Origin of the sequence: Peribacillus sp. NPDC097197 (assembly GCF_050278025.1) — a bacterium.
Lineage (GTDB): Bacteria > Bacillota > Bacilli > Bacillales > DSM-1321 > Peribacillus.
The window spans coordinates 1-57,671 of the sequence record NZ_JBNNST010000011.1 but is presented as its reverse complement, the minus strand read 5'-3'; the positions used below and the strand labels follow the sequence as shown (position 1 = coordinate 57,671).

Below are 57,671 nucleotides of genomic sequence, written 5' to 3'. Positions count from 1 at the left end.
AGGAAAGAAAACATAGCGCATAGTGTTAGCTATAAAGGTAAATATATATCCTCACCTAGGATAACAACAATCGACCGACAAATTTTTAGTGCAATCGAAAATTATCCAGACTATCACTTGTCACTCCCTGTTTATTTCTATCTTAAAAGAATAAACCAAAAAAGAACAAATTTTAATGATGCAATAAGGCAACTCAACCAAAAAATATGGCTAGGTGAGTTAGTCAGTGAAACGAAAACAAAACGTGTGTATGCATATTATCATAAAAGGATAACAGTTTCTGAGGAATATATCATTAATATTAGTACAGTCAATTATGTGGAATTGAAACATCACTGGCAGGTAATCAGAAAAAAAAGGCAATTAAAGAAGCATAGAAGAAGATTAAGAAAAGTAAAAATGATTGCAAAGTAACTTTATGAAGTAACTTTATGAAAAGTTTTTCGCTTTCCATTGTATATTTTATCAAAGGGTGTCGTATAAATAGATGTTGGCCTTTCAAGTCAAGGTATTCGTAAAGTGAATGAGAACATCTTTAAATGTACATAACCAATGGCCATATTAACCCTACTAATAAGTCTATTGAGCTTAAACAAAAAAATGAAGAAATTTTTTCAATTAGTATCTTTATCGTACTCTCCACTTGGAAGTTAAGTTAGGCAGAACCATTTATCGTGTATGTATAAAGGTCAGGATGAGATAGTGAAATTATCTCATGTTTTATTCAACCCATCTATCAGCAAGTTATCAAATTGCATAAAATACAACGAATGTGTCATAGCCTCTTCTTCCGCTATTTGAAGATACTGGAAATTGTGATAATCAATGATTGTTATGTCTTTCCCTAATAGTAAATATATCCTTGTATAAAATAGATGAACGGTTTAAATATAGCTAAAGCGGTTGAATAAAATCATAATTTTATTCAGTTAAGCATCAACGATTGTAAATGAATCTTAGGTTAGTTTTCGTAATATAAATTATAAACTTCGGCTTCTAATTAATAAGGAAATAAAAGGCTGAAAACAAAGAGGATGAAAACAAAGAGGATGAAAACAAAGAGGATGTTATAAATATAAAAAAAACTCGCTGGGGGGAGAATAATGATAGTAAGTGCAGTTGACTTATACAATATAACTGGTACAAATGCTGATTCATACACGCTTTTGCCAGTTACTTCAAATTTAGATGGGGAATATAAAGGTGAAACGATTGTTAATATAATTTTGGGTCTGTTATTAAAAGTTTACTTTGACACTGAGAGCAAAGGTAAATTAGAGACTATATATAATACAAATAATTGGGCGAGAATTAGAAATGTATTCAAATCTATTAGGGAAGATGATGCTGAGCTTGTGGAATATTCAATTCTTCTATGTAGTGAAAAGGATTATATAAAAGTCGATTTTTATGATGGTAGTCGCTACTTTCTTTTAACTGAAAAGTGCATGAATCTAGACTTATATAAATATAAAAGTTAAGGAAGGATGTTTAAATATTAAATTAGATGATAGAGTACCAAAATGAATAAAGGAGTGAAGCAAGCCATAGAGTTTGCATGTTGTTGAATGGCTAGCTCGTATATAAAATATTCTGTAATTCAGAGTCTTCAAAATAAACTCTACAGCCACTTTTTCCTCTAAGATTTGCATTTGAAGTCCATTTTCTAGTATACCCATCAATTACATTAGTAGTATTTGAAACTAATACTCCATATCTTCATTGAAATTGAATTTTCTTTTATACTGTTCACTATAGAGAATAACTGGACTTTGATCTTTCTTCTCTATCCCTGGTGGGAAAAGGTATGCTATCAGGGCCACGAAAACGAATTACATAAAAGTTCAAAATGAAAAATAAAAAGCGTGTGGAGTACTGATTGTAGTTCCACACGCTTTCAACATTAAGGGAGTATCTTAAACTGGTCACTTTTCACATGCAATTCCATCAGTATCACGATCTAAATCAGAGTTTTTTTTAATTGCATTCTTATAAATCGTTGCGGAAATCTTTGTTCCTTTAGACAGCGCTTTGTACGTTACTTTTTTCGTTTTCTTGTTAACTACTTTATTTTTCGTACTTGAAGATTTGGCTACACCCTTGGAATACGTCTTGTTAAACGCTGTGCAATTCTTATAAATGTCACTTGTCGCATCTGCTAGGCTTGGTGTAACTGTAGCTACCCCGCCAGTAAACAAGGTTGTAGCAGCTACTAAAGATATTATCTTTTTCAAAAGTATCACTCCTTTTTAAATGAATTATACTAAAATTTACATAAAAAGTAAGTGTGTATTTTTGAAATCTCAATAAAGATACCCATGAGTAATAGACTACTGAACAAATACTGTTGGAAAACTTATTTGGTTGGGGAGCTTCCTAAAATAAATTAGGTTAAAATTCAGGTTTGATTTTGAATAAATCTTAAACATTTGTGGTTTTGATCTGTAATTTTTTAAGGGGATTCAAATAACTGTGGCGACTATATTAGATGATATTTCAGCGAGAGTGGTTAAGAATATATCTTTGTTTTCTTATAATCCGATTTACTTTAGAAAAAAATATCCAATATTAGCTGAAGAATGACATCCCTATAAAGGTGGTGATACTAACGCAAGTAAAGTTCTGTGTGGGTCTTTGCGAGATTTCCTATAAGGGCCAAAAAGAAGGAATCGGCGACATGAAAAAAGCAAACCATTAATATTATGGGATACATATGTAGCTCTTTTTTTTTGGTATAATGTTACTAAAAGATAAAAGAGGGGAATCATTTGAAATTCAATTTGAAATTTATAATTGGTACATTAGTTGTGTCACTAATCGTAGTTCCAGTTATATTTAACTTCTTATTTATTTGGGAAAGTGGTTGGTCTAGAGGTGAAACAGGTGACTGGTTTACTTTATATGGTAATATATTTGGCGGATTGATTGGAGGTTTTTTTACATACTTGGCTTTGTTATTAACATTTAAAGAACAAAATGAAACTAAGAAAAAGGAAATGAGGCCAAGGATAGACATACCTCATCAAACAATTGAATTTATTGACTCAGGTGACCAACTTAATTATAAGCCGATTGTAATTGAATTAAATAATATTGGTGGTTCGTTAGCCAAAAATATTGAATGTTCACTTTCCTTGCCAAATTATGATAAAGTATTAACTGCTTTAGAAAACGCTAAAAATCATTTGAAAATAGACTTTTTACAAGCAAAAACTGCCCATATAGACGAGATTTCAGATATTGAAGTGGAAGGCAAAAAAAGTGTTCAATTGATTGTTCGTGATGATAAAGGTAATTACAAAACATCCCTAGGCAGTGTCTATAAAAATTATGAATCAGAATTTATTGGAACCTGCATACCACTTGTTTTAAACCATGAGGCGCAAACTCAATATATTTTAGAGAATAGTGTTAGTTATTGGGTAAATTATATTGCTCAAAATAGGCACTATACAGCGGGTAGGTTTAATAAAGACGAATTATTTAACTTTAATTTGGAAGTCAAATATTCTTCTGACGAATATGGAGACTTTATTGATAGGTTTAATTTGGAGTGGGAATTTATAGGGATATGGGCTGGAGAAGAATCACAGATGAAATTTAAATATGTCCTTAAAAGTAAGAAAGCGAATACTCAAGCATCTTAAAGGGAGGAGTATTATGACTGCTTTATCATTTGGGAAATTAGAAGAAGCATATATCATGATCTATGAAAATGCAAAAGAACTTTTAGAAGAATCGAGATTACTAATTGAGAACAAACGCTATGCTCGTGCATATGCTTTGGCACAAATAGCACATGAGGAACTAGCGAAACTTCCAATTATATATCAAGAAGCTACCCGCTCATATTTTAAAGAAGGTCATGATTGGAAAAATTTTTATAAACGCCTAAGAAGTCATGAGTCAAAGAATAAGCAAAATTACGTTTTTTATCAGACCATGTTAAATACTAATGGTGATGAAAGCATGAACCTGGAATATAACAAAATCCATGACAATCTTGCGTTCGTAAATCAACTTAAGAATGTTAGTCTTTATGCTGATATTAAAAATAGTAAATTCACAAAACCTGCTCTTGAAATTAAGAAAAACTTAGCAAAAACTCACTTGGAATTAGTCGAAGAAATGTACAAGACATATTCCCTAACTGGTTTTCATATTAAAGGTGGAATGAAAAAATCATTGGATTCCGATAATGCAAAATTAAAGAGGGAACTATTTAAAAAAGCTGGGCTAATTAAATGAATAAGGAGTGCTCGAATTGGAATTTACATTGCTTGATAATGGCATAGACTCATTAAAAAAGACACAAGATTCACTCAATAGATTCAATGAACTATATAGGCCAAATTCATATCATCTTCTCAAAGATGCAATTATATATCTTAATCATGGGATTGAAATATTATTAAAATACATATTATCAAGTAGGAATGAATCTTTAATATTTAAGGATATAAAAGTGTACATGAAGGCAAAAGAACACTTAAAACATATGCCTCCAAAAGAAAAAGGATTTGGTACATACTTAGAAAAGGATATGCCAACTGTATTTGATGTTCCAAAAGATAAATTACAAAATAAGATATTAGAAACTATTACCTTAAGAGAAGCAGTAGACAGAATAGAACTCTTATGTGATATTGAAATTACGAAAGAATTTGGAGATTCTATTTACTTAATTAATAAGTATCGGAATGATATAACTCATCACTCAATCAAATTAACTTCAGATGAAGAACAAAAATTAATAAAAGAGTTAAAAATTCTATATGTAAATATATTAGGTTTTTTTGAAGAACAAATTTCTGGAATATATGAAAAAGTAGATTTAGAAAGATTTGAAGTAACACAAGCAGAGATGAAACAATGGCAACAAGATATGGAAGATTTTTATCACGAAAGAGCCATGAGCGATTTAACTGAAGACGATTTAAAGTAAAGGTGTAACTTTGTTACACCCACTACTAGTTGATTAAATAAACCAAGAACTTTATATATAGCAATAAAAAAAGGCCCAGCTCAAATGAGAGGGCAATCGATTCATTGTTTAATCTTCAAAAAGTTCATCCATTAAGTCGTCGATTTCTTTTCTTAACTTTTCTGTGGCTTCTTTAGAGATAGTAATGTTATCTCCATCGATAATCAGCATATCCCCGACCTTGGCTCCTTTTGGAAGTGAGCTTTTCGGGATATCCTTCATGTCCCCACCATCGATTTCCACGACGGCAATCTTTCCTTCAAAACGATCAATGATACCTTCTACCATCTATTTCACCGTCTTTACAGTAAGTTTCGTACCCGTTGACGTGAAGATGATGTTACCTGATTTGTCCGTACGATAGATTTTGGCTTTTACTGAATTTAATCGCTTTACTACAGTAGAAGTGGGGTGACCGTACCCATTTTTCCCTACACTGATTACAGCGTATTTAGGTTTGGCCTTTTTTATAAATGCTGAACTTGTTGATGTTTTTGCACCATGATGTCCTACTTTAAGAACATCAACACTAGGTATTAGTTTTTTAGCTAGCATATCTTTTTCGGATTTTTCTTCAGCGTCACCAGTGAATAAGAACGTCTTTTTATTGTGTTTAAGTAAAAGTACGGCACTCCAGTTATTTAAGTCTGACTTAGCGTACTCCTTAACTGGTGCGATGAACTTTAATGAAGTGTTCTTTGCCTTTGTTGTAATTTCCACGCCCGTCTTGGCCTTTTTAATTGTTAGTTTTTTCTTCTTAACGGCTGTCAAAAAGTCTTTGTATGCTTGTGTAGTATGGGAAACTTTAGGTGCATAAACAGATTTTACTTTCATTGTGTTTATTACATAAGCAAATCCACCGACATGATCAGCGTCAGGATGAGTGGACACTACTGCATTAAGAGTTTTAACCTTCTGTTTCTTTAAGTAGGCTACAACTTCATCGCCTTTACCTTTACCGCCAGCATCGATCAAAATATTTTCATTTGGGGTCTGAATTAAAATCGAATCGCCTTGACCAACATTAATATAGTGAACCTTAACATTTGAAGATGCTTCGGTTGTTGTAATTCCTGTTAGTAAAGACAAGAATAGAGCAACAACTAGTACAATATTTAATTTTTTCATAATTTCACCTCCTAATAGTTACTGTATCACGATTCTAAAACTATTTGGGACTAAGTGTGTATATTTTTGAATATATTTAGTTCTAATTTCACCTACGTCAATTTTCTTCAAAGGGGCTAGGAAATCAGATATCCTAAAAACCAAAATCCTCCAACAAATCATTTAAACAATAGCTTCGTGTTTCATTTATTTTGGCAAACTCCCTTTTATTGATGTTAGTGTAATCGGTAATCTCTTGTAAGAATATTGATTCTACATGCTCCATGTAAATAGTAAATTTAATTGTACTCACTCCTTCATCAGCACATCTCTTGAATTGATTTTCTAATAGATTAGCCGTCTTAGCTTTGAATAAGTACTCTTTTTAAAGGTTATATGAGCAATGAAATATTTCATCAGATTCTCCTTATATAAGAAATTCGACTTAGGTAATAATAACCCTTTTGTCATTTTTGTGAAAAGTCAAGATGAGTGATTGACGGTTTAGAAAAGATGGGATTTTTAATTATGAAATGGTGATTCCATAAGATACATTATTATCTTTTTTAAAGATAGAGTGACATCAACTTCGTATATTATGCTGATAGGTAAATATAATCATTTAAGTCTAGAGAATTCATTTGGTAGGTATTTACTCCTGTTGATTAAGATGGTAAAGTTAGAAGAGGTTTCTTTTACTGGCAGTGGTATATTTTGAATGGTGAAACAATTATACTTATATAAAGTGGGGTTATTATCAATTATGCGTATTATTAGTTCGACTTTTTTCATTTTATTACTTTCATTTATTCTTAATCAAGTAGCTTTTGCAGAAGAAAAAATCCTATCAGGTGTTCCCATCCAAGGGAAGATAGAATCAATAAGTGAACAAGATGTGTATGAATTTACAACAGACAAAGATGGTGGAGAAATATATATCACTTTAGATAATACAACAGGTACGTTTTCTATGTATCTATATGATGAAAATGGAAAAGAGGTAGGCGGCACCCAAACTTATTCTAGCGGAAGCACTATTACAATTAATAAGTATGTTAAAAAAGGAACCTATTATTTATACGTTTCTCCTTATCGTTGGGCTGGAATTTCAAGTGCCTCTTATAGTTTGAAGGCAACTTATGCGTCATCCATTAAAAGAAACACTAAAACTTTTGAACCGAATGAAACAGATGAAACGTCTATGCCTATTCATTCTGGGCAAGTATATACCTCAGCGAGTACTTCGAACATTGATAGAGATATGTATCAATTTACAACAGACAAAGATGGTGGAGAAATATATATCACTTTAGATAATACAACAGGTACGTTTTCCATGTATCTATATGATGAAAATGGAAAAGAGGTAGGCGGCACCCAAACTTATTCTAGCGGAAGCACTATTACAATTAATAAGTATGTTAAAAAAGGAACTTATTATCTAGCGATTACTCCTTATCGTTGGGCTGGAATTTCAAGTGCCTCTTATAGATTGAAAGCAACTTATGCGTCATCCATTAAAAGAAACACTAAAACTTTTGAACCGAATGAAACAGATGAAACGTCTATGCCTGTCATTTCAAACAAATCCTATAAATCAAGTAGTTCATCACCAATTGATAGAGATATGTATCAATTTACAACAAGTAAAGATGGAGAAGTATATATCACTTTAGATAATACAACAGGTACGTTTTCTATGTATCTATATGATGAAAATGGAAAAGAGGTAGGCGGCACCCAAACTTATTCTAGCGGAAGCACTATTACAATTAATAAGTATGTTAAAAAAGGAACTTATTATCTAGCGATTACTCCTTATCGTTGGGCTGGAATTTCAAGTGCCTCTTATAGTTTGAAGGCGTCTTTTAATGATAAAACACCAACTGTTAATGCTATATCTGATAAGTCTACGGTAATTACAGGTAAGGCTGAAACAAATGCAACAGTTTATGCTGTGATAGGGACGAAGCAAATTGGCAAAGCTACAGCGAAAAACGGAGCCTATTCAATTAAATTAAACAAACAAAAAGCTGGAACAAGTATTTCTGTTTATTTAGTAGATAGACGAGGAAATGTGACTGGGAGTAAAACAGTTAAGGTTATAGACAAGACAGCTCCAAGTAGTCCAACTGTTAATACTGTTTCTAATAAGTCAGTATCGGTATCTGGTAAGTCTGAAAAAGGCGCAACTATTAAAATATATAACGGAAGTAAAAAGATTGGGCAAGGAACAGTTAATAGTAGTGGGAACTACAAGATAAAAATCAATGCGCAAAAGAAGGGCACAGTTTTGAAGGTGTATGCTCAAGATAAATCAGGTAATAAGAGTAAAAATAAAACGATTAAAGTGACCTGAGATTCTTCGATTATTCTCTCGTTTTTGAAGTAAGGTGGTCTTTTTGCTGTATTGCTTTTATGAGTAGTACAGCTCTTTTTTTGCTCTGATATTAACTATCATAATATAACTAGATAGGTAGGAGAATAAAAGAGAGGTATTAAACACCATTTTAAAGTGATACATTCAAAAAGTCATGCTTAAATAATTTCACGTGTGAATATGAAAAGATGTAAGAGGAAGCAACAATCTACATGAGCAAAATCAACAGGATAGGGTGAAAACAAGAGATTCATGGTTTTAACTGTGCAGGATGCTGCTTTGATTTTGAAAAAGTGTATGGCGAGCGGGGGAAAGGTGAATGAATTTCATCACTTACTCCACTGAAAGTGAGTAGTATAATTCATATTTAAAGTACATAGTTTTCTATAAATATAGAGTTCTAAACTGTGTACTATTTTTTTAAGTCTTATTTAGGTCATAAGTGTTTGAGAGTGAATTTAGTTTCAAAATTAAGATGGTAGTTTTTACTGTATGCTCTCAGAATAGTACAGTTATAATTCTGACAGTGGAAGACTTTGTATACAGGAATAGTAATATAGAATTAGATAAAAAGGAGGGTTATAGGAAAATGACCATACATAAATCACCAATTGATTATATTGAAATACACGCTCCACAACATAGTTCAGACGCGTATTATAAAGTATGTTATGGGGAAGTTGATTGGAAAGAAAATAATAATCTTGAAAGAGCTATTTATGTTCTAATGCGTTATGGTACTGATATAAAATATAGGAGAGTAGCTCATATTTTAACTACTCCTAATAATCCTCACGAATTAACTGATTTAGATAAAGTACTTTCCGCAATTCGTAAACTACAGGTTAAACACAATCTAAATTAGTAGGTGGAAATCGACAAAAAGCAGAAGCTCCTTCAGTAAATGGAGCTTTTTTTACCTGTGGATTTTTAAGGTGAATGCTAGATTGAAAACTATTGTATATCTAATACTCACTATAAGAAGGGGGAATAGTAATGCAAAGTAAAAATAAAAGTGTGCTAAAAAGTGAATACCCTAACGACATGTTAAGGATTCCTGATTTAGAACCTGTGAAACGTTCTAGAGAATTTCAGGCATATGATCCAACTGTTAGAAGCAGAGTTGTTTATGAGTATATTTTCAATTCAAAAACACATAGATGGATAGACGAGAATATCATTGGCCTGAACTCAACTGAGAGTCGCGGTTATCAAACGATGGGGATTTTACATTATATTGGACTTAAGGATAAGCACAAAGGGATATTTAAGGGATACTCGATGAATGACGCCATTAGAGTACTACAAAAACAGCATAGCAATTTCGCGATGGTTATAGATTGTCTTGAGAGTCTTAATATAGAAGGTAAATCCATGAAGGATCTAAATGAATTTGATCATATGTTGTTTCAACAAGGATTACATAATAAGGAATATGTTATTGGTAATAAAACGAAATATTATATTATAACTGTTAAAATAGAGCCTGATGTTGTATCTCCTAATTTCTTATCTAAGTACCTAGTTTATTTACTAGAAGATGATAAAGTACTAAAACATGTTGATATTCAGAGTGGGGTAACGAAGCAATTATTAACGCTAGCAAAGAAAGAGGGCATCAAACTTTTACATCAACAAAATCCAATGGTGAAAATTGAAGATGTAACGATGATTCATTATAAACAAGGAAGAAATAAAAATGATTGGCAAAAGGATTATGGAGAAGATCTTGCAGATTTGTTCGAAGAATTTCAAGAATCATTGAATAGCTCAATCTTAAAAACATCATTTAATGACATTGATTCTGAACGTTCTGAAGAAGATGATTATTATAATGATGGTGCAACAATCTACTATTATGGTAGGCGGTATGAGCGAAACCCAAAGAACAGGGCGAAAACAATTGAGATTCAAGGTTTAAATTGTGCAGGATGCGGCTTCAATTTTGAAAAAGTGTATGGCGAGCGGGGGAAAGACTTCATCGAGGTTCATCATATTAAACCACTTAGCACGATTCAAGAAGAAGTGGCTATAAATCCTGAGACTGATCTAGTTCCTGTTTGTTCTAACTGTCATCGAATGATACATAGAAGAAAAGATGAAGTATTGACTATTGAAGAATTGAAAGAGCTAATAAAAAGGCAGTCTAACACTGGTGATTAAATAGTACATAGTTTTCTATAAAATATAGTATAGAAAACTATGTACTTTAGATTTCCTAAACAATTTTAATTTGGGGATTTAACGCAAACGTTATGACTATGACTTAATGGATAAAACAAAATACATTTAGAATATGACATCTTGGGCTTATGAGAAGGAGAAGCAACAAAATGATATCAAGAGTATTTATGAGATTTTCTGAAAAAAATAACCTAGAGAAGATTTTGCTATATCCAGTGATAAGTTCAAAGAGAACAAGTCTAAGATCGCTCCTCTAGAAGTGGAGAACTTGGTGAATATAAAATACACATTCAACTCGACCAACTGGCTAAGAAAAGTAAAATATCTTAGTGATGTATTAATCCCTTATTTTAAAGCAAAGTCTGGTTATTCTCAAATTGACCATGTTATCTTTACTCCATTTGCGATATTTGTTATCGAGACTAAAAATTACGCTGGAAATATATATGGTGATAGAGCAGGGCTAAGTGGAGTGTTAATGGAAAGTTCTCTATGATGAATCCATTCAATCAAAATGTTGGTCATATGCAAGCCATTAAATCACTTCTCAGAACAGTTGACGATAGAGAATTTGTTTCTATAATGTCTTTTACTAAAAAAAGTACATTCAAAGTAATGCAGAATTAAGAATGATACAGTCTAATGAATTGATAGCTATGACACGGATTTGTCTGAATTCATAATAAGGAAGCTCAGTGTCTTAAAATTACAACATCAATCACCAATATTTTCTGATAATGATATTTTACATATGTACAATGTATTCGAGGAGCAAAACGTAATAGATCAAGATATAAGAAAAAGACATGTTGAGATGTTAAAAACAAAGACCAGTAATGAGGTATGAGGTATTTAGAAATGAAAACCAAATTTAAAGCTTCCATAACCTGTGGAAAAGCAGTATCACGAAAAGTTGAAGCTTTTTGTGTTTCAAATAAGGAGCGGTTTAGAGGTAATATCTATTGTTATGAACATCAAAAACCTCATCTGTAAAAATGATGGGGTTTTGAATCATAGAAAGAAGAGGGTAAATATGGAGAATAGGATTACTGAATATGCTTTAAATAACTTCGTAGCACCAAAGTTAGCACAATTGACACAAAAATCTGCACCTGAAGTTATAAGTCAAGTTCAACAGCATCAGTATTGGATACCAAACTTTATACTAACTTCTATGCTTAGAATCAAAGTCTCTGATGAAAACCAAAAGTATGTTATTAACATTCTACGAAGGGTCTCAAATGCGATTAATGAATATGAAAGTGGGAGAAATATGTTGGAATCGTATTTGTCTGTGAAGCGTGAATCCATTTCAAAGTATTTTTTATCAGTTTTCCATTTTGAAAATTCAATAACACAAACTTATCAGGCTTTAATGCTATTGAAGACAATGAGTAATATTGAAAAGCTTTTTGAAAAGGAAGATGGTTCTTTACTCCAACGAATAAATAATATCTATAATCATATAAAACATTTAAATGAAAGAATTGAAAACAGTAAAATACCAGAGGGATATACTATTCCTATGTGGATAACAAATTTTGGATTGGAATCTCCAAATGCAGAGGTGAATTTTGAAGAGTTCGCTTCTTGTTTGATTGAATTAGGTACATGTGCAAATAAATTATCAAATCCTAATCTTGACTTAAATAGGTAAGCCGCCAAAAGTTTCTGGCAGGAAGAAAGAAGATAGAGGTCAATTCAATCTTCTCCTTGATACAGTGCAAGACGGTGACTGTATTGTTGTAACTAAGTTGGATAGAATTGCAAGGGGATGCACTATCGACCATTGAGTATCTGAACAATATAGGCGTTTCACTCATTGTTTTGAATATGGTTGGTGACAGGATAGATACAGGTACAGCGATAGGGAAATTAATTATAACAATCCTGTCTGGTATTGCAGAATTTGAGGCTGATATGATTTAAAGAGAGACAAATGGAGGGCATAGCAGAAGCAATGGCAAGGAGTGTATATTGAGTTGTTTTGAAACAGGGACACCAATAAGATGACTGTAAAGGGGATAGAAGAAGTAATGAAGATAAGCAGAGCAACCTTATATAGAACGGTAAAGAAATAATAGCTTAAAGAAGGAATTTGACTTTAAACATGGAATATAAATAAAGGTTGATCATTGTAATGTATTAATAGTATTCTTCAACAAATAAACAAGCACTCGGCTGATATAGTACTACTTTCTGAATACTGGAGCGGAGAAAAAGGTGTGGAATTTCAGAAACAGTTAAGGGAATATGGATATGAATAGATACACTCACGGTTACTTTAGGGGATATTCATGGGGAAGCCAAAGGAAATGGGTTTCGGATTGATTACATTTTGTATCACTCATTTTACATGAAAAGATATTAGAATCGTATTTTCCTTAAGAACGTATTAGTAAAATATCAGACTATGTTATCGTGGAACTTGAAATATAAACTATCTTATAATATTCAGATTAACTTTGTTATCAATCTACCAAAAGAAAAGGTGAGAGGGCTAATTCCCACATTATTTATCCTCGTGTCGGCAGGCTTAGTATATAGTAGGTATAAACACACACAACGGCTTTTTTCTATCCGATTGGTGATTCATCTACCTGAATTTTCTCTTGTACTCTTTGTTACAATCTGGACATTTCCATTTAATAATCCTATCAGCGTCAATACCACTGATACCAATCTTTCGAGGGAAGTGAGTAGATCCGAATGCTTTTTGTGATTCTTTTGGAATAGTTTCTCCTTGCAAATTAGCATTACAATACGGACAAACTTCATTGCCATTGTCCATCAAACCACCCCTTTAGAAAAAAACATTCTCATTCAAATGTAGCATATATATCATGTTTTAGCAGGTTCAATATTGTAAATGCTAATAAGGAATTCTTATTGCAAATAAAGGATTAAATATGTGTCCAGACGAAAGTGTAATTGGAGATAAGATAGTAAAAGTCAAGTATTTTTTTGTAGGTATGATATATAATCTTGATTAAATATTTAAACAATTGAGATAGGAGGGAAGAAATTTATTGGCTAAAATTAAACGAGAAGAGAACAGAGTCTTTGCTTTAATGAAATTTGGAAGTAAGAAAAACTTGGAACGTCTTTTGTATAATGGGGAGCTTTATACACGCCCTATCCAGCAATTTAGAAATATAGATGATACGGCAGAAAGTTTAAGACGTGATAAATATGAAGGGGCAACTAAAGTTTATAACTCGGGTGTAACTGTTAATATAACTAATACGGAAACAAATGAAACTTTGGTAATTGATGAAGAGTCTGGGTTATTGGAAATTACCGAGCATAGGGAAAGAAAAGCAAACATTTATTGCATGACGGCTATGACTTCGAAATTGGGCTTTGATTTTTTCAATTACCAGGATTATCTTAAGTTAGATTTGCTAAGACAGTTTGGCCCATATAGCGTAATAATTCGAGATGTTCAATCGTTTATTGAACGAATAGAGTCAGCGATTAAAAAAGATGATAATTTAAAAGGATTTCAGCGTGGATTAGTTGATTATGTTGACGTTAAAGCGGTTAATGGAGAGTACTTTGCGTTTAATAAGCCCATAGAATACAGCTATCAATGGGAATACAGATTCCTTATTAAACCTCAAATTTATACAGATAATCCTATTCATTTGAAGATTGGGAATATATCTGATATAGCTATGTTAATTCCAACAATAGAGTTAATGGATTTGATAGAGTTGAAGGAAAGTAGAAATAATCGATATGGATTTACCCCTTTTTTACCTAAAAACGTACAGTTACCGAAAGAAGCACATAAGAATGTCCCTTATTCAAAAAAGCCCACGTATAAGAGGGGGTATTCTTTGATTTTAGATAAAGAGCAGTTAAGAAAGTGAAAAATGCAGGTAAGTTGATAAAAATCTATGCAATAAAAGGTTGTATATAAGTATCCTGATTAGAATATATTATTTAAAAACAAAGACAGAGTAATTTGTTATTCTCTCTGTCTTTTTGAATTGAGAATTTATAAAGGATAAAGGAAATCCTTATTAACATGTTTTAGAACTAATATTTAATCACACAAACGATCACGGACGGTTAAATAGCACTGTTTTTATGATCACAAAAACTCCTCGAAAACTCCTTAACACCTAAACCTTCCTACTAATCAGTTCCACAATCTCCATCAAATCATCAGGTCTATGGAACTCAATCGGCGAAACGTCTTTATCGAACTGAATGGAATCGACTTCGATCATTAATACTTACTTTCCATTAATCTTGCCCAATGAATGCTATCCCCAAAATCGGCTAACAGTCCTTTTACGGACGTACTGCCAAGCTTCATTCGTAATTCGGCCTCTGGTGTATGTTCTCAAATCTGAGCAGTGGCTTCGAAGACTTGGTGGGTTTCAAGACGTTCTTGGATTTCTCGTTTTTGCTTGTTTTCCAGATTTTGGGAAAACGGACATGAAAAAGAAAAGGGGTTTCAATACTTAGAAGGAAGCGGAGCATGCTCAGAACACATAGAAAGTTGTTTAATCATATATGGAAGAATCACGGTGACGGGCTGTAAATGACGTGATATCTCAGTTTTTGAGCGTCGGTGAAGAAGCCTTTGTCAATTATCCGCATCCTTCAGTAAAAGTCATCGACATTCCAACAAATGATAAAGTTTATGATTACATATTAAAAGTCTGAAAATACTGAATTATGATTTCAGACTTTTTAAAATCTAGAGATAAAAAAGTGAGGATTGATTAACCTGATTTTTACTATAAAATGCATTTAAATAGACTTTAAAATCTATTCATGGTATATTTTTCTTTAATAGAATAGGTGCGAATATAGAATAGTAAAACGTTGATATAAGTAGATTTATCATGATGATGATGCAAATGGGTATGAAACCGTCCCAAAAGAAAATTAATCAAATGATGAGTGCTATGAATAAACAACAAACCAAATAAATAGCATGAAAATCGCTATGCACTAATTTTTAATCGATTGATTATGGCTATTATAGGATGAGCAAATCATAAAATGCATTACAGAGTAATCTTTCATCATAAATTTTTGTTTGCTTTATCTTTCATCACGATCCGAAACCTCTTTCTCTGACGAATTCTACCAGAGAAGGGGGTTTTTTGCGTGAAGAAGAATCAGTTATAAGGGCCAGGACGGAAAAAATTGATATTTAAGTATACAGAAAGGAAAGAGGAGATAGAAGGGATCCCATTCAAATGGCCATTAAATGAAAAATAGGTTGCCCCAAGATAAAAGGGGGCAACCTGTGTTGTATGTGTCATTTTATATTATTGTGCAGTTAATCCGCCGTCAATTACGAATTCAGCTCCTGTAGAATAGCTTGATTCTTCGGAAGCTAGGAAAAGAACGAGATTGGAGACTTCTTCTGGCTGTGCCACGCGTTTAAGAGGAATATGTTTGGCAAATTCTTTGATGACTTCAACAGCATCGCCTTGGGTTACCATTGGTGTTTCAATCACACCTGGGTGTACTGAATTCACGCGGATTCCATAACGTGAAAAATCAATTGCGGCTGCTTTTGTCATTCCGCGAACGGCAAATTTTGTATCCGTATAACCAATTGCACCAGCCACTAGCCCGTTCATTGAAGAAATATTGACGATTGATCCGTTTTCAGTTTTCTTCATGGATGAAACAACGGTTTTCATTCCTAAAAATACGGATACTTGGTTAATTTTTACGATTTTAAGGTACTGATCTAAGGTTGTATCTTCAATGGAGTTATTAAGGCTTATTCCTGCATTGTTTACTAAAATGTTTACTGGGCCAAATGTGTTTTCAGTCTCGGTAACGACAGTCTGCCAATCGGCTTCGCTAGAAACGTCTTGTTTAATAAATATGGCGTTTTCGCCTAGTTCTTTCGCTAGGGCTGCTCCGGCTTCTTCATTTAAGTCGGTTAAAACAACTTTTGCGCCTTCTTCAACAAATTTACGCGCATGAGTCGCACCCATACCGGCTGCTGCGCCAGTGATAATCGCTACTTTATTTAATAACCTTTCCATAAATAACACCTCATTATTATTTTTTTTGATAGTTGAACTATCATTTTATGCATTTTTATTTTATACTATTTAACAGAATATATCAAGCAATAGGAGAAAGGACCGATGAATCGTGAGTTCAAATACTAGAGAAAAAAATAAAAAGCATCGGACAGAACAAATAATCCTTGCAGCGGAGGAATTATTTTCAGAAAAAGGATTATATGATGTACAGATGCAAGATGTCGCTACAAAGGCAAATGTCGGTATAGCCACCTTATTTCGTTACTTTCCTAAAAAAGAAAATTTAATCGTTGAGGTTGCTGTATTCATTTTAAGTGATTTCCAAGACGACCTAAAAAAGATTGCTGATTCAGAAAAGAACGCATACGAAAAATTTGAAGAGTTATTCGAATATTTTTTAGAGATCGCGAATGGACCAGCTAGAAAAGTCACCTTATTTCGTGAGGCTTTTGAAAGCTATTCCTCATATAAAAACGAGCCTCTAGAAAATATTGAATCCTATATCGACATACAAAAAGAGTTATCACGTGAAATTTTCAAAATCATAAAGCAAGGGGTTGAAGATGACTCTCTCCGTTCGGATATAAATATGGAGCTAGCTCTTCAAACAATAACAAATTGTTTTAGCATATTTTCAACGAGAATCACTTTACATGAAAAGGTAGCTATACCATCTTCGGGAATTACCCCCATTGATCAACAACAGTTTTTAAAAGAGATGTTCCTCCACTATATAAGGGCTTAAAGTGATTGAAACATCCTGACTGATACTGGGGTGACATATCGATTGGATTAGAGTGGCCTATTACTAGTGTTGACCGAATAAATAAAACGTATTATATTTCCTATTTCAATGGGAAAACCCTGAAAAATTCAGGTAAGGTAAGGTTTGAACGATACAATAATTCGGATACGGTTACACATTCATACCCATTTTTATAAAGATAAGCTAGTGTTGTTTCTAAAGCACGAACTGTTTGGGGGCGGTCACTCCAATCATGAAGTAAAATGATATCTCCGGGTCGCAAGGATTTAATGATGTGGTTTGATATTTTATTGGCTGGAGGCCTAGCCCAGTCTTTTGGGTCCTGATGCCAAGACCAGAGTACCACTTTAAATCCTTTATTAACCGCAGTATTGATGATTGTGTCATTATGGAAACCACCTACAGGACGATAAAGAGAGGGTTTATATTGTGCAAGGTCCCATATAATCTTATCCGTATCATCTAATTCCGATGATAGTCTATGAGCAGTTATATTCCTATCATATGGATGAGTATAAGTATGGTTGGCAATTTCATGACCTTCCTTAATCTCTCTTTTTAAAACATCGGGGTTGCTCTTCACTTTATTACCCGCTACGAAGAAAGTAGCTTTTGCGTTATATTTTGCTAAAAGATCCAGGATCTGAGGAGTATAGTCTGGATGGGGCCCATCATCAAATGTAATGGCAACAATTTTTTCTTGAGTATTCACTTCCCAAATAACATTTCCTGTTTTTTCGTAAACGGCTCTGCTGTCTGTTGCTGCCTGGGACTCGTTATACGAGGCAGGAAACAAAATAATGAGGGATAGGGCAATAAATAAAGTTTTCACAATAGTTTCCTCCAGGAAATACGGTTATACATGTTATTATGCGGAGTTTGTCTTTATTTATTAATGATTAGGAATGAGAAGAAGAGAGGTAAGCAATAAGTGCACGTCATTGAGGAATGAAGATGAATATACGTCATATACTGAAACCAGTATCACTTTAGTCAAGTACCTGTTTTATAATGTTTTTCATGATAGATGTTGAGTAATTGGTCAAGCTGTTGACTAAGTTGGATGGCAAGATGTGAACTTAACCCATTTCGCTCCACTATAGTAATAAGTTCACTTCGTTTTAATTCGATTTGTTCAAGACATTCATTACTTTTTAACATAGCTATTCCTTTCTAATCCGAATGCATTGGCGTTTTTTTAGATTTGTTGTAAAATATGTATGAATATAACAATTATAAAGCCTTGATGAATTGTTATCAAATAAGTTTTTCACTTATGGGTAAAGATCATTTTAATTAGCTTTTTCAGGTGTCACGAAAAATTATCAATTCCAAAAATGTATTTTTTTATCTAATTTGATACAATGTTTATAGGTTGTCTTACATAGGAGTGGAAGTCTTGGATGAAATTAATATTTTCTTAGCATTTGGAGCTGGATTTTTGAGCTTTATTTCTCCATGCTGCTTGCCGTTATATCCTGCTTTTTTATCATACATCACAGGTATGAGCGTGGGAGAAATCAAGTCGGATAATACTATGCTGCAAAAAAGAAGCATGTTGCATACGTTGTTCTTTTTGCTAGGTTTCTCGTTGGTATTTATAGCGCTAGGATTCGGTACTACATATTTAGGTTCTTTCTTTTCGGATTATAAAGAGTTAATTCGTCAAATTGGTGCCATCTTAATAGTCCTTTTTGGGTTATTCATAGTGGGAATCTTCCAACCGAAGTCCTTAATGAAGGATAGCCGGTTTGAATTTAAGAACAGGCCTGGTGGTTACTTGGGATCGATTCTTATTGGTCTTGCTTTTGCAGCTGGGTGGACGCCATGTGCGGGTCCCCTTTTAGGTACTGTCATGACGCTAGGGGTAACAAATCCTAGTGCCGCTATGAACTATATGATTGCTTATGTATTAGGATTTGCCATCCCATTCTTTGTTTTATCCTTTTTTGTAGGGAAATTAAAATGGATAAAAACCTACAGTCAGTACATTATGAAAATTGGCGGTTATTTAATGATTGTTATGGGGATTATCTTATTTTTTGATTGGATGACTAAAATCATTGCCGTTTTAACTACACTATTCGGTGGGTTTATTGGATTTTAGTGCATTTTCATGTAAAAAAATATATTTTTTGAATTGTATAGGCTTTTCATTGAGTCTTTGGTCTCTTTTTTTATTCCTTTAGTTATAAAATTCGTTGATTTTAGGACTTAAGTTAGATATTCTAGGAATATATAACTTTGAATCTTTTATTTGTTCTGCTTGTTGTTTGAAATGAGGAGGAGCGGCTATGGCCCAATTATTAGTAGTTGATGATGCTAAATTTATGAGAATGACACTTTCAAATATATTGACTAAAGCAGGCCATGAAGTGGTTGGTGAAGGTGAAAATGGAAAAGAGGCGATTGATCTATATCGAAGACTGAATCCCGATTTAGTCATAATGGATATAACAATGCCGATAATGAGCGGGCTTGATGCAGTTAAGGAAATAAAAAAGGAGTTTTCCTCTGCAATGGTTATTATGTGCTCAGCTATGGGGCAGCAAAAAATGGTTGTGGAAGCCATTGAGGCTGGAGCAAAGGACTTTATTGTAAAGCCTTTTGATGAGAATCGAGTCTTGGATGCCGTTAATAGGGTATTGGATTAAATACTCGCCTTGTTAATCTGATTTAGGTACTATATACTTTGTTTAAGGTTATAATTATTATATAGTTTTCTTAGTGTGTACCTACTTACTATTAGCTAAAAAGGATGAGTTAAATGATATATATAACAACAGGAATGGCTATTTTGATGGCTTTAGTTGTTTTTAAGTTGCGTATGAAGGAAACGGAAAGACCGGTGAATGCGAAAAAGATTATACTACCGCCTCTTTTCATGAGTACAGGAGCTTTGATGTTTCTTTTTCCGATGTTTCAAGTAACACGTTCTGAACTTTTAGAAGCTCTTATAGCTGGTATGTTATTTTCTATCTTATTAATCAAGACTTCGAAATTCGAAGTGCGTGATGAACAAATATATATCCAGCGTTCCAAAGCATTTATTTTTATTTTAATCGGTATTATGGTAATTCGTTTGGTAGCTAAATTGATTTTGGGAAGCACGATTGAAATTGGAGTGCTTGGTGGGATGTTTTTCCTTCTTGCTTTCGGTATGATTGTTCCTTGGCGAGTTGTGATGCTTTACCAATATAAAAAAGTCAAAGCAGCTTCTTTTAGTGAAGGTAAGATGATTTGACTTTTACCCAGTGAAAACCGCATGTTGACACATGTGGTTTTTTTGTTTGGTAAAAACACTTAGTTGTTCTATTCAAAATTAGGTTAGAGGAGAAATTCATTAAAAATCATAGTAATTTCATGCGAATTATATTATATTAATATTATTGTTGTTTACTTAAGGGGGAAACGGTTTATGTTACAAATGATTGTGTTAGGGATTATTTGTGGTTTACTACTAGGATTTGTGCTTCAAAGAGGCCGTTTCTGTGTTGTTGGTGCATATCGTGATTTGCTTATAGCGAAAGACGGGCGAATGTTTTTAGCTACGTTCATTGTCATTGCGATACAAAGCGTTGGTGTGTATGCACTACGGGATACAGGAATCATTCAATTTGGTAATGATGGTTTTCCTTGGTTAGGAACCATCCTCGGAGGCTTTATATTCGGTATCGGGATGGTTCTTGCAGGAGGCTGTGCGACAGGAACATGGTACCGGGCAGGAGAGGGTATGATCGGTAGTTGGGTCGCACTCTTCGGTTATATGCTTGGAGCTGCAATGACGAAGTACGGCGTGTGGAAAGCTACAGGGGATCATCTGGTTTCTTATCGTACGAGTGATACGTATATTCATGAAACGTTGAATGTGTCACCTTGGTTATTGGTCATTGTTTTGATAATCATAGTTGGTATCTTGGTCATCAGGGAATTTAAAAAGCCTAAACTTCCTATGTTCAAGATGAAACCGAAAAAAACGGGATTGGCTCATATTTTATTTGAAAAACGCTGGCATCCCTTTGTCACTGCATTATTGGTAGGACTTATTGCCATCGTGGCTTGGCCTTTAAGTGCGATGACCGGGCGAATGTTCGGTTTAGGGATTACTACACCTTCTGCGAATATTTTAACGTTCCTTATCACAGGAGATGACGCGCTCATCGATTGGGGTACATTTTTAGTATTGGGCATTTTCTTGGGTGCTTTCATTGCAGCCAAAGGCAGCGGGGAATTCCGTTGGAGACTGCCTGATATGAAAACATTGCGTAATAATGCTTTTGGTGGAGTGATTATGGGATTTGGCGCGAGTATCGCCGGCGGGTGTACCATAGGTAATGGACTGGTTAACTCAGCATTATTTGCGTGGCAAGGCTGGGTCGCGATTGTCTTTTTCTTATTAGGAACATGGGTAGCGGCTTATTTCACTATCATCCGTAAGCAAAAGAGTTCAAGTGCATCAAAGGCTGCCTGAGTTTTATCACATTAATTAGAGGAGTGGAGTAAAATGGCAAAGGTATTAGAGACATCAGGAATGGTTTGTCCGTTTCCATTAGTAGAGGCTAAAGAAGCAATTGCAGGTATGACAAAAGGGGAAGAATTGATCATCAATTTCGATTGCACCCAAGCAACGGAAAGTATCCCTCGCTGGGCTGCAACGGAAGGTCATGAAATTACGGAATTTGAACAAGTCGATGACGCTCAATGGCGTATAATCGTTAAAAAAGGGAATTAATAGAAAAAATGTGCCGGGGATTCCCTAGCACGTTTTTTTCTATTTTGAAGCTAAATCGTTGGCGTTAAGCAGTCGGAGTGGTAACATAACTTTAATCTAATATACTAAGGAGTTGTTAATGAAATGGTTGATGAAGTTGTATTGAATGATGTTTCGCTGCAGGTCACAAATTTTCATGCCGAATCTATAAAGAACCCTGAAAGCGGAGAACTTAGAAAGATTAGTTTTGATTTTAAAGTAACGAGCGAGGAGTATCATGATATCACAACGCTGCTCTATCAAATGGTTTTTGATTTAAAGATTCCTGAGACAAGAGAAGAATACCGGGCAGAAATCTTCAACTATTCAACATCGCTTACGAATTTATATGAAGAAAATGCTGTGGGAGACTTTTCCCTTACGTTAATCGAAGTAGATTCTCAAGATTGATTCCATTACCAGCCTTGTAAAGAAATGGGTTACTGTCTATAATAATGGTAACGATAAATTAATTTATACATATGAGGTGGTTCTTTGCTAGGAGGCTGGTTTTTATGGTTTATCCTTTTTTGGGTAGTCCTTTTAGTAACGTTGATGAGCATTGGTGGCTTTTTCATGTTTCGGAAGTTCTTAAAGAGATTCCCGAAAGAAGACGGGAAATCAGATATGGATTGGGAAGAGTATTACTTGGAACAAACGAACCACTTATGGTCACAACAGCAAAAGGATTTGCTTGAAGATTTAGTAAGCCCTGTACCGGAACTTTTTCGTGATGTGGCCCGTCATAAAATCGCTGGTAAGATCGGTGAATTGGCTTTGAAAGAAAAGGCACCGGATATAACAGAAGATTTGGTGATTCGTGGGTATATCATTGCCACACCTAAACGAGATCATAAGTTTTTACAAAAAAAATTGACGGAGCGACAAGTGAATATGGATCCCTATCAGCATTTATTTAGCTGAAGGCAGGGTGGGCATACTCTTTAGAGTGTGCCTTTTTTATTATGGATTGTGGTAATAATTAGAACGTTTGTACTCTATCAAGGCTTTCTTTTTAATATTTGATATAATAGTAGTAAGAAAAACGAGGACGGAGTGAAACGATGAAATTTATCCATACGGCCGATTGGCATTTAGGGAAAATTGTTCACGGGGTCCATATGACGGATGACCAACGTCATGCCCTGCTACAATTTATTGAGATAATCGAAGAGGAAAAACCCGATGCGGTGGTCATTGCCGGTGATCTTTATGACCGTTCCGTCCCACCGACTGAGGCTGTTGAGCTACTTGATGAGATTCTTTATACAATCAATGTGAAAATGAAAATACCCATTGTGGCCATATCGGGGAACCACGATTCGGCTGAAAGGTTATCATTTGGCTCATCATGGTACCGCCATAGCCAGTTATACATTCACGGGAAACTGACAAAAACATGTGAACCAGTCCATATCAAAGGTGTTAATTTTTACTGTGTTCCTTATGCAGAACCAGGGACGGTTCGTCACGTTTTCGAAGATGAAAGCATCCATTCCCATCAAGAGGCGATGAGAAGGATAACAGGGGGTATAGAGGAAACGCTTAATCCAAATGAGCCGAATATTTTGGTGGGACACGCATTTGTATTGGGTGGTAAAACGAGCGATTCAGAACGGGTTCTGTCAGTAGGTGGATCTGGTTGTGTGACAGCCGATTTATTTGATGCGTTCGATTATACGGCACTTGGGCATTTACATAGCCCGGATGCAATTCGACATCCAAAGGTTTATTACTCCGGATCGCTTTTAAAGTATTCATTTTCTGAAGCTAAACAAAATAAGTCGCTATCCATCGTTGAAATGAGAGAAGATGGTAACTTTGAGATTCGCTATCGGTCCTTGACCCCTAAGTATGATATGAGGGAGATTTCAGGCACGATGGAAGAATTACTTGACGTTACTTTTTATCAAAACCAAAAAGTAGACGATTATTTGAAGATTACCTTGAATGACGAGGGATCGCTCATCGATCCCATTAACCGATTGCGTCAAGTTTACCCGAATGTGCTTCACCTGGAACGGAAATGGGATCTGACCGATTTGAGACGAAAAAAATCATATTCCTCCGTAAAAGATGAAAGGAAGTCTGAAATAGACTTGTTTGAGACGTTTTATCAGGAGATGACAGATAGAGAGTTCGATTCTCAAAAGAAGGAACTGATGGTTTCTGTCATTGAAGCTGTCAAGAAAGAGGAGGCTTTGAAATGAGACCTCATATTTTGACGATGCAAGCATTCGGTCCATATGCGGGTAAGGAAATCATTGATTTTAATACACTGGGAGAACGGACCATGTTTGTCATTTCGGGAAAGACCGGTGCCGGGAAAACGACCATTTTTGATGGGATTAGCTTTGCTATATATGGGAAAGCGAGCGGTGAAGACCGTAGTGGACAAGATTTACGAAGTCAATTTGCCGAGGATGACGTCTTGACGGAGGTTTCATTGCAATTCACTCTCCGTGGAAAAACATATTTGGTTACCCGATCTCCACAGCAGGAACGAAAGAAGAAATCAGGAGAGGGTACCACAACCGTTAGTGCGAAAGCAGAACTATATGAATTGGTACAAGGCGAGGGGAGAAAGTTACTGGGAGCCAATGTTCGCGAGGTTGAAGAGAAAATCAAAGTACTCATTGGGTTGGATGCGAACCAGTTTAGGCAAATCCTGATGATTCCGCAAAATGAATTCCGTAAACTATTAACATCTGATAGTAAAGATAAGGAACAGATTTTGCAAAAGTTATTCCATACCGAATTATATAAGAGAATAGAAGAAAGATTAAAAGAGGAAGCATCACTTCTTAAGAAACAAAGTGAAAAAAGCGCACAGCGTCGCATTGAATTAATGAAGGGCATCAAACCGGGTGATCATGTGGAGCTTCAATCTTTATTGGAAGCAGCTGAACCAAATGAACAACAAATTCTTCCTTTGCTTCATTCGGTGATATCAACGGCTACAGAAAAGCATCAACATTTAGGTGAGCTTCTAAAGGAAAAGCAGAATGCCCGTGATCAGGTCAACCAAGAGCTATCCAAAGCGGCCGATTTATTGAATAGATTTGCTGAGAAAGACAGATTACAAAATGAAAAAGCAGACTTAGAAAACAGGCGCCCGGAAATTATGGAGTTAAAAGAACAAATGAAAATGGCTCATAAAGCGGCCTCGCTAGAAAAACAAGAGCAATATTACTTGCGAATCGGTAAACAGGTAAAAGAGGTGACGTCTGAACTTCAAAATTTAACGAAGCAGGCCGAACTATTGTTGGAGGAGCGCCTGAAGAAACAGGAAGTTTATGAGCAAGAGCTGGCAAAGGAAGAGAAACGAGAACAGGCGTTACGGAATGTACATCAGCTTGAACAGGTGAAAGAAGCCGTTTTGACTTATTCAAGTCTTAGAGAACAGGTTACTTTAGATGAAACAGAGTGGAAGAAAAGTAAGCAACTCCGTGAACATAATATTTCAGAGCTTGCTAGAATCGAAACGGACTTGGAGAAAATCAGCCTTGAAAAGGCGGAAGCCGAAAAAGTGGCCATCCTTTATGGAGAGAAAGAAAGGGAGTTTGAAAAAAACCAACAGCTTCTTTCAAAACTTAGAAAGCTACAAGCTGTTTATTCAGAATGTAAAAGCATGATGGATGTCTTGGAAAATAAAAAGTCTACATTTCAAAAGATGCTCGATCATCATCTCCAGGAAAAAGAAAAACTAGAGGTAATCAATCAAAATTGGCGTGCAGGACAGGCTGGTATGCTAGCATCCATGCTTCATGATGGTGAAAACTGTCCCGTCTGTGGTTCGATTGATCACCCTGAGCCTGCACACTTGCATGCGAATATGCCATCGGATGAAGAATTGAAACAGCAGGAAAATAGAGTGAAAATGGCCGATAAACAAAAAAGTCAGGCTGAAAGTGAATTTTACCAGGCAGAATCGAAATTCCAGGCACTTACAGACACCAAGAATGAAAGATTCACAGATTTACAAAATGACGTTCCGGAGTTCGCTTCCGAGCTTATCGACGAATACTTGAAGTCGTATGAGGAAAAGGGGAGAGAGTTACAAAAGCATTTACAGTCAATGATGGATAAGAAGGATGCAGGAAGCGAATTGGAGAAACGATTGATTGCCTTAAAAGAGAAGGGTACTCAATTGAAAGAGAACTTGGCATCTTTAGAGAAAATGGAAGATGTTACAAAGACCAGGTATATTGAGAACTCAACAAAGCTTACAGGCCTAACGAATTCCCTTCCAGAAGGAATTCGTACTGAAGTAGAATATGCAAGGGCATTTGATGCGGCAGTCAGAAGGCAGAAGCAGTTACAAAAATCATTGGAAGAGGCACAAAAAGCCCTTCAATTGGTTAAAGAAAAAGAATCGGGCATCCATGCGAAAAAGGAATCGCTCGCAGGGAATATAGATGCATTGACGCTTGAATTAAATCAAGAGCGTGAAAAGCTGGTTGTGGAAATGTCCAACCAAGGATTTGCTACTTATAAGGAATATACAGCAGCCAAAAGGACTGAAGATGTGCTTCAATCTATGGAAAAACAAGTACAGTTATACGAACAAAATTGGCAAAGTGTCATAAGCTTGTTTCATGATCTGGAAATGAAGTTAAAAGATGTACCAAAACCGGACTTGGAGGGGTTAAGGAAAACATTTGAATTCATTGACGGTGAATTGGAAAAGTTGCGTCACACACAGAATGAACTACAGGCTGAACAAAAGAATAACCAGGAAATCGAGCAGAAATTGGCATATATTAGAGAAGAGCAGAAAAGCCTGGATGAAAAATATAGCATCGTTGGGCATCTTTCAGAGATTTCAAAAGGCCAAAATTCATTCCGAATTACGTTTGAACGGTATGTATTGGCTGCCTTTTTAGATGATATTCTTAAAGAAGCTAATCTGAGACTGTTAAAGATGACGAGCGGTCGTTATCAGCTATTGCGAAAGCTTGACCCAACTCGCAGGAATATTCAAAGTGGGTTGGAGCTGTCAGTATATGACCAATATACCGGACAGGAAAGGCATGTCAAAACGCTTTCTGGCGGAGAGAGTTTTAAAGCCTCGCTTGCCCTTGCTCTTGGGCTTGCAGATATTGTCCAGCAGAATGCAGGAGGAATTTCCCTGGAAACGATGTTCATAGATGAAGGTTTCGGTACTCTCGATCCTGAATCACTGGATCATGCCATTGAAGCATTAATGGATATCCAGAGTAGTGGACGGTTAGTCGGCATCATTTCCCATGTTCCTGAATTGAAAGAACGAATCGATGCACAGCTTCAAGTCACATCCACTCAAAATGGAAGCACCACAACATTTAATTTTGCTGGCTAATAAAAAAGAATGGCTCTGGAAGCAAGTAGCTTCAGGAGCCATTCTTTTTTATTTAAAGCTATTCGATCTGAATACTATCTTGGTCTTTACCGGGGGAATACTTATGAATACGAATCACTAATGATGGGTGGGTAAACTCGGCAGTGATCCTTCGTGAACAGATGGAAAAAGGGAAAGAAATTTTTCGTTGTGTAGGTGATGTAATCGCTTTATCTTTATGAAATAGCTTTTGAAAAGGTTTGTGAGGCTTTTCAACGGTAATCAAAATTTCGTTATCTTTTAAACGCACTTTAATATCCTTTGCTTCATGGTTTTCCAATATTGCTTCCACCATATACTCGTCATCACTTTCGTAAATGTCAATTGTAAATAATTGATGGTCCAATTTACTTGTCTCCGGATTAAGAAAAAACTTTTTCACCCATTCATCAAAAACCTTTACCTCATTCATCTGTACATCATGTAGTTTATCTTGCATGTGGATACCCCCGGTTTTGCCTTTGTTTGTATTATATGTTGGAAGTATCGAAAATGGTGATAATTAGGAAAACTTTCTAACTTAACTAAAATATATGTGGATTAGATACAAACACAACGGTGATTTTCTTTCAGTGCAATGATTATTATCTTTGCGCCATACGAGCCATACGAAGTGAATACCGATAAAATTTTGGTGCTGGCAAAACCATTAATCGATACAAGCAAAATTAATGCACGAAACTAAAGAGGATTTAGACTCGTTCATGAAGAAGATAACAGTATAAACAGAAAAATCGAGGAGAGCAGATTGATCTGCTTTCCTTTTTTTCTTTAAGAGGAGGAACTGGAATGGAACATGAATTTGTCATTGTAAGTGCGAACCGTACGGCTATAGGTAAAATGGGAGGACAACTAAAAGATGTACAAGCGGGTCATCTAGCGGCAACGGTCATTAAGGATGCAATCGAGAGAGCAGGTCTGGCACCCGAGCAGATAAATGAAGTGATTTTTGGTGAAGTGCGCCAGTCGACCGAATCTTCAAATCTAGCACGTGTTGCCGCGTTAAGAGCGGGTATCCCTCCTGAAGCTTCGGCTTATACAGTAAACCGCCTATGTGCTTCAGGCATACAGGCAGTGATTTCCGGTGTTCAGCATCTAGCTTTTAATCCGGATGATATTGTCGTGGCAGGTGGAGCGGAAAATATGAGTAGAGCCCCCATTTACCTCAGAAATTCCCGATTTGGAGAAGGAAACCCTCATCTAGTTGATTCTAATCTTGAAAATGGACAGCAGCCAACCGAAGTGTATGGAAAAGATTTGGGGATGGGGATAACAGCAGAAAACGTAGCGGAAACCTACCAAATTTCCCGGGAAGACCAGGACGCCTTTGCTGTAGAAAGCCAAAGAAGGGCAAGAAAGGCGATTGAGTCTGGTTCCTTCGAATCTCAAATCGTTCCGGTTGAAATAAAGACTAGGAAAAGCACAACAGTATTTCAAGTGGACGAGCACCCAAGAGAAACATCGATAGAAAAACTGTCCCATTTGAAGCCCGTCTTCAAAAGTGATGGAACAGTCACGGCTGGTAATGCCTGTGGCCGTAATGATGGTGCCAGTGCTTTAGTTTTGATGACCCGCGAAAAGGCTTTTAATCTTGATATCAAACCGATTGCCAAGATTGTAAACTGGTCTACAGCTGGTGTCGATCCACGTTATATGGGAATCGGTCCCGTTCCCGCGATCGAGAACCTATTGAAAAAGACTGGACTGGCAGTTGAAGATATCGGACTGTTCGAGTTGAATGAGGCATTTGCATCACAATCATTGGCTGTTATACGGGAAGCCAAGCTAGATCCTGCTAATGTCAATGTCAACGGTGGAGCCATTGCATTAGGCCATCCACTAGGGGCAACGGGGGCGATTATCATGACCAAATTAATTCACGAGATGCAACGGCGCCAAGAGAAATACGGAATGGCAACCCTATGTATTGGCGGTGGACAAGGGATGGCCATTTTATTGGAATTGGCTTAATAGTGATTTGAAAAACTCTTCACTAAGCTTAACTCATTAAAACACAAAACTTAGCCACCGATTATACCTGCATTTTCTCTTAATATGCTAGTAAACCCATCCTTATTGTAGAAGGTTGGGTTTTTTGATTTTCTGGTAAATGAGAAAAATTCAAAAATGAATTATCAGGTTATGGATGAATCCTTTAAAACAAAGGCTTTATAACGAGTAAGATTCAAAAATGAATTTAATCACTCAAAAAAATTAGCTGTTTCCCCAGTGTGTGATTTGGCATGAAACTTGCATTGTTATATGTGTAAACCATATGTAGAAGAATCGGATTTGAGAAAAATGGAGGGGTTAAAGGTGCGAAAAACAGTAAAACAACCATGGGAGCAATGGTATGCAGAAGGAATGTCGTCATTACTTCTACCGGAAATTTCCGTCTATACACTACTGGACCAATCAGCAAAGAAATTCCCTGATCATACAGCCATTATTTTTGAAGACCATCTCATGGATTATAAAAGCCTGAAATCACAGGTAGATAAACTTGCAGGTAAGTGGAAAGAAATGGGGTTCGTGAAAGGTGAAAGAATTGGCCTTATGATGACCAACCATCCTTATTTCATCATCAGTTATTACGCTGCACAAGCGCTGGGACTCATTGTTGTTCAACTGAACCCTATGTATAAGCCTAGGGAACTGCTCCAAATATTAGTGGATTCTAATGCTCTATATATTGTGTATGACCAATTGGCCGCTACTACCATTGAAGAAACAAAAGCGATATATGATTTTTCAATCTGCATGAAGACGGACGATGACCAATTAGACGGCCTATCCCTACGTTCTTTGATAGAAAATGGAGAAAAAATCAAGGAAGTTGAAACGATAAATCCTCTTGAAGATATTGCGGTCATCCAGTATACGGGAGGGACGACGGGGAAAATGAAGGGAGCGATGCTTACCCATTACAATCTGACTTCCAATGTTATACAGAGCTTTGAAATGTATGGGGATTTGATGGTGCCCGGAAAGGAAGTCGTGCTGGCAGCGACACCGCTTTATCATGTTTACGCGATGACAAGTGCCATGAATCTCGGAATTTATATGGGAGCTGCCATTCTATTATTTCCTAAATTCGAGATTCAAAATGTACTAATGAATATTCAAAAGTACCGTCCGACTTTTTTTCCAGGCGTTCCAAAGATGTACAATGCGTTCGTCAATCATCCTGAAATCGAAAAATATGGACTGGATTGTCTGAAAAATTGTTCCTGTGGCTCAGCACCCATGCCAGTTGAAGTCATTAATCGATTCGAGAAGCTGACAGGTGCTTCTATAGGAGAAGGTTTTGGGTTATCAGAAGCCTCTCCTTCCACACATCGTAATCCGCCCTTAGGTAAAAGGAAAATCGGGAGTGTCGGCATTCCTTTTCCTAGAACCGATTGTATGATCGTAGACGAGGACAATAATGAAGTGCCATCCAAAGGGGTGGGAGAGCTGCTTATAAAAGGCCCACAAATTATGAAGGGATATTGGAATAACGAGGTGGAAACGAGAAAAGCTCTCCAAAATGGCTGGTTGTATACAGGTGATCTTGCTTCAGTGGATGAAGAGGGGTATTTCTACATTGTCGGCAGAAAAAAAGAAATGATCATCATTAGCGGGTTTAATATATATCCGCAAGAGGTGGAAGGTGTCCTTTATCAGCACCCGGATATTCAGGAGGCGGCTGTGGTGGGGATACCGCATAAAGAATTAGGAGAGGTCGTAAAGGCATTCATTGTTCCAATGAAGGATGCCAACATTGACCTTGAGGAAATTGAAGGATATTGCTATACCCAGCTGACACCCTATAAGGTTCCGAAGCAATTTGAAGTAAGGGAGGAACTGCCGCGAAACACCGTTGGCAAACTATTAAAAAGGTTGCTTATAAAAGAGGAACTGGAAAAGAGGACAAAGAAGGATTGAAGCGGACCCAGCTTTTTAATGGAGGTAGTGGAAGCAAGAATCAATAGCATTCCAGTGGAGAAAATCGGGAAGTCGGAAGATATGCTTTTTTCGAAGATGAATGTTCTTCATTCCTCAGTGGCCAGGTACTACTGCTATATGTGACTGGAGGTTCTAATGAGATTTCTAGTTTCGTAATGAATCCAACCAAGAAAGGCATTAATTCGACCACACAGCCAGATAATTCAACCATGATAGCAAGTAATTCGACCATCAGAAGCGATAATTCAACCACCAAGAAGACAAGATTATCTATTCACAAAGAAACGAGGGGATTCACATGCGTTGGTTTGTTCTTTCTCTATTATTCCTCGGAGCGGTCATTAACTTTGCCGATAAATCAATAATCGGACTGGCCGCTGTGCCGATCATGAAGGAATTCGATCTTTCTTATGCCGAATGGGGACTTGTAGGAAGCAGTTATTATTGGCTCTATCCTGTAACGGGCATTTTTGGAGCAGCATGGGCTGATAAGCTCGGGGCCAAGAAAGTACTGGGGTTCATCATGCTGACATGGACTGTTTTACAATTTGGTGTTTTGGCCATCGCTGCTTTGCCACTATTAATTATTTATAGAATCTTACTTGGGGCATTCGAAGGGCCCTATAGCCCTATTGCTTATAGCCATGCGGATAAGTGGTTCCCCCCGAAACAACGGGGATTAGCCAACTCGGTTGTGGTGGGAGGGGGAACGGTTGGTGCGATGATTGTTGCACCGCTTCTTGTTTCCATGATTACCATTTTTGGATGGAAAGTGGCCTTTGCTAGTCTTGGAGTAGCAAGTCTTATCTGGTTCTTCTTATTTCAGTTTTTAACAAAGGAAAATCCCGTTGAAGTATATGAGAAGGTACAGAAGAAAAAGAAAGAAAAGATGGAGAAATTCAAACTGAAAGACTTTCTTGTACTTTTAGCGTCTCCAACCGCTTTATTTACGACACTCGCATATTTTTCAACGTATATTCTGGTCGTCTGGTTTTCCGTTTGGTTACCGATTTATTTAGTGGAAGTGGTAAATATGACACCCGGACAGATGGGCACGAGCATAGCAATCATTGGAGTCATTTCCGTATGTATTTATATGGGTGTTTCCATGTTATCGGATTACTTATTCAAGAAAAATCAGAATTGGCGTTCATCCAGGGTCTTGGTTGTAGCTGGAGCAATGATCATGGGTTCACTATTCCTATCTTCCATCATGGTCTTTCAAAATCCAATTTGGGTGATTTTTGCAATGTGCCTGGCTAAAGGTCTCACCTATTCCATATTACCGATTGGACCAACGATCATGATCAATGAAATGCGTGAACGCGGCGGACTGATGACAAGTATCTTAACGTCTTCAGGCAATCTTGCAGGCATTGTAGCTCCTCTACTAACGGGTTATATCATTAGTTTAGCGGCGGGGAATAAAATACTAGGCTATAACTTGTCCATTTTGTTCATGGCTGCCCTTGTTCTGGTATTCGGCTTATTGTTTGCCATGTTCGTTAAGCCAACTAAGTCAAAAGATGGGCAGGAAATCAGACCAACAGAAGATTATGATTTGAAATCTTCATAAGAGTTACCCAGCATAAAAAATATAAAAGAGGAGCGGATGAGGAAATGAATAGAGATGTGAATAGAGAGGCTGTCATTGTTTCAGCAGTAAGAACGGCGATTGGGAAGCAAGGGGGCGCACTAGCGACAGTACCCGCACACGTATTTGGGGCAGAAGTGGTAAAAGAGGCATTGAAACGCGCAAATGTAGCTCCTGAAATGGTGGACGATGTCATCATGGGGAATGTTTTAAGCGGAGGAGGCAATATCGCTCGATTAACCGCCCTTCAGACAGGTCTTTCCATGCAATTACCGGGTTTAACGGTCGATCGCCAATGTGGGTCCGGAATCAATGCGGTCAATTTGGCTGCACAAGCAATCTGGGCGGGTGATGGGGACGTATATATCGCTGGAGGAGTGGAGAGCATGAGCCGGGCTCCTTATTTGATGGATCGTCCGGATAAACCATATAGCTCTTCTCCACCAAATTTCAGGAAATCTCAGTTATCTCCAAAAGAGGTAGGCAATCCACCGATGGGAATTACCGCCGAAAATTTAGTTGCAAAATATGAGATCAGCCGGGAAGAACAAGATGAGTTCGCCATTGAGAGCCAGAAAAAGATGGCGAGAGCGATGGAAGAGGGACGCTTTACTGAACAAATTGTTTCAGTGAACATCCCGGTTCGAAATGGAGAGCCGGTAGGATTCAAAGTAGATGAACATCCACGTCCGCAAGTAACCAAAGAAGCGCTAGCGAAACTTCCTCCTGCATTCCTTGAAGGTGGCTCCGTAACGGCCGGAAACAGTTCGGGTTTAAATGATGCGGCGTCTGCTCTTGTCATTATGTCTAGGGAGAAAGCAGATGAATTGGGAATTAAACCTCTAGCGGTGATTAGAGCACACGCGGTTGCTGGTGTCGATCCCAACATCATGGGAATCGGACCGGTTCCAGCAGTAAGAAAGGTCATGGAAAAATCAGGGCTCTCGCTAAACGATATGGATATTATCGAAATTAATGAGGCTTTTGCGTCGCAAGTAATTGCCTGTAATCGGGAACTGGAAATGGATCCAGCCAAAGTGAATGTGAATGGAGGGGCGATTTCTCACGGACATCCACTTGGTGCCACAGGTGCAATTCTGATCACGAAAGCGGCCCATGAATTGAAACGATCTGAAGGAAGATATGCTCTCATTACGGCGTGCATTGGTGGTGGGCAAGGAATTGCCACAATCTTAGAACGGGAAGGTTGATTTTTCTTAAATTCGGAAGGAAATTCACTAGCATTTTTTTAATAGAATTGTTCCATTTGCGAATCAGACGAATTAAAAAAATCCACTATTAGGAGGCATTTGAATTATGACCATTACTTTAACGAAAGAAATGGAACAAATGAAAGCAATGATTCGGAATTTTGTTGAAAAGGAAGTAGAGCCTCTAGCCCAACAAATTGAAGAAGAGGATCTCATCCCACAACATCTTGTTGAAATGTCCAAAGAACTCGGATTATTTGGGATTAGCATACCGGAACAATACGGTGGAATTGGTTTGAATACAGTAGAAAAGGCGACGGTATTAGAGCAGTTAGGCAGAACGCACAATGGGTTTGTTTCGTTAATAAGTGCTCATACCGGTATTGGAAGCACGGGCCTGGTAAAGCTTGCATCTGAACAGTTGAAAAATAAATATCTGCCTGAGATGGCAGCGGGTAATAAAATAGCCGCTTTCGCTTTATCCGAACCTGGTGCAGGTTCGGATGCGACCAATTTGGCGACGACTGCAGAGAAAAAGGGCGATTATTGGGTGATGAATGGTACAAAGCATTTCATCACCAATGGACCGATTGCTGATGTTTACACAGTTTTTGCGTTAACGGATAAAGATAAGGGGGCAAAAGGCGGGATCACTGCCTTTTTGGTAGAAAGAAATTTCCCTGGGGTCACTGTCGGTAAAAAGGACAAGAAAATGGGATTAAGAGGTTCGTATACATCTCAGGTCATTTTTGAAAATTGTATCATTCCTGAAGAAAATGTCATTGGTGAAGTGGGCATGGGGTATATATCAGCTCTTAGAATATTAGGGGAAGGACGTGTCGGACTTGCCGCAAGAGCGGTAGGATCATGCGGCAAATTAATCGAGCTATCTACCAAATATGCAAAAGAGCGGATTCAATTCGGTAAACCAATTGCTGATAATCAAGCCATACAATGGATGCTAGCGGATATGGCAACAGAAACAGAAGCCGCAAAGGCCTTGACAATGATGGCAGCACAAAAGATTGATGAGGGGAAAAAGGTGATCAAAGAAGCCTCCATGGCTAAACTGTTCGCTTCCGATGTTTTTAATAGAGTAGCGGATAAAGCGGTTCAAATTCACGGGGGTATGGGGTATATGGCAGAATATCCAGTGGAACGCTTTTATCGTGATGCTCGCATTACAAAGATCTATGAAGGAACAAACGAAGTTCAACGGCTCATCATTGCCAGAAATATATTGGATGAGTATTGATTCGTGTTTTTTAGAATCAAGTAATGTAAGAGCGCATACAATCAGGACTGCATCTCAGGAAAGGGAGCTGGACAGTTCTACGGGAATCTGTCTAGTTCCAAACGTGGAAGGTAATAGGATTTTGTTTTTTGATGAAGCGGAAATCATGAGGGGGAAAGTGAAAATTGACTACTAACGTGGAGGATATTCGCAACCAATTCGAGAGCAGTCCATTCTTTGCATATATTGGATTTGAAGTCATTCAATTTGAAGAAGGAAATGTCCGTCTGAAATTAAATATCGAGGAACATATGCTTAATGTAAATGGAACGCTGCACGGGGGTATTCATGCGACCATGCTTGACACCATTCTTGGGATAGTGATACGTTCTCTGACTAAAGCACGTGTTGTGACGACGAGCTTAACTGTTCATTATCTCGGCAGCCTGTCAGCAGGAGAAATATTTGCGGAAGCCAAGGTTCTTCAGCAGGGATACAAAACCGCTTTTGCAGAAGGAGAAATAAAAGATTCCGCTGGAAATCTCATTGCAAAAGGTACAGGGGTATTCAAATTGATTCGAGACGAATGAAAATAGTGATTGGCGGTGGAAAAAGAAGAAGGAGTGAAGCCAATGAAGAGAGTGTGGCAGAAATCTTATCCGGAAGATACCCCCTTTGAAGTAGAAATTCCTTTAATGTCTCTATACGAAATAGTGGACCATTCAGCACAACATTACCCATCCACCAAAGCTGTTATTGATGGAGAAAGAGAACTTTCTTATTTGGAATTGAAGAGAAAAATTGATCGTTTTGCAGGTTCATTATACTCGCGGGGGTTTAAAAAAAAGGATAGAATCGCATTGATGTTACCCAATTGTATAGAATATATCATTGCCTATTATGCAATCCACCGATTGGGAGGCGTGGTGGTACAAGTGAACCCGATGTATAAGGCAAATGAACTAGCCTATATATTACGGGATTCCAATGCCACATGGTTGATTGGAAATGATGAACAAAAGAAAAAGATAGTACAAACTGGTTTGGCAGATAGGCTCACGATTATTTCAGCAAATAAATTGCAGGAAGACAGCTACTATTCATGGATAGCAGAAGAGGAAAATGAACTCCCTGAGCTGGATATTAATCCAAAAGAAGATATTGCGTTACTTCAATATACAGGAGGAACCACAGGAAGAGCCAAAGGGGTCATGCTCACTCATTTCAACCTGATTGCCAATGTCATACAAGATTTTACCTATACAGCAAACGCCCTTCAACTGCAAAAACCGGGTGAGCGTATGCTTGGATTGACGCCACTGTTTCATGTATTCGGTAATGGCAGGATGAACAGTGCCGTTTATGCGGGAGCAACGTACATCACTCTAGAGAGATTTGAAATAAACAAGGTCGTCGATTTGATTAGAAAACATAGACCGACCATTTTTCCAGGTGTTCCTACCATGTATATCGCTTTACTAAATCATCCGGATTTGACAGCGCAAGATCTCAGCAGTTTTAAATACTGCAGCTGTGGCTCGGCGCCCCTTCCAGTGGAAGTTATCCATCAATTTGAGCGTAAATTCGGTGTGTCAATATCAGAAGGCTTTGGCATGTCGGAAACTTCACCTACCACCCATCGAAACCCAGTAAAAGGTCAAAGAAAGATAGGAAGCATTGGTATTCCCTATCCTAACACTGATGCCAAAATCGTCGATATCGAAACGGGGAAAGCGGTGCTGCCGTACAATCAGGCAGGGGAACTAATCATTAAGGGTCCACAGGTGATGAAGGGGTATTGGGGAAATCTAGAGGAAACTTCAATGGCATTAAGGGAGGGTTGGTTATATACCGGAGACATAGCCACAATGGATGAAGAAGGGTATTTCTTTATTGTGGGCAGGAAAAAAGAGCTAATCATTGCAAGCGGCTATAATATTTATCCGATTGAAGTAGAGGAAGTCATTTATCAGCATCCCGGAGTGGAAGAAGCTTGCGTATTTGGCATTCCGGATACCTATCGCGGGGAAACCGTCAAAGCTATAATCGTGCTAAAGAAAGGGGTAATTGCAACAGAACAGGATATCATAAAGTTCTGCAATGAACGTTTGGCTAATTATAAGGTTCCACGAGTGATAGAGTTTAGGGAACTTATGCCGAAGTCAGCGGTCGGGAAAATTTTACGACGGGTTTTGGTTGAGGAAGAAGGCAAGAGGACAAATAGTTTAAGGACTTATCGTCGATAGGCCTTTACACTTTCCGCACGATTCACAATCCTGAAAAATCTTGGTCGTACTACATATTCTACATTAAGGACAAGACGATGTTCATCATTGTTTATGTCCTATTTTTTATTACTAAGAATATATTTAAGAATAGTGCCTGGAAACCTATAATTGGGAATAGAGGGACTTGTAAATATAATCTTAGCCATAATACTGGTATGAAGTTATAATTAGAGGAGAACAAGTTAAGCTTTTTCAAATCAATGTAAAAGCAAAGGAAAGTTTAATTTAGGAATTAAGGAAGTGTAGGATGAAAAAACATATACCTAATATGCTGACGTTGGGAAATTTATTATGTGGGTTCTTATCGATAGGATGTATTATTACTGGTGATCTTAGAAATGCGACAATATTGATCTTTATCGCGTTAATGCTGGATGCATTGGATGGCAGGGTAGCAAGGATCCTTGGGGTATCTAATGAAATGGGGAAAGAATTGGATTCACTTGCCGATATCGTATCTTTTGGAGTAGCCCCCGCCTTTTTAGCCATACATACATATTTCAACGACTTTGGACAAGTTGGGATGCTAATCGCCAGTTTGTTCCCTCTATTCGGTGCATACCGATTAGCTCGTTTCAACATTACCGACCAAGCGGAATCTGTAAAATACTTTAAAGGGGTTCCCATCACATTAGCAGGCGGAATTGTGGCTTTCTTCGTCTTGTTTTCCGGGTCCGTACCATTATGGATATTTATTATCCTATATTATGGACTGTGTATATTGATGGTAAGTACAATGAAAATCCCAAGCTTTAAAAAAGTTGGCAGACCGAAGAATAGTGTTCTTATTACCTTGTTTTTATTCTATTCATTTTATTTAGTGGCTAAATCTAAATTTGAATCTGTGCCGATATCTTTCTATATTGCTTTAGGAACCTATATATTGTTAATTGTGGTGAGATATATAAAAGAAAAAGAACCCAAATTCCCAAACAAAAAGAAAGTTAAAAAGCAGAAAATCAAAGTGATTCGTAAGAAAAGGATGAAACAATAAAAAGGCGCTGTCCCAAAAGGCATGGATAATGACTTCTGGGGCAGCCCTTTTTTTGATTAATAGAAACCGTCTTGTCCTTAGTTTTTGTTCGAAATAAAAGTGGATTAACTTGGCTTGACAATATACCCCTATAGGTATATTATTGGGATATAAATTGTTCCACAGGTTCTTTGTTTGTCTATATAGATAGGTGGGTGGGTATAGATCATGGAATACGATAAAAGCGTCATCAATCGGTTAAGACGAATTGAAGGTCAAATTAAAGGTGTGCTAGGCATGATGGAACAAGGTAAGGACTGTAGAGATATCGTCACTCAGTTATCAGCAGCTCGAAATGCCATTGATAGGACGATGGGAGTCATTGTTAGCGCAAATCTTGAACAATGTGTGAGGGAGAATGTCATGAAAGGCGAAGATACAGATAGCCTTGTCAAAGAAGCTGTTGAATTACTAATTAAAAGTAGATAATATTGTCCAATAAATAACACAATTATATAGACTGGCCAGCTCTCCAATTGGGTTGACTACTATTATTTTTTAGCTTATTATATACCCCTGGGTGTATAATGGAATAAAGGTAACTTTTAAAAAATACCCAATAGGGTAATTTAAATTCAGGGGGAAATACTAATGACAGAACAGAAAAAAACGACGATCATTTTATTTAGTGGAGACTACGATAAGGCAATGGCTGCTTACATTATTGCGAATGGAGCGGCGGCTTACGATCATGAAGTGACCATTTTCCATACATTCTGGGGGTTGAATGCATTACGAAAAGATGAGCCATTGACACTGAAAAAAGGCTTCCTTGAAAAGATGTTTGGCAAAATGATGCCGCGTGGTGCAGATAAAATGGGATTATCCAACATGAACTTTGCAGGCATGGGTCCTAAAATGATCAAGCATGTCATGAAAAAGCATAATGCCATGTCCCTCCCTAGTTTAATCGAAATGGCCCAAGAACAAGAAGTGAAACTAATCGCTTGTACAATGACCATGGATTTACTGGGCTTGCAGCAAGAGGAATTACTAGAAGGCATTGAATATGCGGGTGTGGCTGCTTATTTAGCTGACGCAGAAGATGGTAACGTCAACTTATTTATCTAAGGTAAGGGAGGAATCAAGCTATATTGGGTACACTATTAAATATCCTCATGATTGCTGTAATTGTCTGGTTCTTGTATGAACGATTTATTCCGGCAAAAGGGATTAAACAGATTACTACGATCGAATTAAGAACACAATTGAATAATAAAAGTAAGCAATATATTGATGTCCGGACGCCTAATGAGTTTAGGGGAAACCATATCAAGGGATTTAAAAACATTCCCTTATACGAACTGCAAAATAGAGTGAAAGAACTCTCTAAAGACCAAGAAGTTTTCGTAATCTGCCAAAGTGGTATGAGAAGCAGTAAGGCAAGTAAGTTATTGAAAAAAATGGGATTCAAAGAAATCACGAATGTTAAAGGCGGAATGAGTGCTTGGCACTAATAAAAGGAGGAAGTCTGCTATGAAGGAAATTTCAACACAGGAAGTCGAAACTCTTTTAAATCAAAAGGCACCAGTGAATATTATCGATGTACGTGAAGTGGATGAAGTGAAAACGGGGAAAATCCCGACTGCCATGCATATACCTTTAGGACTAATAGAATTCAAGATGCAAGATCTGGACAAGTCAAAAGAATATATCATGGTCTGCCGCTCTGGTGGAAGAAGTTCAAAGGCCGTAAAACTACTTGAGGATCATGGGTACCAAGTAATCAATATGACAGGCGGAATGCTTGCCTGGAACGGACCAACCGCGTAATTTTTTTGAATAGTTAAATACCCCATGCAGTATAAATCGAGGAGGAAGAAACATGATTAAAACAAATTCTGTTTTAGATGCAAGAGGATTAGCATGTCCGATGCCCATTGTCAAAACCAAAAAGGCTTTAAATGCCTTGGAGTCCGGTGAAGTATTGGAAGTCCAAGCAACGGATAAAGGTTCAACGGCCGACATGAAAGCTTGGGCAGAGAGTACAGGTCATCAATATTTAGGTACAGTCGAAGAAGGAACTGTTCTGAAACATTACCTTCGTAAGTCAAGCGGAGAAGAAAGTATGGAAAAGAGACACCCGAACGTTGTTTCGAATGAGGAGCTTCAACAAAAAATAGAGGCAAATCCAAATATTGTTGTGTTGGATGTAAGAGAATCGGCAGAATATGCTTTTGAACACATTCCAACGGCGAAATCCCTTCCCCTGGGTGATTTGGATGGCAGTCTAAGTGAACTGGATAAAGAATCCGAGATATACGTGATTTGCCGTACTGGGAGCAGGAGTGACCTAGCTGCACAAAAACTTACAGAATCAGGATTTAAGCAAGTAATCAATGTCATGCCTGGCATGAGCCAATGGAATGGTCCGACAGAAAAATCAGTGAATTAATAAAAAACTACTACTAATATGGAGGAATGAAGGATGACTAAAAAGGTAGCAATCATCGCTAGTAACGGTGGATTATTTGACGCATATAAAGTTTTTAATATTGCCACAGCAGCGGCAGCAACAGATCAAAAGGTTGCCATTTTCTTCACATTTGAAGGATTAAACTTAATCCACAAGGAAGGCAATAAACAACTTCCGATGCCAGAAGGCAAAGAACATTTTGCGGAAGGATTTGCAAAGGCCAATGTACCGGCCATTCCAGAATTACTTGCTATGGCCCAAGAATTAGGCGTTACATTTATCGGATGCCAAATGACAATGGATGTTATGGGACTAGTGAAAGAAGACTTCGTTGACGGAATTGAAGTCGGCGGCGCTGTAACCTTCTTGGAATTCGCTAAAGATGCGGATGTTACTTTAACATTTTAATAGCTAAAAAAAAGAAAAAAATTTGAAATGGAATATACTATAGGGGGTATATAGAATGCCATACAATGAAATGACAGCTAAAGAAGTGGCAAAGAAAGTAATCAATAAAGATGAGCTATTTATCTTTGACGTTCGTAATGAAAATGATTTTAACGATTGGAAAATTGAAGGAGCGGGTTTCGACTACTTTAATATGCCGTACTTCGAATTGCTAGATGGTGTGGAAGAAATCATGGATAAAATTCCTACCAATAAGGAAGTTCTGGTTGTATGTGCAAAAGAAGGCTCATCCGTTATGGTAGCAGAAATGCTATCTGATGCAGGGCTAACAGTTTCTTACTTAAAGGGCGGAATGAAAGCGTGGAGTGAACACTTAGAGCCATTGAAAATTGGCGATTTGAAGGATGGTGGGGAGATCTATCAATTTATCCGTCTTGGAAAAGGATGCTTGTCCTACATGGTCGTTTCCAATGGAGAAGCAGCCCTTATTGACTCCACTAGGATGATTGATACTTACCTTGATTTTGCAGAAAGCATCGGTGCAAAGATCACACAAGTATTTGATACACACTTACATGCTGACCATATTTCAGGTGGTAGACAAATCGCAAAAAGCACGAATGCAACGTATTGGTTGCCGCCAAAAGATGCAACGGAAGTGGTCTTTGAATATGAGCCTTTAGAGAATGGTAAAGTGGTCAAAATCGGTCATACAGATATTGAAATCCAAGCTCTATATTCTCCAGGACATACAATTGGTTCTACTTCATTTGTTGTCGATGAAAAATACCTTTTGACAGGGGACATTCTATTCATCGATTCGATTGGTAGACCGGATTTAGCTGGATTGGCTGAGGATTGGGTTGGCGACTTGAGAGAAACCCTTTATACACGTTACAAAGAACTATCAGACGAGTTGATTGTCCTTCCATCTCATTTCATGATCATTGAAGAATTGAACGAAGACGGCAGTGTCGCTAAGAAGTTAGGATCGTTGTTTGAAGAAAATCATGGCCTGAATATTGCAGACGAAGCAGAGTTCAGAAAGATGGTAACGGGAAACCTACCTCCACAACCGAATGCTTACCAAGAAATCCGTCAAACGAACATGGGGAAAATCACGCCTGATGAGGAAAAACAACGTGAAATGGAAATTGGACCGAATCGTTGTGCGGTACGATAAAACATCACAAAAAACTATGAATAGAGGAGATTTATCATGATGAAATCAGAAAAGATATTAGATGCTAAGGGCTTGGCTTGTCCAATGCCAATCGTAAGAACAAAGAAAGCGATGAATGAATTGGAATCCGGTCAAGTATTGGAAATACATGTAACAGATAAAGGCGCAAAAGCAGATTTAGCGGCTTGGTCAAAATCAGGCGGACATGAGCTAATTGAAATGGCAGAAGATAATGGCGTGTTGAAATTCTGGATTAGAAAAGGCTGATAAAGATAAGGGGACCAATTAGGTTCCCTTCTTCTAAAGGAGAGACTGACATGGACATTACTTTTATCATCACCATATTTTTAATTGGTTTCATTGGCTCCTATATTTCAGGAATGCTTGGCATAGGCGGGTCGATCATCAAGTACCCGATGCTTTTATACATCCCGCCGATCTTCGGTTTAGCGTCATTCAGTGCCCACGAAGTTTCAGGTATCAGCGCCGTACAAGTATTATTCGCCTCCATCGGGGGTGTATGGGCTTACCGTAAGGGTGGTTATTTAAACAAGCCGCTTATCCTCTACATGGGTATCAGTGTATTGATAGGAAGCGTAATTGGGAGTTTCGGTTCGCAATCGATGTCGGAAGACGGTATCAATATCGTCTATGGCCTGCTTGCTTTAATAGCGGCGGTGATGATGTTCATACCGAAAAAAGGTATCGATGATATCCCATTAGACCAGGTCAAATTTAATAAATGGTTAGCTGCAACACTTGCCCTGATCGTCGGTTTAGGTTCCGGGATTGTCGGGGCGGCCGGAGGCTTCTTACTTGTTCCGATTATGCTCGTTGTCTTGAAAATACCGACGAGGGTAACCATTGCCTCTTCACTAGCCATTACCTTCATTTCCTCCATTGGGGCAACCGTCGGCAAGATCTCTACAGGCCAAGTTGACTATTATCCGGCAATCATCATGGTAGTTGCAAGTATCATCGCAGCTCCACTTGGTGCAATGGCAGGGAAGAAAATGAACACAAAAATCCTTCAAGTCATATTGGCACTATTAATATTAGCAACAGCAGTAAAGATTTGGATGGGGATTTTGGTGTAGGGTTGGTAAAAGGAGATTAGACCTTTACCTTGACAGGGTAGAGGTCGCTGGTTCGAACCCAGTCGGAATCATCATTTCTGGAAGCCGCAAGTCCTTGTGTATCAAGGGTTTGCGGCTTTTTGTTTATTTTCTGACACCTTGATTTTTAGCTGTTTTTTTATGCGTTACACAGAAATTGGACAAACACTGCACAAAACATCCATTTACATCAATCGTGTCAAGGGTTCCAGCTTGTGTCGTATTTTCTTTTTTGTCCATTATGTCCAAAAGTTCTGGTCAAATCGTTCGGCCGTTTTTCGCTGCATCTCCTCATTTGTATGTGAATAAATATCGAGCGTGATACTGACTCGTGCATGCCCTAATCGCTCACATACAACCTTTGGGTTCTCACCGGAACGCATTAACATGGTTGCGTGTGTATGACGAAGATTATGAAAAGAAATATACGGAACGTCTGCTTTTTCCGTTAAGCTTTTATACATCCTCAGCAAATTCCTTGGTTCGACATACGTTCCTTTTTTCGAAGGAAAAACGAGATCCAAAGGATTATCGGTTTGGTGCTGTTTGTGTATGGTCAAAGCTTCTGTGAGGCTGGGAGAAAGAAATATTGCTCGTTCTGAATGAGCGGTTTTCACCTCTTTCGGTTTCAGCCCATGCGCTTTTGTTCGTGCTAAAGCTTCAGCAACATGAATCACACCTTTTTCTAAATCAACGTTATTCCAGCGCAAGGCAAGGATTTCACCTCTTCTCATGCCAGTGAACAGTGCAACTAGAAAAAGAGCGAGGCAGTTTTCTGCTTCACAAACCTTTAGGAATCCTTTTGCTTCATCCAATGTCCATACTTGCTTGTGTTTCTTATGAATGGATGGCGGAGCGGCATCTTTAGAAGGATTGCTTTGAATTAGACCCCATTTCAACGCTTTTTGCAATGCTTTTGATAACAAGTTATGGATCTTCTTTACATAAGCATTTGATCGTCCTTCATTTAACTTTTGAGCATACAATTGGTCAATCATATAGGGAGGTTAGTAGAATAAAGTAACCAACTTCTGAATATACAGTACAAAGATAATCCATCTGAATGGGAGAGTTGTACTTGAGAATACTTGTAACTGGTTCAACAGGAAAATTAGGGTCGGCTTTGTTAAAGCAATTAAAAGGTTTAGATTATCAAGTAAAAATAACTTCGAGAAGAAAACCAGAAGGAGTAGACTTTACATGGGTTTACAGCGATTTATTATCTGGCGAAGGTATAGAAGAAGCGGTAAAAGATGTTGATGTAATTATTCACGCAGCAACTAGTCCGATAAAAAATTCTAAAAGCATTGAGGTTGATGGGTTTGAAAAACTTTTAAGCAAGTTGCATCATATAAAACTTTTTATTTATCCATCAATTGTAGGTATTGAGGAAATCCCCTTCAAATATTATAAACTTAAATACAAAGCAGAAGAATTATTAAAAAATAGTTCTGTACCTTATACAATTGCTCGTGCAACTCAGTTTCATAGCTTTGTTGAGAATTTATTCTTATCAAAACCTTTCTTTAAAAGATATATAGTCCCTGGAAAGATTAAATTTCAAAGCGTGGATGTTAATGAATTCGCTAGACATTTAATCGATTTAGTTAATAAAGGCCCACAAGGAAAATTAGATGATTTCTGTGGTCCAGAGATAATGACATTAAGAGAAATGGCGGAGTTGAAAATTAAGGTTAACAATGAAACCAATGATGTTTTAAGCATTCCTTTTTCAGGAAAACTATACAATTCTTTGACTGAAGGAAAAAATACAAATCCTATGCAAAAGAAAGGGATGATTACTTATGAGGAATATCTAGGAATAAGCTGAATTAAATTTACTGAGTGAATTTATCAATAAGGTATCAAGTAAACAGCATATAAAGTGGTTTCATTTTTTTTTGAAAGGAATTGATGATATCGAACGATTTGATAATTACAGGAGGTTAAACAGTTGAAAGCAGCAATTTATAGTTCTTATGGTTCCCCTGAAGTAATGGAGATTAGGTATGTTGAGAAACCGTTCATCAAAGATGAAGATAGGGTATTAATTAAAGTGGTCTCCGCCTCTGTAATTAAATATGACATTCTATATCGAAAAGGTTATTTGCCAACAAGAATGGAGAATGGCCTTATAAAACAAAAACGCAAATTCTAGGAATAGACGTCGCAGGTACCGTTGAAGCCGTGGGAAAAAATAATTGGCGATCGTGTTTTTGGAAGTTGCGTCGGTTCCCATGCTGAATATGTCTGCCCAAAAGAAAATGTTCTGACATTTATGCCAAATAATGCAACGTTTGAAGAGGCAGCCGCAATACCATGCGCTGCACAGACCGCTCTACAAGCATTACGAGATGTAGGGAAGCTAAAAGCAGGCGATAAGGTTTTAATCTATGGTGCATCGGGTGGAGTGGGGCATTTTGCTGTTCAGCTTGCTGTGGATTTTGGCGCTGAAGTAACCGCAGTTTGTAGTACATCTAATATTGAATGGGTTAAAAGTCTAGGTGCTCATCAAATTAATACCGGTAATTGAAAAGTGCTTTCCTTTAATGATATTGTAAATGCGCATAGGCATGTTGAAAGTGGACGCACAAAGGGGAAGATTATTCTTTAAAAATCGAGTGGAATTATTTCCAATCTGAATTGGCTATTCACAAACATTTTTCATGAATAAAACGATAAATCATATTGAACCAATTTAAGTATTGGTGCAAGAGATGAAGAATTTGGGGCTTCAGCTTTTGTTTTTGATCAAGGAAAATAATTTCAAAGCAAGAAAGAAATAAATCAGATATTGAACTTATTCAAGCTTTTAATAGCGTTCATCATCACTATCATATATTTACCCCTATTAAAAAGCTGCCGATCGATTATGATAATAACAATTTAGATGAATCTGTTTGAATTGGCCAAATCCAATGACCTAAATTTATCAAGGTGTTAATTTTTCCACTATCCATTTCTTGCTGTAAAAACAACTATTTTACTTCTAATGAACTTAGTGATTAAGTACACTGGTTCGCCGACCTACAAATTCACCAAATACTTGCCTATTTATTACTTGTGGAATTCAAACAGCTCCTACGATTGTGGAATAAGCAACCGTTAAAGAGGAATAAAAAAATATCGATTCCACTTTAATAGGAATCGGATCAATTTAATTAAACCCATCAGCACCAATGTGTTGCCACATACATTCTACACATTGTGAAGCGTTCGCTTGGTTAGAATTGGTTTAATGTGAAATAAAATAAAAAGTAGAATGTTTAGAAGTTTTGGTATCGCATTTCTAATTTATTTATGGTGGAGCAAGACACTCATTATAAAGTAATCACCACTTTACCTTGAGCGTGACCTTCTTGAAAATATTTGAATGCTTCCGTTATTTCACTTAACTTAAATCGTTTATCAATTATTGGTTTTACTTTTCCCATTTCAAGTAACTCTTTTATATCATTTAAATCTTTTTGATTTGCTCTTTGTAACAGGCTACTTATTTTCTTGCTTCCAGTCAATGAAATAAAAGGTCCAAGAAATAATGTTTGATAAAGTTGAGACTCCGAACCTCCTACGTGAATAAATTTCCCATTTAGTTTTAGTACACGTTTATAAGCTGCAAGGGAATTAGAACCATTCACACCTAGAACCAAATCATAACATTCCTTATCTTGTGCGAAATACTCTTCTGTATAATCAATGATATGATCTGCTCCTAGAGAACGCAATATTTCAACGTTTCGTGTACTACATACGCCCGTTACTTCAGCACCGAATGATTTAGCAATTTGTACCGCAAAAGTACCAACGCCTCCAGATGCGCCATAGATTAATACTTTATGCCCCGATTTAATTTCACCTTTATTACGTAGTCCTTGTAAGGCAGTCACGCCTGCCATAGGAGTCGCTGCAGCTTCCTCAAAGGAGATATTGGTTGGCTTTATGGCTAAAGCAAATTCGGGGACCGTTACATATTCAGCAAAACCACCCCAGCCACAACCAGAGAGGTCACCAAATACTTCATCACCTACTTTAAATAGTTTAACTTTTTCCCCAACAGCTTCAACTGTACCAGCTATGTCACCTCCTGGAATTGAGTATTTTGGTTTTGTTAGTCCAAAGGCAAAACGGGCTAAGAAGGGTTTACCTTTCAAAAGAACTAAGTTGCCAAAGTTTAAAGATGCTGAATGAACCTTAACTAATACTTGATTCTCGGTAGGGAAAGGTTTTTTTACCTCCTTTAATTCAAGTACATCGGGCGAACCATATTTATCACAAACTATCGCCTTCATAAAAATCCCCTCCAAATGCTAATATCTTTGATTAAATTTAATAATAACAAGGTGATAAAAACCGTTCATTGACTTTCTTAAGTTAATTTCTAGATACTTTATAAATTTTTTTAGCTGGTATCACAAAGGTTAAGTGTGATATATGGTTCAATGATATTTGGTGAGTCAGTCTTCGGTGCTTAGTTGCTACTTTGAAGCAGGATGATTACGGATGAAATCTATTTTAACGACTCAGGAGTAATTCCAAGATAGCTAGCTAATTGATGTTGTGGTACACGGTCAATTAACTCGGGGCGTTTCCTTAAAACAGATTCGTATCGTTCTTCTGGAGAAGAACCAATAAATTCACCGAATTGTTCTTGTATTTCACCAACGTTTATTTCCATCATTTTGCGTATCATTATTTCAAGTTGTGGGTATTTGTTAAACATCGTATTTTCAGAATCAACATCACCAACAACTAATATGCAATCTTCAACACACACTAATGAATACTTAGATAAGTCATCTTGAGTCTTTTCGTTGATAATTGGAATAGCTTGATCTTCAGTAAATAACTCACCCCATTAATACGAAATAACATTTAATGGCGGAAAGTTCTCCTTGTCTAAGAAGATATTGTCCTTTTTATATTCATCAATTCGTAAACTTTCAGAGATTGCCCGCTGTTCATCTTCGCTGATTAAAGTAAAGTCAGACATATATTTTAAGAGTATATCAATCATATATTCTCTCCCTTTCTAATTGAAACAATTTAAATGTATCTTAATCATTTCAACACCTTTATCCAGTTCACCTTGATTAGATAGAAACAATAGAAATAGCATCTCTTTTACTATTCAACTAAAGGGATGTTTTAGTAAAGAAAGGATTTATAATAAAGCATATAAAAATTAATCTAATAACATTCCAAAAGAAAAATTTAGGCATACTAAAAAGAGCCAGGTTCTACGATTGTAGGACCTAGCCAATTACTTAAATCCTCAAGCATCAATGTGTTGCCACATACAGTCGGCACATTTGGTATGTGGGAACATAGTATACACATAAAATACTTTTTATGTTGTGAAAGTTTAAGGGTAAAATGATTCTGATTCTTATTTTGAATAGAATAATGTGATGTTCAACAATCGGGCGCAATTCCTAAAAAGGGGTTATGCCTTCTTCAGCTAAAGGGCCAGATTGTTGAATAACATTCTTTTGTGAAAGGTAACCAAATGACGCTATGTTAACTTAAAAGGCACTAAATGTTAGGATGATTAGATACTTTTGCAAGATATTTGCTTTGTTCACAATTTGTTGCCCTTTAGTAATTCTAAAGAATATTTAGTTTTCAATACGATGTGACGATGAGGAACATCAAATAATAATTCTTGTAGTTTTTTTCAGACCAACCATCTGTGTACTGCTTTCCACACTTATGAAAATAACGGGTTTACAAGTAAAGCAACCAAATACGGTTCAGAAGTATATTCACTGCCAAGGCATTTTGCATTGCCTAAGTCTATAACCATCAATATGTTCTTTAAGTATTTGTGTAATGAGCCCACTATTCTTTTCAATCCAACTACGAATATTATACCGAACAGTTATCCACAAATCGATTATTTTAAGAGTTATTAAACAACAAAAAAGATGTTGGTGAATCATTTAGATTCATCAACACCATAAATAATAGAATATAGATATTAAACAACTTTTACTTTCTGTTCGGATTTTGACAACACTAGATAGCCTACCGCTGCAAATGCTGATAAGAAGGCTACAACTATATAAGACCAGAACCAACCAAATTGATCAGCTAAAATTGGCATTAACCAATTGGAACCCATGTTTCCAATTAAATACGCTGTAACACCCACAAAACCAATTGCCGTCCCAGCTACATTCAAAGGAACAAAGTCAATTGTTAGAATGTTAACAATTAATTGTGGTCCATAAATTAAGGCTCCTAAAATCCCACAAACCACCAAGAATAATGCGTAATTTTTTACACCACCGCTAACTAAGCTCTCGTAGAAAAAGACAAACACCACCATGGCAAACAAGCCAATTGCTCCAATTTTAGCCATTTTATTTGGGTATTTAACAGCTAACCATGCAAATATAAGTGATCCCGGGATCGCAATCCATTCAAGAACTGAAACAGCCAATTGTGCTCTTGTATTCGATAAGTTCCCCACTTCGCTAAGATAAATTGGCATCCAATCTGCAATTCCAAAACGGAGAAAATATAAGGCCACGTTGACAGCAGATACTAGTAATATTAGTGGATTGGTAAAAACATATTTCCAAATTAATTGCCAATAGCTCAGTCCAACTTTTTCTTCTTCAGTTGCCACATTAGATTCCCCGGCATCCCCATACATCGTTCTTAAGGAATCGAGGCCTTCAGATTCAGGGCTATCTCCGCCATAACGCCAACATAAATATGCAAAAATCAGTACCAAAACTCCTGGAACTAAAAAAGCCATGAAAATATTTCCTGTTTCAGGAACGACTAGTCCCATACTGGTTAGGGCCACAATGATCAAAGGAAGTAAAGCTGATCCCACATTTTGTGAGATATTCCAACCCGCAATGGCTGCTCCACGAGATTTATTCGAGTAATAATTAGCAAGCATCATTTGAGAGGCAGGAGCTAAAGCACCTTGTACAACTCCACTCAATATTAGGAGAATGGCTAATACTGCAATCGATGTGTTGAAAAAGCCAATGAGAATGGCGATTAAGGCACTTGCTCCCAAACAGACCGAGAAAAGTTTTCTTATACTAACACGGTCTCCTAATGCTCCCATATAAAACTTAGCTAATCCATAAGAAATCGTTAAACAAGAAAGTAACAAAGCAATATCTGTTTTATCCCATCCATTTGTAGTCATGATACTATTTGACATTAACTTAAAATTATTCCGCACAAGATAAGCACATACATACCCTAGAAATGCAATTAGAAAAATTATTTTCCGCCGATAGAGATAACGTGCAAATTTCTCGGTATTTTGCTTTTGGTTAACTAATTCCATTACTGAAACCACTCCAATACAGTATATTATAAGTTCTAAAGTCTTGATTCTATTAGCATATTTTATTAAGCTGCTTGAAATATCTTCTAATGGCATCCCTCCTGTTATAATGGAAGCGCTTAAAAAAGGTAGGTAACACAAGTGTTTTACATAATAGTATTATCTTACTTTTTAACCCTTTAGACTATCAGCAGATTTCCTATTACCTGTCAGAAAATATCCTACAATGTGCGACTAATACTATTAAAATTGTGACAATGTGAAACTATGATTGTGATATAATAGTAAATACTAATTTAGGAATAAAACTCTAATTTGCGAATTGTTGTTGAGGAATTCGACCTAGAAAGGGATACTATGGGAAAATTATTCAAGGTTATTCCGGTTTTATTAATAATCACCTTATTAATAGGTTGTGGGTCAAACCTATCAACCTATAAAATTGATTTTTCAGAATATGAAAAGCAACCTACAGATAGTAAAGAGGATAAACAAGATAAACAAGATCCGATCCGTTTAGCCATTTCGAGTGTGCTTTCTCCAACGGATACGATTATATACTATCGTAAAATCGCAAATTTTATTGGTAAGAAACTTAAGCGACCAGCCATTTTAATTCAACGCAGAAGTTATAATGAAATCAGCAACCTAATGATCAATGGGGGAGCTGATATAGCTCTACTTCCAACAGGAGCTTATATCACGTATAGAGAAAACGGAGGATTTGAAGGAATTGCAACGCAAGAAAGATTTGGGAGCCCTTATTATTATGGTTACATTGTTGCAAGTGTTGAAAGCGGTTTCTCGACAATTGATGATTTGGAAGGCAAAGATGTTGCATTTTATGATCCTTCAAGTTATTCTGGATATCTTTTTGTGGAAGAAGAGTTGGAAAATTTGGGGGAAGACATCAAAAGCTTTTTTGGGAGACATGTATACACATATAGTCATGAACGATCCCTTAGTGCCGTTTTAAATAATACCGTAGATGCTGCAGCTGTCAATTCCCTAGTTTTTGAAACGATGGAACGTGAAAACCCTAAAGAAGTCAAAATATTAAAAATTATCGGAAAATCGATGCCATTAGGTACTGGACCTGTTGTTATCAGAAGTAATTTAGCTAAGGAAGAAAAGGAAATGATTAAAGCGAGTTTTCTTACTATGCACGAACAGGATTCTATGAAGATAGCACTTCAAGGTTTATATATTGATCGCTTTATCCCATTCGACTCGGAATATTATGAGGTTCTTTATGAAATGGATAAGTAACTTGAAAATAAACCAAAAGATACTTGGGGCTATCATGTTCTCCTCACTTTTTCTAGCTAGCATTTTTGGATGGATCATATGGGATTCACTTACAAATATGATGACGGAGGATCTCTCGAAACGAGGTGCCAATATCGCAAAAAATGTTGCAGAAATAAGCTCAGACTACATTCTCTTTGACGATCAATATGCGGTGGATAATCTTATTAAAGAAACAAAAAAGGTAGATGAAGAAATTCGCTATATCTTAGTTTTTGATAGTCGTCGCACGCTTTATGCTCATACATTTCCGAATCCTGAGATTCTTCCAAAAGGAATAGTAAAGTCACATACACCAAAAGGGGTTACCCAAAAAGAGGATGCGACTTTATCCTCGGATGAAGGTAATATCCACGATGTCATAGTTCCTATCGAAGAAGGAGAAGTAGGGTATGTTCGAGTGGGGATGTCAGAGGAAAAATCGTTGGAATACATATATTCTAGAATCGTTAAATTACTTATTGTCACATTACTAATATCAATTGGTGCCATGGGAATGGCTTATTTTGCTACCCGTATGATAACTAAACCGATCAATACTTTAGTAGATGTAGCTTTAGGCATATCGGCAGGTAACTTGTCCTTAAGAGCAGAAGGAACCAATAACGATGAGATTGGAAAACTGGCACAAGCTTTTAATGAAATGACTGATCATCTTATTAATTCTAATAATGAAGTGGACTATTTACTTAAGGAACTTCAACAAAAGGATTTATTGCGTGATAAGTTGATATCGAAGTTATTATCTGTTCAAGAGGATGAGAGAAAAAGAATTTCACGTGAACTTCATGATGAGACAAGTCAAGCTCTCACCTCATTAATGGTAACCATGCGAATTATGGCTAATGAGGCGAAAGATGGTGAACAACGTGAGTTACTTTATACAAGCAGAGATATAGCTGCAGGAATTTTAAAACAGATAAGGGATCTAGCCGTCGAATTACGGCCACCGATCCTTGATAAGATGGGGCTTGTTTCAGCGATAAAAAAATATGCGAGAAATTTTGAGGGAAAATACAAAATCCAAGTTCATTTATTTGTTCCTGATGATGACGTTACTATAGCTGAACATGTTACGTTGGCTCTATATCGAATTGTTCAAGAAAGCATGAGTAATGTGGTGAAACATACCAATGCAACTGAAATTATGATTGGCTTGGATATTAATAAACGATGGATCTATTTGACAATAAATGATAATGGTCAGGGAATTCATGAAGCAGATTTTGAAAAAGCTAAGCAACAAAATAGGATTGGTATACATGGAATGAAGGAAAGAGCAGAGTTGCAGGGTGGTACATTTTTTATCAGGACGAACAAGATGGGAGGGACAGAAATTTCCGTTTCTCTACCATTAAATTAGAAAGAAGTTGGTAAAGTTGAAACAGAGTTTCAAAAGGAAAATTAGTATTATGCTAGTTGATGATCATGCCATTCTTATATCAGGGTTAAAACTTTTATTGCAAAAACGGACTTCTTATCAAGTTGTGGGAGTAGCTGATGATGGGCATAAAGCTCTTGAGCTTTATGATAAATTAGTGCCGGATATTTTAATCCTCGATATTTCTTTGCCCGGTATGGACGGACTACAGGTACTAAAAAATATAAGGGTACGATATGAATATGCAAAAGTGATTGTCTTAACAATGTACGAAGATGAGGAATATGTATCGTTAATTATGGAAGCAGGTGCATCGGGTTACGTCCCGAAAGTAGCTGTAGATGAAGAATTGTATTCTGCTATTGATACAGTTATGGATGGCTATATATACTTGCGGCCAAAGGAAATGACGTCAATGATAAAAAATAAGCAGAGTGAAGAAAAGATTCACAAGATGTATTCTACAATAAGCCCCCGCGAGAAAGAAGTACTACAGCTGATTGTTAAGGGACATTCATTAACTGAAATTGCAGGTGAACTACTGATAAGTATAAAAACAGTAGACACACATAAAACAAGAATCTTCAATAAACTAAACTTTACTAAAAAAAGTGAACTGGTTGAATTCGTTTTTAAACATAATCTGATTGATATATAGAGGCAGCTGAATGTCGGTGCCTGTTTTTCGGTACGCTAATGTTTATATATCGAGGGACAGAAACCATATCTCAACGACTACCCGAACTTGTTTCTCTGGGTAACACAATTTTGCTGCTAGGGCAGATGGTATCAAATCCACTAAAAAAAACTACCTAACATAACACATTAATATGATATAACATTTAATGGAAGGATGTTCTCCTTTTCTAAGAAGACATTTTCCTTTGTTATATTTATTAATTCGTAAACTTTCAGAGATTGCCTGCTCATCTTCACTGATTAAAGTAAAATCAGACATATATTTCATGAGTATTTCTTTCCCCTTTTCTGATTGAGGCAATTTAATTGTTTTTTTCATTTTTTTATTTATTTCCCTTTTTAAATTAAACAATCGAAATAGCACCTTAAAATTATCAGGCGCGATTCTGGAATAAGTACCTCTTTTCCCATTCAAGTAACGGATCCCTTAGGAAGAAGGGATTTATAAAGCATACGGAAATTTCCCTTTAACATTCAAATATAAAAAATTTAAAATACTAAAAAGCTAGGTTCTACTTGTAGGACTTAGCCAATCAATTAAACCTATCAGCACAATATGTTGCCACATACAGTCGACACACTGTGAAGCGGTGGAGTGGTTGGAGTTAGCATAATAAAAATTGAAAACCAAATATATATGTTGTACAAGAAAAGTTTGGTTTACAAGTCATAGGTTAAGAAACCTAATTATCAAATTATTTTGAGGAATGATTTGGTTCGGGAACAAAGCCTATTTTGAATGGGATAAACAAGAATTACTAACTATCCAATCCATGAATCAAACTTTTTGATACTTATTTAACGCAGTTGAACTTCAGTGAATATACTCAATAAGATTGGCAGGGAAGGGGTCGGGGTTCGAATCCCTCATAGGTCATCACTTTCCAAAGGCTAGAATACTTGATAAATCAAGGGTTCTAACCTTTTTTGTTGTTGTCGTACTAACTGCATTTTAATCGGCTAGAGTGATTTGCTAACATAGTTATTTTTCTTAGCTGAATTTAATAACCGGAAATAATCAATACAGAATTTTGATAAATCAACTTTCGAGACTTAATGTAATTAGTTGTTCTAGATTATTTTGTTCCATGAAATTGAAAGGAAAAAGGTGTAGGTTAACTCCCGCCCTCTCCAATAAAACACAATTATAGAGGGATTTTATGAAATGAGTGAGTAAGAACAGGCTATGTTGGATCATCTTATAAAAAATATGTTGATAGTAAATTTGACGTTCTTAAAGTTGCAATTAAAGGTGTAGATAATAAAGAAATTATTAACTCTCTTCTAAATAATAATTTTTAAGCTATCAAGAAGCAATCTCTCTCTATATAGACGGGTTATGGAACGAATTTCTCTAGACCTAGTGTTTAAAGGTGACTCTACTACATCTCTTTTATATAAAATGTCCACCATCCACACTCATCACATGTGGAGTGCTGTGCGTTGATAATTTCTTTAATCCTCCATTTCTACACTTTTAGACATTCATTTTTGGACATTCTTCGATTAGCATTTTTATCTCTGAAGTATTAACTTTAATCCAAATTATGCACCATTTCACCTTCAGTAACCATCGACTCCTCTAACTATTCTATAGCATGCCAATATCCCGGAGTATAAAATGTCAGGCTCTACATGGACTTGATTATTAAAGGTATCGACAAGTTTTTTTATATCAAAAATATCTCTACAAAACAGGTCAAAACCTATGAACAACTGACAAATACTTTGAAAGGTATCCATTAAATACGTCGATTCCTACCTATTAAACAAATTGAATGTAGGGTTTTGTCAAATAAAACATTTTTATTAATCCGAAAACCAACAAAATTTTCACTAAGTAATGCTTATGATTAACACTAAGATTTAAAGGAATCTATTAAATGTTTTTTAAAGAGATCATCATATCTATGCACCTGGAAAATCTTAATTTACAAATATAACCAAATGGTAAATTTCATGCAGGTGTTGTCCGATTTATTACTATACGGTTTATGGCTTTGGAGGGGATAAACTAGGTAAGGCATTAAGCTGTGACAGGAGGCGAGGTGATAAAGGAGCGTGTTTCTAACCAATGTTGAAGCCTCTAGCTAAATAGTAATGATTTAAAAGCGTCTGGGACGGTATTTGCGGATATTATCTCGCGTGAAATACCAACAAGGCAGTAAATTTAGCCGAACCGGGCTCCACGGTATCAACATAACGATTTAACACCTAGCAATTACCTAACCGGACTGGCGTAACAGTATGATAGGCGGTAAGTACAATGAAAAATCAGAATCTGCGGATAAGGTTGTCAAACAAATGCTTGGTTTCAAAGTGATGTTGGATCATCAAAAAAATACGAATATGCAATGATTGAGGTCTGGCAGTAGGTTAGATTACACATGTCAGGATATGCCTTCTGTGCCGGGGGAGGCACGGCGTAGGGGGGGGAACGTGAAAGTGACAATTTATGAAGAGAAAAGCCGGTTAGTGTACAACCCGATCATGTTAAAAAGGGGAAATCGTTACTTATAAAACAAGTGACGGAATCCTGATTACCCATCGGATTTTTAAGGGATGGGGACGCAATACATAACAAAGGGCAATCACAACAATATACCGGATGCCACTATTTTTCATTGGGCATCTATATAGGGGTTACAATTCCTTATATCAGTCACTTTATCAATTCAAGTGAGACTAGCGCTTTACTGCTTATTCTACTGGGGGTGTTGTTATTCTTAATGCAGGTTTTACCATTTGGTAGACCTTAAGGGGAATTGAAAGTAAAGAAGATAGCGAAGGAACAATATCAATTAGATTCGGTTATAAAACTACAACTTGATAGTCGTTTAAAAATAACATCCCTAAAAAAGGGGAAAAAGCTTAAGGAGGAGTAAATATGGAATTGAAAAAGAAGTTAGGTATGGGAATTATGGCGGGAATAATGGGGGTATCTTTAATTGGGGG

56 protein-coding genes, 1 tRNA gene and 4 pseudogenes (1 of these 61 running past the window's edge) are annotated in these 57,671 nt (G+C 36.8%); 49 read left to right on the top strand and 12 right to left on the bottom strand.

Going from position 1 to position 57,671, the window contains the following annotated elements:
• Together ACQKL6_RS15050 and ACQKL6_RS15045 are read left to right on the top strand one after the other, a co-directional pair.
• Positions 1-414: the 3' portion of a hypothetical protein gene (locus ACQKL6_RS15050; RefSeq protein WP_427651425.1), read on the top strand. The gene continues 318 nt to the left of window position 1, outside the view; 414 of the gene's 732 nt are visible here — the last part of the coding sequence; the start codon falls outside the window, past its left edge; its stop codon occupies positions 412-414.
• A 689-nt stretch (positions 415-1,103) separates the two neighbouring features.
• Positions 1,104-1,481, top strand: coding sequence for a hypothetical protein (locus ACQKL6_RS15045; RefSeq protein ID WP_427651423.1), 378 nt, complete (start codon positions 1,104-1,106; stop codon positions 1,479-1,481).
• Positions 1,482-1,925: 444 nt separating this feature from the next.
• On the opposite strand, the gene ACQKL6_RS15040 is transcribed toward ACQKL6_RS15045, so the two are convergent.
• Positions 1,926-2,243 (bottom strand): excalibur calcium-binding domain-containing protein, encoded by a 318-nt coding sequence (locus tag ACQKL6_RS15040; RefSeq protein ID WP_427651421.1) that lies wholly within the window; start codon positions 2,241-2,243, stop codon positions 1,926-1,928.
• A gap of 525 nt (positions 2,244-2,768) precedes the next feature.
• Between ACQKL6_RS15040 and ACQKL6_RS15035 the strand changes: the two genes are divergently transcribed.
• Genes ACQKL6_RS15035 through ACQKL6_RS15025 form a run of 3 tightly spaced genes read left to right on the top strand, consistent with a single transcriptional unit; the run spans position 2,769 to position 4,945 of the window.
• On the top strand, positions 2,769-3,647 hold the full coding sequence (locus tag ACQKL6_RS15035) for a hypothetical protein (RefSeq protein WP_427651419.1): 879 nt from the start codon (positions 2,769-2,771) through the stop codon (positions 3,645-3,647).
• 13 nt (positions 3,648-3,660) lie between these two features.
• On the top strand, positions 3,661-4,248 hold the full coding sequence (locus ACQKL6_RS15030) for an AbiV family abortive infection protein (RefSeq protein ID WP_427651417.1): 588 nt from the start codon (positions 3,661-3,663) through the stop codon (positions 4,246-4,248).
• A gap of 16 nt (positions 4,249-4,264) precedes the next feature.
• Positions 4,265-4,945 carry a hypothetical protein gene (locus ACQKL6_RS15025; RefSeq protein ID WP_427651415.1) on the top strand — a complete coding sequence of 227 codons (681 nt, stop codon included), beginning with the start codon at positions 4,265-4,267 and terminating at the stop codon, positions 4,943-4,945.
• 108 nt (positions 4,946-5,053) lie between these two features.
• Here the strand turns inward: ACQKL6_RS15025 and ACQKL6_RS15020 are convergent, their stop codons facing one another.
• Complete coding sequence (locus tag ACQKL6_RS15020) at positions 5,054-5,272, bottom strand: DUF3006 domain-containing protein (RefSeq protein ID WP_427651414.1); 219 nt, start codon at positions 5,270-5,272, stop codon at positions 5,054-5,056.
• Positions 5,273-6,112, bottom strand: coding sequence for a ComEC/Rec2 family competence protein (locus ACQKL6_RS15015; protein ID WP_427651412.1), 840 nt, complete (start codon positions 6,110-6,112; stop codon positions 5,273-5,275).
• A gap of 700 nt (positions 6,113-6,812) precedes the next feature.
• Between ACQKL6_RS15015 and ACQKL6_RS15010 the strand changes: the two genes are divergently transcribed.
• The 7 genes and pseudogenes from ACQKL6_RS15010 to ACQKL6_RS14980 all read left to right on the top strand — a co-directional run bounded on the left by ACQKL6_RS15010 (position 6,813) and on the right by ACQKL6_RS14980 (position 14,530).
• The gene (locus tag ACQKL6_RS15010; protein ID WP_427651411.1) at positions 6,813-8,450 is read left to right on the top strand and encodes an Ig-like domain-containing protein; all 1,638 of its coding nucleotides are present in this window, start codon (positions 6,813-6,815) and stop codon (positions 8,448-8,450) included.
• A gap of 610 nt (positions 8,451-9,060) precedes the next feature.
• A complete protein-coding gene (locus tag ACQKL6_RS15005; protein WP_427651410.1) occupies positions 9,061-9,336 on the top strand; it encodes a hypothetical protein in 276 nt (91 codons plus the stop codon).
• Positions 9,337-9,467: 131 nt separating this feature from the next.
• A complete protein-coding gene (locus ACQKL6_RS15000; RefSeq protein WP_427651408.1) occupies positions 9,468-10,634 on the top strand; it encodes an HNH endonuclease in 1,167 nt (388 codons plus the stop codon).
• A 280-nt stretch (positions 10,635-10,914) separates the two neighbouring features.
• Complete coding sequence (locus ACQKL6_RS14995) at positions 10,915-11,151, top strand: nuclease-related domain-containing protein (RefSeq protein WP_427651407.1); 237 nt, start codon at positions 10,915-10,917, stop codon at positions 11,149-11,151.
• 537 nt (positions 11,152-11,688) lie between these two features.
• Positions 11,689-12,312, top strand: coding sequence for a hypothetical protein (locus ACQKL6_RS14990; RefSeq protein WP_427651405.1), 624 nt, complete (start codon positions 11,689-11,691; stop codon positions 12,310-12,312).
• Positions 12,313-12,376: 64 nt separating this feature from the next.
• Positions 12,377-12,584 (top strand): annotated as a pseudogene (locus ACQKL6_RS14985) (recombinase family protein).
• 1,100 nt (positions 12,585-13,684) lie between these two features.
• A complete protein-coding gene (locus ACQKL6_RS14980; RefSeq protein WP_427651404.1) occupies positions 13,685-14,530 on the top strand; it encodes a hypothetical protein in 846 nt (281 codons plus the stop codon).
• 255 nt (positions 14,531-14,785) lie between these two features.
• On the opposite strand, the pseudogene ACQKL6_RS14975 reads toward ACQKL6_RS14980, so the two are convergent.
• Positions 14,786-15,084: pseudogene (locus tag ACQKL6_RS14975) on the bottom strand (DUF3898 domain-containing protein); the annotation flags it as partial.
• A gap of 433 nt (positions 15,085-15,517) precedes the next feature.
• Here ACQKL6_RS14975 and ACQKL6_RS14970 point away from each other — a divergent pair.
• A pseudogene (locus ACQKL6_RS14970) lies at positions 15,518-15,604 on the top strand (YneF family protein); the annotation flags it as partial.
• Positions 15,605-15,949: 345 nt separating this feature from the next.
• Here the strand turns inward: ACQKL6_RS14970 and ACQKL6_RS14965 are convergent.
• Positions 15,950-16,684 carry a glucose 1-dehydrogenase gene (locus ACQKL6_RS14965; RefSeq protein WP_402956415.1) on the bottom strand — a complete coding sequence of 245 codons (735 nt, stop codon included), beginning with the start codon at positions 16,682-16,684 and terminating at the stop codon, positions 15,950-15,952.
• A 112-nt stretch (positions 16,685-16,796) separates the two neighbouring features.
• Between ACQKL6_RS14965 and ACQKL6_RS14960 the strand changes: the two genes are divergently transcribed.
• Entirely contained in the window at positions 16,797-17,432 is a 636-nt protein-coding gene (locus ACQKL6_RS14960) for a TetR/AcrR family transcriptional regulator (protein ID WP_402991959.1), read from the top strand.
• Between the two features lie 100 nt (positions 17,433-17,532).
• Here the strand turns inward: ACQKL6_RS14960 and ACQKL6_RS14955 are convergent, their stop codons facing one another.
• Entirely contained in the window at positions 17,533-18,288 is a 756-nt protein-coding gene (locus ACQKL6_RS14955; protein ID WP_402956503.1) for a polysaccharide deacetylase family protein, read from the bottom strand.
• Positions 18,289-18,446: 158 nt separating this feature from the next.
• Positions 18,447-18,614 (bottom strand): Spo0E family sporulation regulatory protein-aspartic acid phosphatase, encoded by a 168-nt coding sequence (locus ACQKL6_RS14950; protein ID WP_427651403.1) that lies wholly within the window; start codon positions 18,612-18,614, stop codon positions 18,447-18,449.
• Positions 18,615-18,852: 238 nt separating this feature from the next.
• Here ACQKL6_RS14950 and ACQKL6_RS14945 point away from each other — a divergent pair, with 238 nt between their 5' ends.
• From ACQKL6_RS14945 to ACQKL6_RS14905, 9 genes are all read left to right on the top strand, one after another.
• A complete protein-coding gene (locus ACQKL6_RS14945; protein WP_402875369.1) occupies positions 18,853-19,560 on the top strand; it encodes a cytochrome c biogenesis CcdA family protein in 708 nt (235 codons plus the stop codon).
• Positions 19,561-19,747: 187 nt separating this feature from the next.
• Positions 19,748-20,107: a response regulator gene (locus ACQKL6_RS14940; protein WP_427591995.1), complete on the top strand. Its 360-nt coding sequence runs from the start codon at positions 19,748-19,750 to the stop codon at positions 20,105-20,107.
• Positions 20,108-20,220: 113 nt separating this feature from the next.
• On the top strand, positions 20,221-20,697 hold the full coding sequence (locus ACQKL6_RS14935) for a CcdC family protein (protein ID WP_402875374.1): 477 nt from the start codon (positions 20,221-20,223) through the stop codon (positions 20,695-20,697).
• Between the two features lie 174 nt (positions 20,698-20,871).
• Positions 20,872-21,924 carry a YeeE/YedE thiosulfate transporter family protein gene (locus ACQKL6_RS14930; protein WP_402956419.1) on the top strand — a complete coding sequence of 351 codons (1,053 nt, stop codon included), beginning with the start codon at positions 20,872-20,874 and terminating at the stop codon, positions 21,922-21,924.
• A gap of 33 nt (positions 21,925-21,957) precedes the next feature.
• On the top strand, positions 21,958-22,185 hold the full coding sequence (locus ACQKL6_RS14925) for a sulfurtransferase TusA family protein (protein ID WP_402991956.1): 228 nt from the start codon (positions 21,958-21,960) through the stop codon (positions 22,183-22,185).
• Between the two features lie 123 nt (positions 22,186-22,308).
• Complete coding sequence (locus ACQKL6_RS14920; protein ID WP_402956423.1) at positions 22,309-22,614, top strand: DUF3219 family protein; 306 nt, start codon at positions 22,309-22,311, stop codon at positions 22,612-22,614.
• A gap of 84 nt (positions 22,615-22,698) precedes the next feature.
• On the top strand, positions 22,699-23,127 hold the full coding sequence (locus ACQKL6_RS14915; RefSeq protein ID WP_402956425.1) for a DUF2621 domain-containing protein: 429 nt from the start codon (positions 22,699-22,701) through the stop codon (positions 23,125-23,127).
• Between the two features lie 140 nt (positions 23,128-23,267).
• Positions 23,268-24,413 (top strand): exonuclease SbcCD subunit D, encoded by a 1,146-nt coding sequence (locus ACQKL6_RS14910; RefSeq protein WP_427591996.1) that lies wholly within the window; start codon positions 23,268-23,270, stop codon positions 24,411-24,413.
• The gene (locus ACQKL6_RS14905; protein ID WP_427591997.1) at positions 24,410-27,544 is read left to right on the top strand and encodes an AAA family ATPase; all 3,135 of its coding nucleotides are present in this window, start codon (positions 24,410-24,412) and stop codon (positions 27,542-27,544) included. Before ACQKL6_RS14910 ends, ACQKL6_RS14905 begins: the two co-directional genes overlap by 4 nt.
• A 58-nt stretch (positions 27,545-27,602) precedes the next feature.
• Here the strand turns inward: ACQKL6_RS14905 and ACQKL6_RS14900 are convergent, their stop codons facing one another.
• Positions 27,603-28,022 carry an Hsp20/alpha crystallin family protein gene (locus ACQKL6_RS14900; RefSeq protein ID WP_402875388.1) on the bottom strand — a complete coding sequence of 140 codons (420 nt, stop codon included), beginning with the start codon at positions 28,020-28,022 and terminating at the stop codon, positions 27,603-27,605.
• Between the two features lie 350 nt (positions 28,023-28,372).
• On the opposite strand from ACQKL6_RS14900, the gene ACQKL6_RS14895 reads away from it, so the two are divergent.
• The 19 genes from ACQKL6_RS14895 (at position 28,373) to ACQKL6_RS14805 (ending at position 44,066) form a co-directional block, all read left to right on the top strand.
• Positions 28,373-29,554, top strand: a complete 1,182-nt coding sequence (locus ACQKL6_RS14895; RefSeq protein WP_402991947.1) for a thiolase family protein — start codon at positions 28,373-28,375, stop codon at positions 29,552-29,554.
• A 345-nt stretch (positions 29,555-29,899) separates the two neighbouring features.
• The gene (locus ACQKL6_RS14890) at positions 29,900-31,510 is read left to right on the top strand and encodes a long-chain-fatty-acid--CoA ligase (protein WP_427651402.1); all 1,611 of its coding nucleotides are present in this window, start codon (positions 29,900-29,902) and stop codon (positions 31,508-31,510) included.
• 18 nt (positions 31,511-31,528) lie between these two features.
• Positions 31,529-31,654 (top strand): hypothetical protein, encoded by a 126-nt coding sequence (locus ACQKL6_RS14885; protein ID WP_427651401.1) that lies wholly within the window; start codon positions 31,529-31,531, stop codon positions 31,652-31,654.
• Between the two features lie 175 nt (positions 31,655-31,829).
• Positions 31,830-33,107: an MFS transporter gene (locus ACQKL6_RS14880; RefSeq protein WP_402991941.1), complete on the top strand. Its 1,278-nt coding sequence runs from the start codon at positions 31,830-31,832 to the stop codon at positions 33,105-33,107.
• A 56-nt stretch (positions 33,108-33,163) separates the two neighbouring features.
• On the top strand, positions 33,164-34,336 hold the full coding sequence (locus ACQKL6_RS14875; protein ID WP_402991968.1) for a thiolase family protein: 1,173 nt from the start codon (positions 33,164-33,166) through the stop codon (positions 34,334-34,336).
• 106 nt (positions 34,337-34,442) lie between these two features.
• Positions 34,443-35,591, top strand: a complete 1,149-nt coding sequence (locus tag ACQKL6_RS14870; protein ID WP_402991938.1) for an acyl-CoA dehydrogenase family protein — start codon at positions 34,443-34,445, stop codon at positions 35,589-35,591.
• A gap of 164 nt (positions 35,592-35,755) precedes the next feature.
• Entirely contained in the window at positions 35,756-36,160 is a 405-nt protein-coding gene (locus ACQKL6_RS14865; RefSeq protein ID WP_402991935.1) for a PaaI family thioesterase, read from the top strand.
• A 42-nt stretch (positions 36,161-36,202) separates the two neighbouring features.
• Positions 36,203-37,816 (top strand): long-chain-fatty-acid--CoA ligase, encoded by a 1,614-nt coding sequence (locus ACQKL6_RS14860; RefSeq protein WP_427651400.1) that lies wholly within the window; start codon positions 36,203-36,205, stop codon positions 37,814-37,816.
• A gap of 289 nt (positions 37,817-38,105) precedes the next feature.
• Positions 38,106-38,852: a CDP-diacylglycerol--serine O-phosphatidyltransferase gene (gene pssA, locus ACQKL6_RS14855; RefSeq protein ID WP_402991926.1), complete on the top strand. Its 747-nt coding sequence runs from the start codon at positions 38,106-38,108 to the stop codon at positions 38,850-38,852.
• 207 nt (positions 38,853-39,059) lie between these two features.
• A complete protein-coding gene (locus ACQKL6_RS14850; protein WP_402875404.1) occupies positions 39,060-39,320 on the top strand; it encodes a metal-sensitive transcriptional regulator in 261 nt (86 codons plus the stop codon).
• Positions 39,321-39,482: 162 nt separating this feature from the next.
• On the top strand, positions 39,483-39,962 hold the full coding sequence (locus ACQKL6_RS14845) for a DsrE/DsrF/DrsH-like family protein (RefSeq protein ID WP_402991923.1): 480 nt from the start codon (positions 39,483-39,485) through the stop codon (positions 39,960-39,962).
• Between the two features lie 20 nt (positions 39,963-39,982).
• Positions 39,983-40,348 carry a rhodanese-like domain-containing protein gene (locus ACQKL6_RS14840; protein ID WP_402991965.1) on the top strand — a complete coding sequence of 122 codons (366 nt, stop codon included), beginning with the start codon at positions 39,983-39,985 and terminating at the stop codon, positions 40,346-40,348.
• Between the two features lie 19 nt (positions 40,349-40,367).
• On the top strand, positions 40,368-40,664 hold the full coding sequence (locus ACQKL6_RS14835; protein WP_402991920.1) for a rhodanese-like domain-containing protein: 297 nt from the start codon (positions 40,368-40,370) through the stop codon (positions 40,662-40,664).
• Between the two features lie 52 nt (positions 40,665-40,716).
• A complete protein-coding gene (locus ACQKL6_RS14830) occupies positions 40,717-41,286 on the top strand; it encodes a sulfurtransferase TusA family protein (RefSeq protein WP_402991917.1) in 570 nt (189 codons plus the stop codon).
• A 33-nt stretch (positions 41,287-41,319) separates the two neighbouring features.
• Positions 41,320-41,715 carry a DsrE/DsrF/DrsH-like family protein gene (locus tag ACQKL6_RS14825; RefSeq protein WP_402991914.1) on the top strand — a complete coding sequence of 132 codons (396 nt, stop codon included), beginning with the start codon at positions 41,320-41,322 and terminating at the stop codon, positions 41,713-41,715.
• A 55-nt stretch (positions 41,716-41,770) separates the two neighbouring features.
• Complete coding sequence (locus ACQKL6_RS14820) at positions 41,771-42,898, top strand: MBL fold metallo-hydrolase (RefSeq protein WP_402991911.1); 1,128 nt, start codon at positions 41,771-41,773, stop codon at positions 42,896-42,898.
• A gap of 39 nt (positions 42,899-42,937) precedes the next feature.
• Positions 42,938-43,165, top strand: a complete 228-nt coding sequence (locus ACQKL6_RS14815; protein WP_402956509.1) for a sulfurtransferase TusA family protein — start codon at positions 42,938-42,940, stop codon at positions 43,163-43,165.
• A 50-nt stretch (positions 43,166-43,215) separates the two neighbouring features.
• Positions 43,216-43,995, top strand: coding sequence for a sulfite exporter TauE/SafE family protein (locus ACQKL6_RS14810; RefSeq protein WP_402991906.1), 780 nt, complete (start codon positions 43,216-43,218; stop codon positions 43,993-43,995).
• Positions 43,989-44,066: transfer RNA gene (locus ACQKL6_RS14805), tRNA-Val, on the top strand. Before ACQKL6_RS14810 ends, ACQKL6_RS14805 begins: the two co-directional genes overlap by 7 nt.
• Before the next feature lie 186 nt (positions 44,067-44,252).
• Here the strand turns inward: ACQKL6_RS14805 and ACQKL6_RS14800 are convergent.
• The gene (locus ACQKL6_RS14800) at positions 44,253-45,011 is read right to left on the bottom strand and encodes a tyrosine-type recombinase/integrase (protein WP_427651399.1); all 759 of its coding nucleotides are present in this window, start codon (positions 45,009-45,011) and stop codon (positions 44,253-44,255) included.
• An 80-nt stretch (positions 45,012-45,091) separates the two neighbouring features.
• Between ACQKL6_RS14800 and ACQKL6_RS14795 the strand changes: the two genes are divergently transcribed.
• The 4 genes from ACQKL6_RS14795 to ACQKL6_RS14780 all read left to right on the top strand — a co-directional run bounded on the left by ACQKL6_RS14795 (position 45,092) and on the right by ACQKL6_RS14780 (position 46,627).
• Complete coding sequence (locus ACQKL6_RS14795; RefSeq protein WP_402956446.1) at positions 45,092-45,844, top strand: SDR family oxidoreductase; 753 nt, start codon at positions 45,092-45,094, stop codon at positions 45,842-45,844.
• 123 nt (positions 45,845-45,967) lie between these two features.
• Positions 45,968-46,171 carry a hypothetical protein gene (locus ACQKL6_RS14790; protein WP_402956448.1) on the top strand — a complete coding sequence of 68 codons (204 nt, stop codon included), beginning with the start codon at positions 45,968-45,970 and terminating at the stop codon, positions 46,169-46,171.
• 21 nt (positions 46,172-46,192) lie between these two features.
• The gene (locus ACQKL6_RS14785) at positions 46,193-46,546 is read left to right on the top strand and encodes an NAD(P)-dependent alcohol dehydrogenase (RefSeq protein ID WP_427651398.1); all 354 of its coding nucleotides are present in this window, start codon (positions 46,193-46,195) and stop codon (positions 46,544-46,546) included.
• Between the two features lie 3 nt (positions 46,547-46,549).
• The gene (locus ACQKL6_RS14780) at positions 46,550-46,627 is read left to right on the top strand and encodes a zinc-binding dehydrogenase (RefSeq protein WP_427651445.1); all 78 of its coding nucleotides are present in this window, start codon (positions 46,550-46,552) and stop codon (positions 46,625-46,627) included.
• Positions 46,628-47,333: 706 nt separating this feature from the next.
• On the opposite strand, the gene ACQKL6_RS14775 is transcribed toward ACQKL6_RS14780, so the two are convergent.
• From ACQKL6_RS14775 to ACQKL6_RS14765, 3 genes and pseudogenes are all read right to left on the bottom strand, one after another.
• Complete coding sequence (locus ACQKL6_RS14775) at positions 47,334-48,302, bottom strand: NAD(P)-dependent alcohol dehydrogenase (protein WP_427651397.1); 969 nt, start codon at positions 48,300-48,302, stop codon at positions 47,334-47,336.
• 218 nt (positions 48,303-48,520) lie between these two features.
• Positions 48,521-49,027, bottom strand: a pseudogene (locus tag ACQKL6_RS14770) (Crp/Fnr family transcriptional regulator).
• Between the two features lie 963 nt (positions 49,028-49,990).
• The gene (locus tag ACQKL6_RS14765) at positions 49,991-51,424 is read right to left on the bottom strand and encodes an MFS transporter (RefSeq protein WP_427651396.1); all 1,434 of its coding nucleotides are present in this window, start codon (positions 51,422-51,424) and stop codon (positions 49,991-49,993) included.
• A gap of 261 nt (positions 51,425-51,685) precedes the next feature.
• Here ACQKL6_RS14765 and phnD point away from each other — a divergent pair, with 261 nt between their 5' ends.
• Genes phnD through ACQKL6_RS14750 form a run of 3 tightly spaced genes read left to right on the top strand, consistent with a single transcriptional unit; the run spans position 51,686 to position 54,675 of the window.
• Complete coding sequence (phnD, locus tag ACQKL6_RS14760; RefSeq protein WP_427651395.1) at positions 51,686-52,597, top strand: phosphate/phosphite/phosphonate ABC transporter substrate-binding protein; 912 nt, start codon at positions 51,686-51,688, stop codon at positions 52,595-52,597.
• Positions 52,581-53,999: an ATP-binding protein gene (locus ACQKL6_RS14755; RefSeq protein WP_427651394.1), complete on the top strand. Its 1,419-nt coding sequence runs from the start codon at positions 52,581-52,583 to the stop codon at positions 53,997-53,999. The genes phnD and ACQKL6_RS14755 overlap by 17 nt, the downstream gene beginning before the upstream one ends.
• Before the next feature lie 49 nt (positions 54,000-54,048).
• Positions 54,049-54,675, top strand: a complete 627-nt coding sequence (locus tag ACQKL6_RS14750) for a response regulator (RefSeq protein ID WP_402876082.1) — start codon at positions 54,049-54,051, stop codon at positions 54,673-54,675.
• The last annotated feature ends 2,996 nt before the right edge of the window (positions 54,676-57,671 follow it).

Coding starts and splice junctions, on each gene's coding strand:
- ACQKL6_RS14885 (WP_427651401.1), top strand. CDS start 31,529: ATGGAGGTAGTGGAAGCAAGAATCAATAGCATTCCAGTGGAGAAAATC.
- ACQKL6_RS14820 (WP_402991911.1), top strand. CDS start 41,771: ATGCCATACAATGAAATGACAGCTAAAGAAGTGGCAAAGAAAGTAATC.
- ACQKL6_RS14835 (WP_402991920.1), top strand. CDS start 40,368: ATGAAGGAAATTTCAACACAGGAAGTCGAAACTCTTTTAAATCAAAAG.
- pssA (WP_402991926.1), top strand. CDS start 38,106: ATGAAAAAACATATACCTAATATGCTGACGTTGGGAAATTTATTATGT.
- ACQKL6_RS14990 (WP_427651405.1), top strand. CDS start 11,689: ATGGAGAATAGGATTACTGAATATGCTTTAAATAACTTCGTAGCACCA.
- ACQKL6_RS14830 (WP_402991917.1), top strand. CDS start 40,717: ATGATTAAAACAAATTCTGTTTTAGATGCAAGAGGATTAGCATGTCCG.
- ACQKL6_RS14825 (WP_402991914.1), top strand. CDS start 41,320: ATGACTAAAAAGGTAGCAATCATCGCTAGTAACGGTGGATTATTTGAC.
- ACQKL6_RS14880 (WP_402991941.1), top strand. CDS start 31,830: ATGCGTTGGTTTGTTCTTTCTCTATTATTCCTCGGAGCGGTCATTAAC.
- ACQKL6_RS15020 (WP_427651414.1), bottom strand. CDS start 5,272: ATGGTAGAAGGTATCATTGATCGTTTTGAAGGAAAGATTGCCGTCGTG.
- ACQKL6_RS14860 (WP_427651400.1), top strand. CDS start 36,203: ATGAAGAGAGTGTGGCAGAAATCTTATCCGGAAGATACCCCCTTTGAA.
- ACQKL6_RS14905 (WP_427591997.1), top strand. CDS start 24,410: ATGAGACCTCATATTTTGACGATGCAAGCATTCGGTCCATATGCGGGT.
- ACQKL6_RS15030 (WP_427651417.1), top strand. CDS start 3,661: ATGACTGCTTTATCATTTGGGAAATTAGAAGAAGCATATATCATGATC.
- phnD (WP_427651395.1), top strand. CDS start 51,686: ATGGGAAAATTATTCAAGGTTATTCCGGTTTTATTAATAATCACCTTA.
- ACQKL6_RS14940 (WP_427591995.1), top strand. CDS start 19,748: ATGGCCCAATTATTAGTAGTTGATGATGCTAAATTTATGAGAATGACA.
- ACQKL6_RS14950 (WP_427651403.1), bottom strand. CDS start 18,614: ATGTTAAAAAGTAATGAATGTCTTGAACAAATCGAATTAAAACGAAGT.
- ACQKL6_RS14845 (WP_402991923.1), top strand. CDS start 39,483: ATGACAGAACAGAAAAAAACGACGATCATTTTATTTAGTGGAGACTAC.
- ACQKL6_RS14965 (WP_402956415.1), bottom strand. CDS start 16,684: ATGGAAAGGTTATTAAATAAAGTAGCGATTATCACTGGCGCAGCAGCC.
- ACQKL6_RS14870 (WP_402991938.1), top strand. CDS start 34,443: ATGACCATTACTTTAACGAAAGAAATGGAACAAATGAAAGCAATGATT.
- ACQKL6_RS14810 (WP_402991906.1), top strand. CDS start 43,216: ATGGACATTACTTTTATCATCACCATATTTTTAATTGGTTTCATTGGC.
- ACQKL6_RS14900 (WP_402875388.1), bottom strand. CDS start 28,022: ATGCAAGATAAACTACATGATGTACAGATGAATGAGGTAAAGGTTTTT.
- ACQKL6_RS15005 (WP_427651410.1), top strand. CDS start 9,061: ATGACCATACATAAATCACCAATTGATTATATTGAAATACACGCTCCA.
- ACQKL6_RS14920 (WP_402956423.1), top strand. CDS start 22,309: ATGGTTGATGAAGTTGTATTGAATGATGTTTCGCTGCAGGTCACAAAT.
- ACQKL6_RS14755 (WP_427651394.1), top strand. CDS start 52,581: ATGAAATGGATAAGTAACTTGAAAATAAACCAAAAGATACTTGGGGCT.
- ACQKL6_RS14930 (WP_402956419.1), top strand. CDS start 20,872: ATGTTACAAATGATTGTGTTAGGGATTATTTGTGGTTTACTACTAGGA.
- ACQKL6_RS14800 (WP_427651399.1), bottom strand. CDS start 45,011: ATGATTGACCAATTGTATGCTCAAAAGTTAAATGAAGGACGATCAAAT.
- ACQKL6_RS14910 (WP_427591996.1), top strand. CDS start 23,268: ATGAAATTTATCCATACGGCCGATTGGCATTTAGGGAAAATTGTTCAC.
- ACQKL6_RS14925 (WP_402991956.1), top strand. CDS start 21,958: ATGGCAAAGGTATTAGAGACATCAGGAATGGTTTGTCCGTTTCCATTA.
- ACQKL6_RS14775 (WP_427651397.1), bottom strand. CDS start 48,302: ATGAAGGCGATAGTTTGTGATAAATATGGTTCGCCCGATGTACTTGAA.
- ACQKL6_RS15045 (WP_427651423.1), top strand. CDS start 1,104: ATGATAGTAAGTGCAGTTGACTTATACAATATAACTGGTACAAATGCT.
- ACQKL6_RS14815 (WP_402956509.1), top strand. CDS start 42,938: ATGAAATCAGAAAAGATATTAGATGCTAAGGGCTTGGCTTGTCCAATG.
- ACQKL6_RS14935 (WP_402875374.1), top strand. CDS start 20,221: ATGATATATATAACAACAGGAATGGCTATTTTGATGGCTTTAGTTGTT.
- ACQKL6_RS15000 (WP_427651408.1), top strand. CDS start 9,468: ATGCAAAGTAAAAATAAAAGTGTGCTAAAAAGTGAATACCCTAACGAC.
- ACQKL6_RS15015 (WP_427651412.1), bottom strand. CDS start 6,112: ATGAAAAAATTAAATATTGTACTAGTTGTTGCTCTATTCTTGTCTTTA.
- ACQKL6_RS14895 (WP_402991947.1), top strand. CDS start 28,373: ATGGAACATGAATTTGTCATTGTAAGTGCGAACCGTACGGCTATAGGT.
- ACQKL6_RS14850 (WP_402875404.1), top strand. CDS start 39,060: ATGGAATACGATAAAAGCGTCATCAATCGGTTAAGACGAATTGAAGGT.
- ACQKL6_RS14750 (WP_402876082.1), top strand. CDS start 54,049: ATGCTAGTTGATGATCATGCCATTCTTATATCAGGGTTAAAACTTTTA.
- ACQKL6_RS14765 (WP_427651396.1), bottom strand. CDS start 51,424: ATGCCATTAGAAGATATTTCAAGCAGCTTAATAAAATATGCTAATAGA.